52 protein-coding genes and 4 tRNA genes (2 of these 56 cut by a window edge) are annotated in these 57,671 nt (G+C 36.5%); 21 read left to right on the plus strand and 35 right to left on the minus strand.

What is annotated here, in order from left to right; all coding sequences use genetic code 11:
- The 11 genes from rplJ to dnaE form a co-directional block, all read right to left on the minus strand.
- On the minus strand, window positions 1–386 hold the 5' portion of the coding sequence (gene rplJ, locus JHT90_RS13365) for a 50S ribosomal protein L10 (RefSeq protein WP_201091864.1). 106 nt of this gene lie to the left of the window's left edge; only the first 386 of its 492 coding nucleotides appear in the window; it begins with the start codon at window positions 384–386; its stop codon lies beyond the left edge, outside the window.
- A 193-nt stretch (window positions 387–579) separates the two neighbouring features.
- Window positions 580–1,275, minus strand: a complete 696-nt coding sequence (gene rplA, locus JHT90_RS13370; RefSeq protein ID WP_201091867.1) for a 50S ribosomal protein L1 — start codon at window positions 1,273–1,275, stop codon at window positions 580–582.
- The gene (gene rplK, locus JHT90_RS13375; protein ID WP_201091870.1) at window positions 1,275–1,706 is read right to left on the minus strand and encodes a 50S ribosomal protein L11; all 432 of its coding nucleotides are present in this window, start codon (window positions 1,704–1,706) and stop codon (window positions 1,275–1,277) included. The genes rplA and rplK overlap by 1 nt, the downstream gene beginning before the upstream one ends.
- An 89-nt stretch (window positions 1,707–1,795) precedes the next feature.
- Complete coding sequence (nusG, locus tag JHT90_RS13380; protein ID WP_201091871.1) at window positions 1,796–2,329, minus strand: transcription termination/antitermination protein NusG; 534 nt, start codon at window positions 2,327–2,329, stop codon at window positions 1,796–1,798.
- Between the two features lie 6 nt (window positions 2,330–2,335).
- A complete protein-coding gene (gene secE / locus JHT90_RS13385) occupies window positions 2,336–2,710 on the minus strand; it encodes a preprotein translocase subunit SecE (RefSeq protein WP_201091873.1) in 375 nt (124 codons plus the stop codon).
- A gap of 55 nt (window positions 2,711–2,765) precedes the next feature.
- Window positions 2,766–2,841: transfer RNA gene (locus JHT90_RS13390), tRNA-Trp, on the minus strand.
- A gap of 111 nt (window positions 2,842–2,952) precedes the next feature.
- Window positions 2,953–3,028 (minus strand) — tRNA-Thr (locus JHT90_RS13395).
- Window positions 3,029–3,041: 13 nt separating this feature from the next.
- Window positions 3,042–3,115 (minus strand) — tRNA-Gly (locus JHT90_RS13400).
- A gap of 19 nt (window positions 3,116–3,134) precedes the next feature.
- Window positions 3,135–3,219 (minus strand) — tRNA-Tyr (locus tag JHT90_RS13405).
- Window positions 3,220–3,325: 106 nt separating this feature from the next.
- The gene (locus JHT90_RS13410; protein ID WP_201091874.1) at window positions 3,326–4,276 is read right to left on the minus strand and encodes an acetyl-CoA carboxylase carboxyltransferase subunit alpha; all 951 of its coding nucleotides are present in this window, start codon (window positions 4,274–4,276) and stop codon (window positions 3,326–3,328) included.
- Window positions 4,277–4,880: 604 nt separating this feature from the next.
- On the minus strand, window positions 4,881–8,402 hold the full coding sequence (dnaE, locus tag JHT90_RS13415; protein ID WP_201091875.1) for a DNA polymerase III subunit alpha: 3,522 nt from the start codon (window positions 8,400–8,402) through the stop codon (window positions 4,881–4,883).
- 290 nt (window positions 8,403–8,692) lie between these two features.
- Between dnaE and gstA the strand changes: the two genes are divergently transcribed.
- Window positions 8,693–9,298 (plus strand): glutathione transferase GstA, encoded by a 606-nt coding sequence (gene gstA / locus JHT90_RS13420; protein ID WP_201091876.1) that lies wholly within the window; start codon window positions 8,693–8,695, stop codon window positions 9,296–9,298.
- A 46-nt stretch (window positions 9,299–9,344) separates the two neighbouring features.
- On the opposite strand, the gene JHT90_RS13425 is transcribed toward gstA, so the two are convergent.
- Both JHT90_RS13425 and pmbA read right to left on the minus strand, forming a co-directional pair.
- Window positions 9,345–12,590 (minus strand): autotransporter outer membrane beta-barrel domain-containing protein, encoded by a 3,246-nt coding sequence (locus JHT90_RS13425; RefSeq protein WP_201091877.1) that lies wholly within the window; start codon window positions 12,588–12,590, stop codon window positions 9,345–9,347.
- Window positions 12,591–12,982: 392 nt separating this feature from the next.
- A complete protein-coding gene (pmbA, locus tag JHT90_RS13430; RefSeq protein WP_201091878.1) occupies window positions 12,983–14,329 on the minus strand; it encodes a metalloprotease PmbA in 1,347 nt (448 codons plus the stop codon).
- A gap of 81 nt (window positions 14,330–14,410) precedes the next feature.
- On the opposite strand from pmbA, the gene yjgA reads away from it, so the two are divergent.
- A complete protein-coding gene (gene yjgA, locus JHT90_RS13435) occupies window positions 14,411–14,932 on the plus strand; it encodes a ribosome biogenesis factor YjgA (RefSeq protein WP_201091880.1) in 522 nt (173 codons plus the stop codon).
- 67 nt (window positions 14,933–14,999) lie between these two features.
- Here yjgA and tldD read toward each other — a convergent pair whose 3' ends face one another.
- Entirely contained in the window at window positions 15,000–16,442 is a 1,443-nt protein-coding gene (gene tldD, locus JHT90_RS13440; RefSeq protein WP_201091888.1) for a metalloprotease TldD, read from the minus strand.
- 509 nt (window positions 16,443–16,951) lie between these two features.
- Between tldD and JHT90_RS13445 the strand changes: the two genes are divergently transcribed.
- The 3 genes from JHT90_RS13445 to creC all read left to right on the plus strand — a co-directional run bounded on the left by JHT90_RS13445 (window position 16,952) and on the right by creC (window position 20,083).
- On the plus strand, window positions 16,952–17,815 hold the full coding sequence (locus JHT90_RS13445) for a DMT family transporter (protein ID WP_201091890.1): 864 nt from the start codon (window positions 16,952–16,954) through the stop codon (window positions 17,813–17,815).
- Between the two features lie 132 nt (window positions 17,816–17,947).
- Entirely contained in the window at window positions 17,948–18,634 is a 687-nt protein-coding gene (creB, locus tag JHT90_RS13450; RefSeq protein ID WP_201091892.1) for a two-component system response regulator CreB, read from the plus strand.
- A 15-nt stretch (window positions 18,635–18,649) separates the two neighbouring features.
- On the plus strand, window positions 18,650–20,083 hold the full coding sequence (gene creC, locus JHT90_RS13455) for a two-component system sensor histidine kinase CreC (RefSeq protein WP_201091894.1): 1,434 nt from the start codon (window positions 18,650–18,652) through the stop codon (window positions 20,081–20,083).
- Window positions 20,084–20,183: 100 nt separating this feature from the next.
- Here creC and blaOXA read toward each other — a convergent pair whose 3' ends face one another.
- The gene (gene blaOXA / locus JHT90_RS13460) at window positions 20,184–20,969 is read right to left on the minus strand and encodes a class D beta-lactamase (RefSeq protein ID WP_201091896.1); all 786 of its coding nucleotides are present in this window, start codon (window positions 20,967–20,969) and stop codon (window positions 20,184–20,186) included.
- Window positions 20,970–21,120: 151 nt separating this feature from the next.
- Here blaOXA and JHT90_RS13465 point away from each other — a divergent pair, with 151 nt between their 5' ends.
- The 4 genes from JHT90_RS13465 to fghA all read left to right on the plus strand — a co-directional run bounded on the left by JHT90_RS13465 (window position 21,121) and on the right by fghA (window position 23,597).
- Window positions 21,121–21,258: a hypothetical protein gene (locus JHT90_RS13465; protein WP_201091897.1), complete on the plus strand. Its 138-nt coding sequence runs from the start codon at window positions 21,121–21,123 to the stop codon at window positions 21,256–21,258.
- Window positions 21,259–21,290: 32 nt separating this feature from the next.
- Window positions 21,291–21,449, plus strand: coding sequence for a hypothetical protein (locus tag JHT90_RS13470; RefSeq protein WP_201091898.1), 159 nt, complete (start codon window positions 21,291–21,293; stop codon window positions 21,447–21,449).
- A gap of 181 nt (window positions 21,450–21,630) precedes the next feature.
- Window positions 21,631–22,743 carry an S-(hydroxymethyl)glutathione dehydrogenase/class III alcohol dehydrogenase gene (locus tag JHT90_RS13475; protein WP_201095908.1) on the plus strand — a complete coding sequence of 371 codons (1,113 nt, stop codon included), beginning with the start codon at window positions 21,631–21,633 and terminating at the stop codon, window positions 22,741–22,743.
- A gap of 11 nt (window positions 22,744–22,754) precedes the next feature.
- On the plus strand, window positions 22,755–23,597 hold the full coding sequence (fghA, locus tag JHT90_RS13480) for an S-formylglutathione hydrolase (RefSeq protein WP_452124559.1): 843 nt from the start codon (window positions 22,755–22,757) through the stop codon (window positions 23,595–23,597).
- Window positions 23,598–24,072: 475 nt separating this feature from the next.
- Here the strand turns inward: fghA and JHT90_RS13485 are convergent, their stop codons facing one another.
- On the minus strand, window positions 24,073–24,408 hold the full coding sequence (locus JHT90_RS13485; RefSeq protein ID WP_201091900.1) for a helix-turn-helix transcriptional regulator: 336 nt from the start codon (window positions 24,406–24,408) through the stop codon (window positions 24,073–24,075).
- A gap of 801 nt (window positions 24,409–25,209) precedes the next feature.
- Between JHT90_RS13485 and JHT90_RS13490 the strand changes: the two genes are divergently transcribed.
- Window positions 25,210–28,758, plus strand: coding sequence for a hypothetical protein (locus tag JHT90_RS13490; RefSeq protein ID WP_201091901.1), 3,549 nt, complete (start codon window positions 25,210–25,212; stop codon window positions 28,756–28,758).
- Between the two features lie 83 nt (window positions 28,759–28,841).
- Here the strand turns inward: JHT90_RS13490 and JHT90_RS13495 are convergent, their stop codons facing one another.
- On the minus strand, window positions 28,842–29,327 hold the full coding sequence (locus JHT90_RS13495) for a GNAT family N-acetyltransferase (protein ID WP_201091902.1): 486 nt from the start codon (window positions 29,325–29,327) through the stop codon (window positions 28,842–28,844).
- Window positions 29,328–29,477: 150 nt separating this feature from the next.
- On the opposite strand from JHT90_RS13495, the gene JHT90_RS13500 reads away from it, so the two are divergent.
- From JHT90_RS13500 to uvrC, 4 genes are read left to right on the plus strand one after another with little or no spacing between them, the layout of a single operon-like run.
- Window positions 29,478–30,821 (plus strand): MFS transporter, encoded by a 1,344-nt coding sequence (locus tag JHT90_RS13500; RefSeq protein ID WP_201091903.1) that lies wholly within the window; start codon window positions 29,478–29,480, stop codon window positions 30,819–30,821.
- 12 nt (window positions 30,822–30,833) lie between these two features.
- Window positions 30,834–31,232 (plus strand): YkgJ family cysteine cluster protein, encoded by a 399-nt coding sequence (locus JHT90_RS13505; protein WP_201091905.1) that lies wholly within the window; start codon window positions 30,834–30,836, stop codon window positions 31,230–31,232.
- Window positions 31,233–31,250: 18 nt separating this feature from the next.
- Window positions 31,251–32,390 (plus strand): glycerate kinase family protein, encoded by a 1,140-nt coding sequence (locus JHT90_RS13510; protein WP_201091908.1) that lies wholly within the window; start codon window positions 31,251–31,253, stop codon window positions 32,388–32,390.
- Window positions 32,391–32,393: 3 nt separating this feature from the next.
- Complete coding sequence (uvrC, locus tag JHT90_RS13515) at window positions 32,394–34,217, plus strand: excinuclease ABC subunit UvrC (protein ID WP_201091909.1); 1,824 nt, start codon at window positions 32,394–32,396, stop codon at window positions 34,215–34,217.
- Between the two features lie 123 nt (window positions 34,218–34,340).
- Here the strand turns inward: uvrC and prfH are convergent, their stop codons facing one another.
- The 8 genes from prfH to mdtD form a co-directional block, all read right to left on the minus strand.
- Window positions 34,341–34,949 (minus strand): peptide chain release factor H, encoded by a 609-nt coding sequence (prfH, locus tag JHT90_RS13520; RefSeq protein ID WP_201091910.1) that lies wholly within the window; start codon window positions 34,947–34,949, stop codon window positions 34,341–34,343.
- Window positions 34,949–36,079 carry an RNA ligase RtcB family protein gene (locus JHT90_RS13525; RefSeq protein WP_201091911.1) on the minus strand — a complete coding sequence of 377 codons (1,131 nt, stop codon included), beginning with the start codon at window positions 36,077–36,079 and terminating at the stop codon, window positions 34,949–34,951. The genes prfH and JHT90_RS13525 overlap by 1 nt, the downstream gene beginning before the upstream one ends.
- A 268-nt stretch (window positions 36,080–36,347) precedes the next feature.
- Window positions 36,348–36,977, minus strand: a complete 630-nt coding sequence (locus JHT90_RS13530) for a GDSL-type esterase/lipase family protein (RefSeq protein WP_201091912.1) — start codon at window positions 36,975–36,977, stop codon at window positions 36,348–36,350.
- Window positions 36,978–36,993: 16 nt separating this feature from the next.
- Window positions 36,994–37,389, minus strand: a complete 396-nt coding sequence (locus tag JHT90_RS13535; RefSeq protein ID WP_201091913.1) for a glutaredoxin domain-containing protein — start codon at window positions 37,387–37,389, stop codon at window positions 36,994–36,996.
- A 296-nt stretch (window positions 37,390–37,685) separates the two neighbouring features.
- Entirely contained in the window at window positions 37,686–38,834 is a 1,149-nt protein-coding gene (yiaY, locus tag JHT90_RS13540) for an L-threonine dehydrogenase (protein ID WP_201091914.1), read from the minus strand.
- A gap of 184 nt (window positions 38,835–39,018) precedes the next feature.
- Window positions 39,019–39,927 carry a cation diffusion facilitator family transporter gene (locus JHT90_RS13545; protein ID WP_201091916.1) on the minus strand — a complete coding sequence of 303 codons (909 nt, stop codon included), beginning with the start codon at window positions 39,925–39,927 and terminating at the stop codon, window positions 39,019–39,021.
- A 122-nt stretch (window positions 39,928–40,049) separates the two neighbouring features.
- Window positions 40,050–40,772 carry a ribonuclease PH gene (gene rph, locus JHT90_RS13550; RefSeq protein WP_201091917.1) on the minus strand — a complete coding sequence of 241 codons (723 nt, stop codon included), beginning with the start codon at window positions 40,770–40,772 and terminating at the stop codon, window positions 40,050–40,052.
- A gap of 61 nt (window positions 40,773–40,833) precedes the next feature.
- On the minus strand, window positions 40,834–42,243 hold the full coding sequence (gene mdtD, locus JHT90_RS13555) for a multidrug transporter subunit MdtD (RefSeq protein WP_201091919.1): 1,410 nt from the start codon (window positions 42,241–42,243) through the stop codon (window positions 40,834–40,836).
- A 116-nt stretch (window positions 42,244–42,359) separates the two neighbouring features.
- Here mdtD and JHT90_RS13560 point away from each other — a divergent pair, with 116 nt between their 5' ends.
- Window positions 42,360–42,593 (plus strand): YheU family protein, encoded by a 234-nt coding sequence (locus JHT90_RS13560; protein ID WP_201091921.1) that lies wholly within the window; start codon window positions 42,360–42,362, stop codon window positions 42,591–42,593.
- On the opposite strand, the gene JHT90_RS13565 is transcribed toward JHT90_RS13560, so the two are convergent.
- Window positions 42,568–43,872 carry a YihY family inner membrane protein gene (locus tag JHT90_RS13565; RefSeq protein WP_201091924.1) on the minus strand — a complete coding sequence of 435 codons (1,305 nt, stop codon included), beginning with the start codon at window positions 43,870–43,872 and terminating at the stop codon, window positions 42,568–42,570. The two genes, JHT90_RS13560 and JHT90_RS13565, sit on opposite strands and share 26 nt — an antisense overlap.
- Window positions 43,873–43,985: 113 nt before the next feature.
- On the opposite strand from JHT90_RS13565, the gene arsC reads away from it, so the two are divergent.
- Entirely contained in the window at window positions 43,986–44,339 is a 354-nt protein-coding gene (gene arsC / locus JHT90_RS13570) for an arsenate reductase (glutaredoxin) (RefSeq protein ID WP_201091925.1), read from the plus strand.
- Window positions 44,340–44,341: 2 nt separating this feature from the next.
- On the opposite strand, the gene hda is transcribed toward arsC, so the two are convergent.
- From hda to JHT90_RS13600, 6 genes are all read right to left on the minus strand, one after another.
- Window positions 44,342–45,049: a DnaA regulatory inactivator Hda gene (gene hda / locus JHT90_RS13575; protein WP_201091927.1), complete on the minus strand. Its 708-nt coding sequence runs from the start codon at window positions 45,047–45,049 to the stop codon at window positions 44,342–44,344.
- On the minus strand, window positions 45,050–45,595 hold the full coding sequence (locus tag JHT90_RS13580; protein WP_236253967.1) for a DUF3299 domain-containing protein: 546 nt from the start codon (window positions 45,593–45,595) through the stop codon (window positions 45,050–45,052).
- 17 nt (window positions 45,596–45,612) lie between these two features.
- Entirely contained in the window at window positions 45,613–46,047 is a 435-nt protein-coding gene (locus JHT90_RS13585) for a hypothetical protein (RefSeq protein ID WP_201091929.1), read from the minus strand.
- A gap of 6 nt (window positions 46,048–46,053) precedes the next feature.
- The gene (locus JHT90_RS13590) at window positions 46,054–47,136 is read right to left on the minus strand and encodes a 5-(carboxyamino)imidazole ribonucleotide synthase (RefSeq protein WP_201091931.1); all 1,083 of its coding nucleotides are present in this window, start codon (window positions 47,134–47,136) and stop codon (window positions 46,054–46,056) included.
- Window positions 47,137–47,145: 9 nt separating this feature from the next.
- Window positions 47,146–47,637, minus strand: a complete 492-nt coding sequence (gene purE, locus JHT90_RS13595) for a 5-(carboxyamino)imidazole ribonucleotide mutase (protein WP_201091934.1) — start codon at window positions 47,635–47,637, stop codon at window positions 47,146–47,148.
- A gap of 78 nt (window positions 47,638–47,715) precedes the next feature.
- Window positions 47,716–48,696 carry a CYTH domain-containing protein gene (locus JHT90_RS13600; protein ID WP_201091936.1) on the minus strand — a complete coding sequence of 327 codons (981 nt, stop codon included), beginning with the start codon at window positions 48,694–48,696 and terminating at the stop codon, window positions 47,716–47,718.
- 228 nt (window positions 48,697–48,924) lie between these two features.
- Here JHT90_RS13600 and ihfB point away from each other — a divergent pair, with 228 nt between their 5' ends.
- The 4 genes from ihfB to sodB all read left to right on the plus strand — a co-directional run bounded on the left by ihfB (window position 48,925) and on the right by sodB (window position 51,208).
- Complete coding sequence (gene ihfB / locus JHT90_RS13605; protein ID WP_201091938.1) at window positions 48,925–49,203, plus strand: integration host factor subunit beta; 279 nt, start codon at window positions 48,925–48,927, stop codon at window positions 49,201–49,203.
- 22 nt (window positions 49,204–49,225) lie between these two features.
- Window positions 49,226–49,528, plus strand: a complete 303-nt coding sequence (locus JHT90_RS13610) for a LapA family protein (protein WP_201091940.1) — start codon at window positions 49,226–49,228, stop codon at window positions 49,526–49,528.
- 30 nt (window positions 49,529–49,558) lie between these two features.
- Window positions 49,559–50,455: an acetylglutamate kinase gene (gene argB, locus JHT90_RS13615; RefSeq protein ID WP_201091942.1), complete on the plus strand. Its 897-nt coding sequence runs from the start codon at window positions 49,559–49,561 to the stop codon at window positions 50,453–50,455.
- A 174-nt stretch (window positions 50,456–50,629) separates the two neighbouring features.
- The gene (gene sodB, locus JHT90_RS13620; RefSeq protein ID WP_201091944.1) at window positions 50,630–51,208 is read left to right on the plus strand and encodes a superoxide dismutase [Fe]; all 579 of its coding nucleotides are present in this window, start codon (window positions 50,630–50,632) and stop codon (window positions 51,206–51,208) included.
- 61 nt (window positions 51,209–51,269) lie between these two features.
- Here sodB and msbA read toward each other — a convergent pair whose 3' ends face one another.
- The 3 genes from msbA to rho form a co-directional block, all read right to left on the minus strand.
- The gene (gene msbA / locus JHT90_RS13625) at window positions 51,270–53,075 is read right to left on the minus strand and encodes a lipid A export permease/ATP-binding protein MsbA (RefSeq protein ID WP_201091946.1); all 1,806 of its coding nucleotides are present in this window, start codon (window positions 53,073–53,075) and stop codon (window positions 51,270–51,272) included.
- A gap of 82 nt (window positions 53,076–53,157) precedes the next feature.
- The gene (gene ubiD / locus JHT90_RS13630) at window positions 53,158–54,624 is read right to left on the minus strand and encodes a 4-hydroxy-3-polyprenylbenzoate decarboxylase (protein ID WP_201091947.1); all 1,467 of its coding nucleotides are present in this window, start codon (window positions 54,622–54,624) and stop codon (window positions 53,158–53,160) included.
- 70 nt (window positions 54,625–54,694) lie between these two features.
- A complete protein-coding gene (gene rho / locus JHT90_RS13635; protein WP_201091948.1) occupies window positions 54,695–55,954 on the minus strand; it encodes a transcription termination factor Rho in 1,260 nt (419 codons plus the stop codon).
- A gap of 608 nt (window positions 55,955–56,562) precedes the next feature.
- On the opposite strand from rho, the gene JHT90_RS13640 reads away from it, so the two are divergent.
- Window positions 56,563–57,671: the 5' portion of a DEAD/DEAH box helicase gene (locus JHT90_RS13640; RefSeq protein WP_201091950.1), read on the plus strand. It continues 196 nt past the right edge of the window; the window shows 1,109 of its 1,305 coding nt (coding positions 1–1,109); its start codon is at window positions 56,563–56,565; its stop codon lies beyond the right edge, outside the window.

The following is a 57,671-nucleotide window of genomic DNA, read 5'->3' on the forward strand; positions in this document are numbered from 1 at the left end:
TAAGTTGGTAAGCTTGCTAAAGCATCAGCTGCAATCAAATTGCCATCAAAAGCGGCAGCTTTGATTTCGAACTTCTCTTGACCTTTCGCAAAATCTTTGAAAATACGGGCAGCAGCGCCTGGATGTTCATTTGAAAATGCAATTAAGGTTGGGCCTTTAAATGTATCAGTAAGTACTTCAAATGGAGTACCTTCTACTACACGGCGAAGTAATGTATTACGCACAACGCGCATATATACACCACTCTCACGAGCCTGTTTACGAAGTCCAGTCATAGCACTTACAGTCACGCCACGTGCGTCAACAACAACAGCGGATAAAGCGCTTTTAGCAGCCTCGCTGACTTCAGCAACAATCGCTTTTTTGTCTTCGAGTTTAATTGCCACGGGTTTACTCCTGGATGTTCCATTAAACTTAATAGTTATCTATTAAGCGGTTTTGGTGTCTGATTCATTGGAATCGGGAGCACCATCTGCGTAGGCCTATAAGATTAAGGTTAACCACCTACGGTCTTGGATAGCCCCCGCCAGGCAGGGACCCCAATCTTGTTAGCACCATTTATTAATGGTGCGGTAATTCTTAAATATTTAATGATGCTTGATCGATTTGTAACCCTGGGCCCATAGTTGAGCTAAGAGTAACACGCTTTAAGTAAACACCTTTAGAAGTAGAAGGTTTTAAACGTTTAATTTCAGTTAATAACGCTTCTAAGTTCTCTTTTAATTTAACTGGTTCAAAGTCGACTTTACCAATAGAGGCATGAATAATACCTTCTTTATTAGTACGGAAACGAACTTGACCTGCTTTAGCACTTTTAACAGCTGCTGCTACGTCTGGCGTTACAGTACCGACTTTAGGGTTAGGCATTAAACCACGAGGACCTAATACTTGACCTAATTGGCCTACTACACGCATAGCATCAGGAGAAGCGATCACTACGTCATAGTTTAAATCACCTGCTTTCATTTCAGCAGCTAATTCATCCATACCTACTTTATCCGCACCTGCAGCTAAAGCTGCTTCAGCAGCAGCACCTTGAGTAAACACAGCAACACGTACAGTTTTACCTGTACCGTTAGGCATATCAGCAGCACCACGTACTACTTGATCTGATTTACGAGGATCAACACCTAAGTTAACCGCAATATCAACTGATTCTTTAAATTTAACAGTTGATAATTCAGCTAATAATTTAGCAGCGTCTTCGATTGCATAAACTTTATTTGCTTCAACTTTTTCAGCGATAGCCTTTTGACGTTTAGTTAACTTAGCCATTACACACCCTCCACATTTAAGCCCATGCTACGAGCAGAACCAGCGATGGTGCGCAAAGCAGCTTCTAAATCAGCAGCTGTTAAATCAGCTTGTTTAGCTTTAACAATTTCTTCTAATTGAGCACGTGTTACTGTACCCACTTTTTGTGTATTAGGCTTAGCAGAACCACTCTTAATACCGGCTGCTTTTCTTAATAATACAGCAGCAGGCGTACTCTTAGTTTCAAAAGTGAAACTACGGTCTGCGTATACAGTAATAATAACTGGTGTAGGAAGACCTGGTTCCATGCCTTGTGTTTTAGCATTGAACGCTTTACAGAATTCCATGATATTTACACCATGTTGACCTAATGCAGGACCAACTGGTGGGCTTGGGTTAGCCTGACCGGCTTTTACTTGCAATTTAATGTAGGCAGTTATTTTCTTAGCCATTATATGCTCCAATGATGGGTATTAACGCTCAAAGAGCTCCCCGTTACAAACAACTCTATCCCCATAAAGGGGATAGAGATTTTTAAATATTAAACTTTTTCGACCTGACCAAACTCAAGTTCGACTGGCGTCAAACGCCCAAAAATAGAAACAGCCACTTGCACACGGCTTTTCTCATAGTTTACTTCTTCTACAGTACCATTGAAATCAGCAAATGGTCCATCAGTCACACGAACTGTTTCACCTGGTTCAAACAATGTTCTTGGTTTTGGCTTATCACCTGTATTAGCTACACGTTGTAAAATAGCTTCTGCTTCCCTTTCAGTGATAGGTGCTGGTTTATCAGCTGTGCCACCGATAAAGCCCATTACACGAGGCGTATCTTTTACTAAGTGCCATGTACTATCATTCATTTCCATCTGCACTAGAACATAACCTGGGAAGAATTTGCGCTCACTCTTGCGTTTTTGACCACTACGCATTTCCACTACTTCTTCAGTAGGTACTAAGATTTCGCCAAACTCTTCTTCTTTACCCGCTAGCTTAACGCGCTCTTGTAATGAACGCATTACATGCTTTTCATAGCCAGAATAGGCGTGTACCACATACCAACGTTTAGCCATGAACCATTACCCTACAATTAAAGAAACTAACCAACCAAATAAGGTATCTAAACCCCATAATATTAAAGCAGTAATAATCACTACCACGACTACAATAAATGTAGTTTGTTTAGTTTCTTGACGGGTAGGCCAAACTACTTTACGAATTTCTGCACGAGCTGATTTTAGCAAGCCAAAAAATATCTGACCTTTCTGAGTTTTCAACCCAACAAAGATTGCTAATGCCGCTAAAACTAATAGACCAACAACGCGATAAAATATAGATATATTAATAGATGCAAGATACCAGTTCCCCGCAACACCAGCCACTACGAGAATAGTAACAATGATCCATTTCAGGGGATCAAGACGATAGCTTTGGGTTTCAACCTTGGTACTCATCTAAAAAGATCCTTAAGTAAGAATAAATTACCAGTTCCTCTATCATTTAGGAAACTGGCAGGCCAGGAGGGAATCGAACCCCCAACCTACGGTTTTGGAGACCGTCGCTCTGCCAATTGAGCTACTGGCCTAATAAAAGGCCGGACATTATACTTACTTTGACCAACAAAAAGCAACCCTTTCTAAAATATTTTTCTTTGTTAAATATTTACTGAAAAGAAAAGGTATCTAACCTTATACAATGGAGCTCATGAGCGGATTTGAACCGCTGACCTCACCCTTACCAAGGGTGTGCTCTACCAACTGAGCTACATGAGCAAGATTATAAAGATGGAGCGGGCAGCGGGAATCGAACCCGCATCATCAGCTTGGAAGGCTGAGGTTCTACCACTGAACTATGCCCGCTTACTTGTCAAAAGTAATCTGGTGGAGGGGGAAGGATTCGAACCTTCGAAGTTGAAAACGTCAGATTTACAGTCTGATCCCTTTGGCCGCTCGGGAACCCCTCCAAAGTGAGGCGGCATTTTGCTTGTAAATGCCGCCGCTGTCAAGTATTTTTTAAAAATTTTATTGTTTTTTTATTCATTCCCTTAATTACTAATAAGATTCCATTGATTAAGCTAAACCATAACCCATTAAGCGTTTATAACGTTGCTCTAAGAGCTCATCAATAGTTAATTTCTGCAAATCTGCTAATTGCTCAGCTAATACTGCTTGAACATTAGTAGCAGTTACAACATAATCTCGATGTGCACCACCTAATGGTTCAGTAATCACTTGATCAACAATATCTAAGCCTTTTAAACGCTCAGCAGTCACGCCCATAGCCTCAGCTGCGTCAGGAGCCTTTTCAGCTGTTTTCCAAAGAATAGACGCACAACCTTCTGGTGAAATCACAGAATAAATAGAATATTGCAGCATATTTAAACGATCACCCACACCAATGGCTAAAGCACCACCAGAACCGCCCTCACCAATCACTGTAGCAATAATAGGCGTTTTTAAGCGCGCCATTACACTCAAGTTCCAAGCAATCGCTTCGCTCTGACCACGCTCTTCAGCACCAATACCAGGATAAGCACCTGGTGTATCAATAAAGGTTAGGATAGGCATTTTAAAACGTTCTGCCAGCTCCATTAAACGACAGGCTTTGCGATAACCCTCTGGGCGAGGCATACCAAAATTGCGACGCACCTTTTCCTTAACATCACGACCTTTTTGATGCCCTATCACAACAATAGGTTTATCATCGAAACGAGCCACACCCCCTACAATAGCTTCATCGTCTGCATAATGACGATCACCATGTAACTCTTCAAACTCGGTAAATAGATGACTTACGTAGTCTAATGTGTAAGGACGTTTAGGATGACGAGACAGCTGAGTAATCTGCCAACTGGTCAAATTATTAAATAAGCTCACCGTTTTTTCTTGCTTTTCTTTTTCTAAATTAGCGATAGCTTCTGATATATTTTGAGAATTGCCATCTTGCGCCAAACGTAACTCATCAATTTTAGCTATCAAGTCAGCAATAGGCTGTTCAAAGTCAAGAAAATTTGGGTTCATAACCATCCCACTTAGTTAAAATAATACCTTAATCAATTAGCTATTATAACTTTTCATCTCTAAAAGAGCTAATTAACCATTAAATTTATATTATGCTAGATTATATACATAAAACATAAGTTCGTCATGGAATAACCATCTAATAAAGAAATTCATAAACTATTTATTCCGTCACTATTTATTATTTTTAGCTGCTAGCTTTATATTGATACTCAATACTCTGTTGTTGGCAATAATAGATTATTATTAATAAGCGGCTAGCTAAATAGTTCTTAGCTAGCCCAAATAATAACACAATAAAATCTTTTTAATCTGATCACCTAATTATTGTTTTTTATCTTTTACTTTAAAATGAATCCAATACACTTCTTTTTCAATAAAGTACTACTTCAGTGCCTCCCATTTTAGGATAGCTTATTATTATTCTTATAAATAAAGCATCTATACAAAAGAATATTATAATGTTACTACTCACAAGATTGTAAAATACCTATTTGCACGACAAATAAAATAACTGGTCTAAAATAACCTATATTAATTTTTAATATTGCTATCATTGAAGACATAATAAAAACTATTCCACTACCCACAACCGAACCACTGATTAACGATAATTTAAATAGACATTCTCTTTACCAAACTGATCCCTTAACAATTGAATTAATTGATCAGCAGGCTTAATTTGCCATTCATTACCAAACTTTAACAAAGCAGCGGCATGATTATTTTGATAATCCAAACTAATGGGACAACTACCTTTATGTTGTTGTAGTAGACTGGTTAACCAATTTAGCTTATCTACGGCCAATTGCTCTGGTCGTACACGAATACGTAAACTCTCTGCTAAACTCACTCGTGCATCTAACAAGCTGTGAACCTTTTTAACACGCAATCTCAGCCCACCAGAAAAATCATCATGGCTTACTTCACCCTCTACTACAATCATAGCATCTGTTTGTAGTAGAGCTTGAAACTCACTAAACACATCAGCAAATAAAGATGCTTCTATACGCCCTGAGCGATCATCGAGTACGATAAAACCCATCTTATCGCCTTTCTTATTTTTCATTACTCGCATACTAACAATCAGCCCAGCAATAGTTTGATTATCTCTTGAGGGCTTGAGGTCAACAATACGTTGTTTTGCAAAACGCCGTACCTCCACCTCATACTCGTCGATAGGATGGCCTGTTAAATACAAGCCAAGGGTTTCTTTCTCCCCTTTTAAACGATCCTTAATTGATAGTTCACGTATTTTTTTATAGGCTTGATAAACATCACCAGTTGATTCATCAACAAATAACTCAGCAAACAGGTCTATATGACCACTGTCTTTACTTCTTGCTTGTTGCTCTGCCGCTTGAATGGCATCATCCATCGCCGCAGCCAATACTGCACGATTTCTATCAACTGTCGCTTTATAAGCCTTTAACTCATCGTGGTAATGAGGCCCTAAACGATCAAAGGCACCAGAACGAATTAATGCTTCTAAAGTACGCTTATTAATACGTTTTAAATCTATGCGCTTACAAAAATCAAATAAATCTTTGAATGATCCATTTTGGCGAGCCTCTACGATAGCTTCAACTGGCCCTTCTCCAACACCTTTGATTGCGCCTAAACCATAAATAATTCGTTGATCATCACCTACTGTGAATTTAAACTCAGAAGCATTAACATCTGGCGCATCTATACGCAATTTCATATTACGACATTCTTCAATCAGCGTTACCACTTTATCTGTATTATGCATATCAGAAGAAAGTACAGCCGCCATAAAGGGGGCTGGATAGTGCGTTTTTAGCCAAGCTGTTTGATAGGAAACTAGACCATAGGCTGCCGAATGCGACTTATTAAAACCATAACCAGCAAACTTTTCTACCAGATCAAAAATATTACCTGCTAAATCTTTATCAATACCGTTTTGCTCAGCACCTTCTAAAAATACTGAGCGTTGCTTTGCCATTTCTTCAGGTTTCTTTTTACCCATAGCTCGACGCAACATATCTGCACCACCAAGGGTATAGCCTGCCATTACCTGTGCAATCTGCATAACTTGTTCTTGATACAAGATAATGCCATAAGTAGGTGATAGTACTGGCCTTAAACTCTCTAATTGATAATCGGGATGAGGGAAAGCTAATTCTGCGCGACCATGTTTACGATTAATAAAGTCATCTACCATCCCAGATTGTAATGGGCCAGGCCTAAATAAAGCCACCAAAGCGATAATATCTTCTAAACAGTCTGGCTTAAGCTTTTTAATCAGCTCTTTCATTCCCCTTGACTCTAACTGAAACACAGCTGTTGTTTCTGCTCTTTGTAAGAGTTTATAAGTTCTGTCATCATCAAGTGGAATAAAGTTAATATCTAAAGCGGCTTCTCCTTGCTTAGCACGCTCACGATTAATAGTTGCCATTGCCCAGTCGATAATCGTTAATGTTCTTAGTCCCAAGAAGTCGAATTTGACTAAACCTGCTGCTTCCACATCATCTTTATCATATTGCGTGACCAAATTATGACCATCTTCATCACATTGCACAGGCGAGAAATCAGTCAACTTAGTAGGCGCAATAACCACTCCACCTGCATGTTTACCTGTATTACGAGTAATCCCCTCTAACTTTACAGCCATTTCCCAAATTTCGGCTGCTTCCTCATCATTTTTCAGAAAATCCCTTAAATTTTCTTCTTGTTCATAAGCTTTCTGTAAAGTCATGCCAATTTCAAAAGGAATCATTTTAGATAAACGATCAGCAAGACCATAGGACTTTCCTTGTACTCGCGCCACATCTCGCACTACCGCCTTTGCAGCCATAGTACCAAAGGTAATAATCTGGCTCACTGCATTACGACCATAGGTTTCTGCCACATAATCAATTACACGGTCGCGACCATCCATGCAGAAATCCACATCAAAGTCAGGCATAGAGATCCGTTCAGGATTTAAGAAACGTTCAAACAGCAAATCGTAAGCCAGTGGGTCAAGGTCAGTGATTTTCAAAGAATAAGCCACTAAAGAACCTGCACCTGAACCACGCCCTGGCCCAACAGGAACACCATTATTTTTGGCCCATTTAATAAAGTCCATCACAATCAGGAAGTAACCAGGAAAGCCCATTTGAATAATAATATCCAACTCAAATTTCAAACGGTCTAGATACACTTGTTTTTTTGCATCGTAGTCAGGTGTATCTTTAGGCAAAGTATGCGCTAACCTTTCCTCTAAACCATCTAGAGATTCTTTGCGGAAAAAATCATCCATGGTCATGCCTTTTGGCACAGGATAATTTGGCAGAAAATACTGGCCTAACTGTACTTTGATATTACAACGCTTAGCAATTTCAACTGTATTTTCCAAAGCCTCTGGCAAATCACTAAATAATTTAGCCATCTCCTCTGGTGTTTTTAAATATTGCTGATTACTGTAAAAACGTGGGCGTTTTGAATCATCCAATACTCTTCCTTCACCGATACAAACCCTAGTTTCATGAGCTTCAAATTCTTCTTCTGTTAAAAATCGAACATCATTAGTAGCCACTAAAGGTACATTATGTCGGCTAGCTAAGGCCACCGCAGCATGCAGATACTCCTCTTCTTGTGGTCTATTAGTACGCTGTACTTCTAAATAAAAACAATCCTCAAAATACTCCAGCCATTCTTTTAATAACTCATCGGCATCACTAGGGTTATTTGATAATAAAGCTTGTCCTATCTCTCCTTCTCTTGCACCAGATAGAGCAATTAAGCCTTGTGCAGCGGCTTTTACCCAATCTCGCTCAACAATAATCATCCCTTCACTTTGGCCTTGCCCATAACCTTTGGAAATAAGCTCCGTTAAATTACGATAACCCTGTTCATTCATTACTAACAAAGTTAAGCGACTAACAGGTCCATCAGGAAAACGACTGGCTACCCATAAATCAGCACCACAGATTGGCTTAATCCCTGAGCTATTGGCAGTTTTATAAAACTTAATTAAGGCACATAAATTATTTTGATCAGTCACTGCCACTGCTGGCATATTGGCAGCAGTTACTGCTTTAATCAGTGGTTTTACTCTTACTAAACCATCAACCAGTGAGTACTCAGTATGAACACGTAAATGAACAAAAGAAACAGCCATTATCTATACACCTAAGTGATACGAAAAAAAGCTATTTTACCTCTGTCTTATCTATTAAGGTAAATTAATTCTCAATAAGTTTGTTCTAAAGTACTCCACTAATAAAAAACTTATTTAAACAGTAAAGTGTCTTTATTATATCTATTTACAATTTGTTGGAACTAAACGCTGCAATAATTGATCTATTATTGTATTAAGACGAATTTGCTATTTTTATCAAAACCGCAGTTATGCTAAGTTGATTTTAAAGCTCGTAAAACTACTCCTCACAATCTAAAAACAAGGAATACATGATGAAACTTTTTTATACTCCAGGCGCATGCTCGTTATCACCTCATATGGTACTTTGTGAAGCAGGAATTCATTTTGATTTAGAAAAAGTAGATCTGGCTGCTAAAAAAACTGAGCATGGCGATGACTATTTAAAAGTTAATCCCAAAGGGCAAGTACCTGCACTTTTATTAGACAACGGCAACTTATTAACGGAAGGGGCTGTTATTGTTCAATATATAGCGAACCATGCTTCCAGTAAGCATTTAATGCCACCACAAGATGATTTTAAATATTATGAAGCACTTGAATGGCTTAATTACATAGCCACAGAATTACACAAAGGCTTCAGCCCATTATTTAATCCTAAATTTCCTGAAGACTTAAAACAGGCTACCCGTAAACAATTAGAAAAGAAATTGGCGTATCTTGATAGTCAATTGAACCACAAAGACTTTTTACTTGGTGAACAAATTAATGTAGCTGATTTTTATTTATACACTATTTTGACATGGGCAAAAAAAATGAATCTAGAATTGGCATCATTAGCTAATTTAACGCATTTTATTCAAACTATGGAAGAGCGTCCTACTGTAAAAGCTGCACTGGCTGCTGAGAAAAAATAGGCTGTTCAAAAAAAGGGAAGATGTTAAATCTTCCCTTTTAATCACTTTAGAATTGGAAACGATACCCTAAATTAACTTGGCGCTTATCAAAACGGCTTCCATTAGCATAACTAACTTCACCATAAATATTATGTTGCTTATTTAGCTGTGCTGATACACCTACACTGGTTTCAATCCAACCACCTCTAAATTTATAATCTTCTTTATAAGTATTTAAATGGTAGGATGTATTACCATTAAACTCTCTAACATAACCACTTTTTACATGTAGATCAATTGGGCTATCTCCTTTTACAAGATTATAACCAAGTGCTAACTTTGTACTTCCAATTAATGAATCATAACTGCCCAATTTAACTTGCAAACCATTACTCGCATTAACTTTATCGCCCTGTTGATGGCTATACACAACTTGTGCTTGAGGCTCTAAGTAAAAAGCTGACTGGTCAATATTAAAGCGCTTACCTGCTTCTAAAGAAAGGCTGTAACCATCACTCTTACTTTTACCTTTAACACTATCTCCTAGACTATCTTTTACAGAGAAATTATTTTTCATACGTTGATATTTAGCAACAGCATCTATATAGAAGCCGTTATCAGCAATATGTGTACCGTAGATACCAAAATTTATTCCCCTAACACCGCCCGAACCATTATTTCTATAGCGTGGATCCGCATCAGTATAACCAGCCATTAAACCAAAGTATGTATCACCATTATTACCCGTAATCAGTTTATCAATACCTAATTGTAGCCCTGAATAGTTCATATGAAAACCACGTAGTCCATGGTTTGTAGAAAACGAATTTAGCTTACCTGCATAACTCCTTATCCAAAAGTTACCCTCTTGACCTTGATTACTTCTTAGCTCTCCCATACGCTGAAATAATGTTTGTAAGTCAATATAAGATAATAAATAGTTAGTATTTAAGAAGCTAATAGCCGCTTCTGCTGAACTAGATTTTCTATTTAAACCGTACAATTGATGGACTTTAGCACCTAGGTTATTTACTGTAGTACGTAAACCATACTGAAAACCGCCCTGCTCAACAGTATTAGAAGTAAAAATTGCATTAGCACTGGCTGATGGGCTGTAATCTTCGACTATATCATAAAGCTCATTACCACTAGTTGCCGCTGAACCATCATTTGTTATTACTAATGAATATGCACCATCTGAAAAACCTTGTGTAAGAGGCGCGCTTGAATTACCTATAATGATCTTATCACCAGTTTCTGCTCCCATATCAACATGCATATCAAAACTGCCGCTGCCATTGGTTGATTTAAGTGAGTTAGTGATCAGTGTGCTATATAAAGGTGCCAAAAATTTAATTGTACTATCCGATAAATCTAAATCTGTCACTTGAGAACTTGCTAGCATATCCCAAATCATATTATTAGATAAGGTTAATCCAATATTGCCTGTACCAGAGCTATTTGAAGCACTACCTGTTAGTTGACCATTTTGTAAGTCTAAGTTAATTTCACCACCATTAGATGCTGTAATATTACTTGTAATATAAGTATTACCGCTTGAAGTAAAATCAACCACAGTGCCATTATTAGCAACTTTCATATCACCTATCACTGTACTAGACAATGACGTACTAATGGCCAACGTGCCGCCCCTAGCATCAATAGCCAACACATCATTATTACTTGAAGAAGAAAGCTCCAAACTATCTACTTTAATGTCCGATACCCCATCTGTGGTTCTAATCAAAGCACCTGTTGCATCTGTACCTGATGACTTAATCGTTAAATAAAATAAATCTAAATAAAGATTCTTAATATTCGATGAAGAAGAAGTAGCTGATACATTAATACCCACCACTTCATCCGTATTTACTGTACCATTCAACTCAATAAGCATCATAGCGTAGTTGCCATCTTTACTAATAAATGTACTATCAGTCCCTGCAATATCAACACCTACCATAGAATTATTATTAGTTTGTTGTGTTAAAGTAATAAATGTAGATCCATCTGATGATACTTTCCCCCCATTAGCTATAGCAATTCCTGTTACCCCTTTACCAAAAGCATTACTATTGCTGCTATCACTTTCTATTTGAATATTAATATCTGTACCCGTTAATGATCCTTTATCTACATTAATGGCTTTAGCAACAATATCATCCTCCGCATTCATTATTATATCTATAAGTGTAGTATTGTTTAACTCAGATCCTGAGTCTACATTAATACCAATAGCAGAAGAAATTGACTGTTGTGCATAAAAATTGATCTTTAAATCATCACTAGTTAATTTTGAATTCTTATTAACATTGATGCCATTAACTATACTATCTGCACCATCGCCTATATTGCCATTGTTGGCCCTAAAACTTACATCTATATAGCTTCCAGTAAAACTCCCTGTTTCATTCACTTTGATACCATGTACTCCTGGATCATCACTTAATAAAGTGTTAACAGTTGTTGCAATATCTCCTTCAGAGTTAAAAGCAATTTGGGTACTGGATAAACTTTCTACTTCTGCATTTCTAACAAAGACACCTAATCCATTAACAATCTGCTCAGCATTAATTTCAATCTGCGCCATATCATATTCAGCATGTAGACTTGATGTTATAGCAGAAGTATCATTTTTAAACTTCATGCCAACATAATTACCAGCTTTATGATTATCATTAATAATAATTGTTAAATAATCTGCTAAAAAGTCTATTGTACCAGTGGTACTATTAGTTAAACCGATTCCATTTAATTGACCAGAATCCTTAGAAGGATCAGAAAAATTATTAACATTATCAATAGTTATGTATGTAGTACCTAGTAGATTATATTCTATGGTGCTACCATTATAATTTCTATCACTATAAATTCCGTAAACTGTAGCTGTTTGACTGCTATTATTATTTGAAGCATCCATTTGGATAGTTAATTCTTCTGCAGTTACTTTGCTATTTGTTTGTGTACCACTGTCTGAACGAACATAGATACCCACTGTTCTACCCAAAAAGTTAGTACCACTACTATTTGGCGTAGTCGCAGTAATATTAGCACCAATCAAAGAAAATGCACCTAAATCAATACTGCCATTATCAATTAAAATAGTATCTGCCGCGCCTGACCCACTAACATCTGTATTAATAATATTAACACTTCCACCGCCTGCAACTTTAACTTCAGCGCCATTAGAAATATTTATTGTTGTATCGCTGTGGTTATTTGGTAGTATTGTGTTTGATGTATAATTCGTTCCATAACTTCCTGTGGAAAAAATCAAGCCATTAATAACGATACATAGAGTTCTTAACTTCATTTTATTGCCTCTTTATCCTTTATACAGCCAATAAGCTATATTTCCTCAATATTTCAAGAAATTATTAGTACGTAGGCTAGAGAGTTTATGGAGGTGTATGGCAGAAAAACTTTATATAAGAAAACTTTTATTGCTGATATAAAGAACATAGTTTTTGATTAAAGGTACCTTATGCAGAACTTCCTTAGCATTATCCTTTTAAAAACAGCCTAACTTCCAATACCCTCTAGGCAAACATTTGCATAAAATATTAATACTGTACAACTTTGGTTTTTAAAATACCAAACCAGATATCCGTATACTTTATGAGATTATTATCTATTGTAAATATCGCATTTACAATAGATAAGTTACAATTTCTATACGTTGACTTGACTAAAGTTTTAGATTATTTAACTGCCTGCTACAGCCATTTTTTCTATTAATACAGAACCTGTTTTAATGTTACGTCGTGGATCTATATCATTGCCTATCGTTACTATATTGGCAAAAATATCTTTTAGGTTTCCTGCCACTGTCACTTCTTGTACAGGGAAATGAATCTCACCATTTTCCACCCAAAAGCCAGCTGCACCTCGAGAATAATCGCCTGTTACCATATTAATACCACTGCCCATTAGCTCTGTTATTAACAGTCCTTTACCCATTTTTTTCAGTAATGCTGCTAAATTATTTTCACTATGAGAAACAAATAAATTATGGCAACCACCTGCATTTGCTGTACTCGGTAGTCCTAATTTACGACCTGAATAAACGCTCAATAAATAAGTCATTAATTGACCTTTATCAATTATCACCTTGTCATAAGTAGCCAAACCATCTCCATCAAAACTAGTGCTATTTAAAGCTGCTTTTAAACGCGGCTTTTCTGTAATAGATAGCCAATCAGGAAATAATTGTTTGCCTATTGCACCTTCTAAGAAAGAAGTTTTACGATAAATATTACCACCAGAAATAGCGCCTAATAAATGACCAAATAGCCCAGATGCCACTTCGGCTGCAAAAATAACAGGTACTTCACAGGTGGCTATGGTACGCGCTCCTAATCGTTCCACTGTACGTTGGGCCGCTTTGTTACCTATAGCAACAGCAGACTCTAGTTGCTCACCTGCTAATTTAACATCATACCAATAGTCCCTTTGCATTTGGCCATTTTCTTCAGCAATCATGACACAGCTGATACTATGATTAGTAGAGGCATACCCACCTATAAAACCATTGCTATTACCATATACTCTACAGCCATTCCATGTATTTAACGAAGTACCATCAGCATTGCTAATACGTTTATCAGTAGAAAATGCCACTGCCTCACATTCAAGTAATGTATCAATGGCTTGCTCAGGTGTAATATCCCAAGGATAAAAAAGCTCTAAATCAGGTAAGTCTTTTGCCATTAATTCAGGCTCTGCAAGTCCTGCACAGTCATCTTCTGAAGTATGCTTGGCAATTTCTAAAGCTGCAGCAACGGTATCTTGAATCGCTTTCGTATCGGTAGCAGTAGTACTTGCTGAGGCTTTTCTTTGCCCTACATATAAGGTAATACCAAAACCTTGATCTCTATTAAACTCAAGCGTTTCCACTTCTTTTTGACGAACAGTAACAGCTAAACTTTGACTGGTAGAAACCGATACTTCACAGGCTGTGGCGCCTTGTTTTTTAGCTTCCGCTAAAATTTGCTCTACCTGTTTTTCTAAAACAGGTACAGTGGCTGGCCCTACACCATTTTCACTATTCATACTATTCCTCATTTAAAAACTCTCATAATAAATAAGCTATCTGTTATCATACTCACCATTATTTATTATGAGTTTATAACTATGTCTGATACTTTTGATGATGCCCTTTACGAAGAAAAGAGCAAATCCCAAGTAAAACGTGAAATGCATGCCTTAGTCGATTTAGGCAGAAAGCTAACCACCCTTAAACAAGATCAATTAGCTTTATTACCCTTAACCGATATGCTTCGCAAAGCTTTGGCGGATGCACCTAAACACAAATCCAATATTGCTAATAAACGTCATATGCAATATGTTGGTAAATTGTTACGTGACCAAGATATCGACTATATTCAATCTTTTCTTGAACAGATCGATAGCTCAAGCCGTGAATACAATGAACGCTTCCACGCTCTTGAGCAATGGCGAGATCGTTTAGCCACTGAAGGTGATGCTGCTTTAGCTGAATTTGTTGATCAATACCCAGAAGCAGATCGCCAACACTTACGACAACTTATCCGCCAAGCCCAACAAGAAGCAGCAAAAGAAAAACCTCCTGCGGCTGCTCGTAAAATCTTTAAATATATCCGTGAACTGGACGAAATCCAGCGCGGTTTGCGATAGTAAACTACTCTCGCTATTTTCTTAGTTTTTTAATCAAATATAAAAACTAGGTGAATAGCGATCACCATCACATACCTGTTCCACCCACAGTAATAGCTTCAATTTTTAAGGTGGGCTGCCCAACACCAACAGGAACTGACTGTCCATCTTTACCGCAAGTCCCAACACCACTATCTAAAGCTAAGTCATTACCTACCATAGATACCTGATTCATTACCTCTGGACCATTGCCAATTAACATAGCACCTTTAATAGGTGAAGTTAATTTACCATTCTCAATTAAATAGGCCTCACTGGTGGAAAATACAAATTTACCACTGGTAATATCAACTTGACCTCCACCCAAACTTGCACAATAAATACCCTGTTTAACCGATTGAATGATCTCTTCAGGATCACTTTCACCCGCTAACATATAAGTATTTGTCATACGTGGCATTGGCAAATAAGCATAAGATTCTCTACGACCATTACCCGTAGGCTTTTGCTTCATCAACCGCGCATTTAATTTATCGTGGATGTAACCTTTTAAAATGCCATTCTCAATTAAAGTTGTACATTCTGTAGGCGTACCTTCATCATCTACGGTTAAAGAACCACGTCGATGAGTCAACGTACCATCATCCACAATGGTACACAGAGAAGAAGCGACTTTCTCACCGATACGACCACTATAAGCAGAGCTACCTTTACGGTTAAAGTCACCCTCTAAACCATGCCCCACCGCCTCATGAAGCAATACACCAGACCAGCCCGAACCTAACACCACAGGTAATGTTCCCGCAGGTGCTGGCACTGCTTCTAAATTAACTAACGCTTGCCGTAATGCCTCTTTAGCAATGTTCATAGCACGATCTTTGGTTAAAAAGTAACTGTAATCTCTGCGCCCACCACCACCATGGCTAGCACTCTCTCTACGACCATTTTGCTCAACCACCACGCCGACATTAAAGCGCACTAAGGGGCGTATATCAGCCGCCAAATCTCCATCAGAAGAAGCTACTAAAATATGCTCCCAAACGCCTGTTAAACTGATTGTCACTTGCTGTATACGTGAGTCCAAGGCTCTTATAGATTGATCAATGCGCTTTAACAGCTCTACTTTTTCCTCTCTTGCCACTGCTAGCAATGGGTTCTCAGCAATATAAAGCGAATCAGGGGCAACTTTTGCAAAAGTTTGTACACGGCCACTTTGGCCTTTGTTAGCAATAGATTTAGCGGCTGTGGCGGCCTGTATTAAAGCCTCTTTGGTTAATGTATTACTAAAAGCAAACCCTGTCTTTTCCATTGCTAGCGAACGAATGCCAACACCTTGATCGACATTAAAAGTACCCTGCTTAACAATGCCATCTTCCAATGCCCAACTCTCGATAATGGCATGTTGAAAATAAAGATCGGCTGTATCAATACCTTTACCGACTGCTACTGATAAAATACTTGGCAAGGTCTCAATATCTAATCCATTAGGTATTAATAACTGTTGACTCACTGCCGATAAAAGATTACTCATACACTCTCCACATTTTGCAATAGCTTTCAACTATCGCTAATAACAAGGCTTGATCCTTATTATTTAAAAACTACTTTATAGACTATTTGACTATAGATTATAACACAGGGTTGTATTACTAAACTTAATGGCCTATTAATAGAAAAACTATTACTGCTATATAAGGCCATTTCATAAGAAATCAATCAGTTATTACTTTTTATTATTTTCTTTGCTACTGAGTACATTTAATTAATATTGCTTTAATGACTAAAACTGCTAAACTGATTTCAAATTAACATATTTCACTCTATACAATGAATAAACTTACAACACTTCCATGCCTCTACCAACAAGCCTTGCCGTTTGTTATGGAAGTTTATGTGCCTTATCATTTTATAGCCCCTCCTGTTGCTCCGCCCCCACCACCTTATCTAACAACCTTATAAGGTTTGGTTAACTTTCTTTATTAATATCCATTGGCTTATTGCCAAGGTTCGTTATTACTTAAGCAACAGGAATCCATTGTCATGAGTTCTGATAAAGCTCTATATCAATATTATGCTTCAACCAGTTTATTTGTCTTAATCTGGGGTAGTGGTGCTATTTTCTCTCGCTGGGGATTAGATCACGCCAGCGCTTTTGCGTTTTTAAGCCTACGTTTTGTGTTAGCATTAATTGCATTATTATTATTTGCTATTGTCTATAAGCGGCATTTTTTACCGCAAGCAGGTACAGCCTTAAAAGTCACTTTTACTGGCGTATTTATTATTGGTGGTTACTCCATTTGCTATTTTTTAGCACTTGAAAATAATATTACCCCTGGCGTGCTAGCCACCCTATTAGGTGTACAGCCTATTATCACCTTGTTAATTATTGAGCGCCGCTTTAGTTTTGTTCGCTTAGCTGGTTTAATACTCTCTCTAACTGGGCTGGTACTGGTAGTTTTACAAAGTATTTTAATCACCCAACTTTCCTTTATAGGTATTGTTTTTACCTTAACTGCCTTATTTTGTGCCTGTATAGGAGCAATTTTACAAAAGGGGATTAAACAAGCACCCAGTGAAATACTCCCTCTACAATATGCTGTTAGTTTAATGTTATGTTTAATTTTCGTACCTTTTAAACCTTTTCATATTGAATGGTCAGTCAGCTTTATAATTCCTTTACTATGGTTAGGAATTATTATTTCAGTTATTGCTCAACTAATATTTTACCAACTTATTCAACAGGGTAATTTGGTAAATGTAACCAGTCTCTTTTATTTAGTACCTGTAGTAACCGTTATTCTAGACTATCTATTTTTAGGTAATTTATTACCATTACTAAGTTTATTAGGAATGATAACTATCTTACTTGGGTTAGTATTAGTTTTTCATAGCACCAAAAAATAGCCTATAAGGGAATAGTATGATGCTATTCCCTTTTATTTGTTTAGCTTAACACAGCAAAACAATAAAACTATTATGCTAAACTGATGATATAAATCTATGTAGTTTGAATAATAAACATAACAGGTGTAACTAATGCCTCATATCTTAATCATAGAAGATGAAGCAGCAATCGCTGATACATTACTATACGCTTTACAAAGTGAGGGCTTTGAATGCACATGGCTAACACTCGGCAATAAAGCACTAGAGCAACAACAGCAAGCCCCTGCTGATTTATGGATATTAGATGTTGGATTACCAGATATTAATGGCTTTGAAGTTTGTCGCCAATTACGTCGTTTCTCAGAAGTACCTGTTATTTTTTTAACAGCTAGAGACACCGAGATTGATCGCGTGGTTGGTTTGGAAATTGGGGCTGATGATTATGTGGTTAAACCATTTAGTCCACGGGAAATAGCTGCAAGGGTGCGTGCTATTTTAAAAAGAACAGCTAACACCTCTCAAAAAACAAGCATCTCTACAACAGAGGATAAATTATTTTCTGTGGATGAAAGCAGTTATACCATTTATTTACAGCAACAACCCATCAATTTAACTCGTCATGAATTTCATTTATTACGCTATCTACTTGCTCAACCTAAGCGTGTTTTTAGTAGAGAGCAACTGTTAGACGCATTAGGTATTGCTGTTGATGCGGGCTATGAACGCAATATTGATAGCCATATTAAAACACTGAGAGCCAAAATAAGGGAAATAGACAGTAATTTAGATGTTATTCGTACTCATCGTGGCTTTGGCTACAGCTATGACCCTAGCTAATACAGATAATATAAAATGGCCTTAGCAAAACGCATTTTTCTATTCTATTTCTTATTTGTCGCGCTCTGCGGCTACTTTATGGTGAATTTATTTTCTAACCAGATTTACCCCAGTATTCGCCAAACCACTGAAGAAACCCTAGTGGATACAGCTAACTTATTAGCAGAAATTGTTAGTGATGATTTGCAACAGGGTAAGATTAATCAATACTATCTTCAGCACCGCTTAGCCGCTTATCAAAAACGTGATCCTAACGCCTCTATTTGGGGTATAGCCAAAAACTCAGTGGCGATGCGTATTTATATTACTAATGATAAAGGTATTGTGTTATTTGACTCGACAGGTAAAGATGTTGGTAAAAACTATTCACGCTGGCGTGATGTTTATTTAACCCTAAATGGCTCTTATGGCGCACGAACCACCCAAGAAAATCCTGAAGATGAAAAATCAACAATTATGTATGTTGCTGCGCCTATTAAGTATGAGAATAAAATCATTGGTGTACTCACGGTAGGCAAACCAAATATCACGGTTACACCTTATATCAATAAAGCTGAGTCAAGATTGATATTTTTTGGTGTTATCTTACTTATCGCCAGTTTAGCAGTAGGCGCTCTATTATCATGGTGGCTTGGTGCTTCGCTACATCGTTTTACACGCTATGCAAACGCTATTAGTAAAGGAGAACGAGTTAAAGCACCCCAATTTTATGGTGGCGAATTAACCCAATTAGCTAAAGCATTAGATAAAATGCGTGGCGAACTGGATGGTAAAAACTATGTAGAACGCTATGTACACACCCTTACCCATGAATTAAAAAGTCCGTTAGCGGCTATTCGTGGAGCTACAGAGTTATTACAACAAGATATGCCAATTGAAAAAAGAAATCTCTTTCTAAAAAATATTGATAATGAAAGCGAACGTTTACAAAGGTTAGCCGACCGTTTACTGAATCTAAGTATGGTTGAACAACGTCAAACATTAGAAGAAATTAGCACTATCCCAATCCTACCCCTGATTCAAAAATTACTCACCAGCAAGTCTTCACGCATTGCTCAACAACAGCTTAATGTAGAAGTAAATATTGATGATCAATTAACTATTCAAGGGGAAATATTTTTATTAGAGCAAGCTTTTTCTAATCTATTAGATAATGCATTAGACTTTATTACTGATCAAGGGCTGTTAAAGATTGATAGTAAGATAATAGACCAACAACTTATCATTAATTTTTATAATAAAGGTACAAGTATTCCAGACTATGCCCTAAATCGTCTCTGCGAACGTTTCTATTCGTTAGCTAGGCCAAAAACAGGGCGTAAAAGCACCGGCTTAGGATTAAACTTTGTTCAAGAAGTGGTACTTTTACATAAAGGGCAGCTTTCTATTACAAACTATAAAGAGGGTGTATTAGTTAGCTTATCTTTCCCTATAGCTATTGCTGTATAACTTTAAACAAGGCGCATAACTGAAAACAGTACAATGATTGTGGCAAAGTCATTCAACGACGCGTAAAAATATAGAGCAATAGCTATCTTTAAAAATAAACTTATAAAATACCTAATAGCTTAAGTGATTGTTTAGCTATATCTACACGTTTAGCAATATCTTTTTTAGGGTCTAACATATCAATATTTATCGCAAAGCTATAAACTTTCCCTTCTTTTTCTACCCAACCTACAAACCAACCTACATCAGGCTGATGGTTATCTGCCCAACCTGTTTTGCCATGCAATTGCCAATTTTCCCCTTGCTCTAACAAAGTAATTTCATGAATGGTTTGCTGTACTTCTTTATCATAAGGTAATGTTTGTTGTGCTAAATCTGCTAAAAAAATGGCTTGCTCTACAGCACTAATTTTAAAAGGTCCAACTAACCAAAAATCATCTACCACTTGCCCTATATTAGTATTACCATAATTTAATAGCTTAATATTAGCCTGCATTTGGGCAATGCCTATCCTTCTTGCTAATTCCTGATAAATAGGAAGATTTGAAACTTTTATAGCATCTCTTAAGCCCATATCACGTTGCCACTCAGCCCTTGAGTATGACTTACCACCATAAGGTAACTTTTCATCAACATTTTTTATCGTTTTAGTGGCTAAACCAATTAAGCTATTCACTATTTTAAAAGTAGAGGCGGGAATAAAACGTGTATTAGCGCGAATTTGATTATAGCCAATCAGTTGGTGTTGCTGAACATCATAAACTACAAAAGTACCTACAGTATTACTATCAATAAAAAGCTGGTCTATCTCTTTATTATCATACCAACTTATGGCATAACTCATTTGTGTAAATAAAAATAAAATACAAAAAAATAACTTATTCATCTTATAACTTCTTTAATCATTAAAATTAATTGCCTTTATCTTAAATAACCCTTTATACAATTTCCACAAAAACTCCATATTCTTTTCATAAAAACTCCATAACAACACGAGATACTGTTATCCATCTTTTACAAAGGAATTTTATTATGCAGTGGCAGCTGGCTTGCAAGATTATTACCATCTTACTTTTAATAGCTTTGCTACTGATCCCTATCACTATGATTTATGGACTTATTTATTAGCGTATGTGGTTACGCAACAAAGTAGTCAGCCTATCAAAAACAGATAAAGCTCACTTATTCTTAAAAGAGGAATCTATAAATGACTAAAGTACGTGGACTTCGAGAAGATATTCAACTAGGACTCGCTCTAAAACAACAGATGGAGCAATGGTTACTAACAAGCTATCAAACGACCAATAAACACATTACAAAAATTGATTCTTTAACAGCACAACCAAAACACAATAAAACCTATTAAACAAACTAATGGGTAAAGTCAGCCATTGGCTTTATCCATTGTATCTTCTCTTATATTTCAAGTTATAAAAAAAATGCTAACAGTAATATAACAATAACTTGTTAAACATAGCCTTACCTTAATTAAATAGATTAGAATAAATATTTTTTAAATAAGCAATCTGAGGAGAGGCAATATGAATATGATAAAAACGCGTGCGGCTGTCGCATGGGCTGCCAATCAGCCATTATCTATAGAAGAAGTAGATTTAATGCCTCCTCAAAAGGGTGAAGTACTGATTCGTATTATAGCAACAGGTGTTTGTCATACCGATGCATATACTTTATCGGGTGCAGATCCCGAAGGGATATTTCCTGCCATTTTAGGACATGAAGGAGCAGGTATTGTTGAAGCAGTAGGTGAAGGGGTTACCAGTTTAGCTGTGGGTGATCATGTTATTCCCCTGTACACACCAGAGTGTGGTAAATGTAAATTTTGTCTTTCTGGTAAAACTAACCTTTGTCAGGCTATTCGTACTACACAAGGCAAAGGATTAATGCCTGATGGAACTACCCGTTTCTTTAAAGATGGTCAGCCTATTTTTCATTATATGGGTACATCTACTTTCTCAGAATACACTGTAGTGCCAGAAATAGCTGTGGCAAAAATTAGCAAAGATGCTCCTTTAGAAAAAGTTTGCTTATTGGGTTGTGGCATTACCACAGGTATGGGTGCAGTAACCAACACAGCAAAAGTAAAAGCTGGTGACACAGTCGCTGTATTTGGTTTAGGGGGTATTGGCTTAGCAGTTATTATGGCAGCTAAAACCGTAGGTGCTAGCCGTATTATTGCTATTGATTTAAATCCTAATAAATTTGAATTAGCAAAAAAACTAGGTGCTACAGACTGTATCAATCCTAAAGATTATGACAAACCTATTCAAGATGTAATTGTAGAAATGACCGATGGGGGTGTTGATTTCTCTTTTGAATGCATTGGTAATGTGAAAGTAATGCGTTCTGCACTAGAGTGCTGTCATAAAGGTTGGGGCGAATCCGTTATCATTGGCGTTGCAGGTGCAGGTGAAGAAATTGCTACTCGACCTTTCCAACTTGTGACTGGCCGAGTATGGCGTGGTTCTGCTTTTGGTGGCGTAAAAGGTCGCTCACAACTACCAGTTATTGTTGATAATTATTTGCAAGGTCAATTTGATTTAGACGACTTTATCACCTATGAACTGCCTCTGGATGAAATCAATAAAGCATTTGATTTAATGCATGAAGGCAAATCAATTCGTACAGTTATTCGTTTTTAAGCAATAGGAGTATCCCCATGAGCCTTACAGAACTGGAAAGCCATATATCTTTTGGTGGTGAACAAAAAAGATTTAAACATGCTTCATTGACATTAAATTGTGAAATGAATTTTTCTATATACTTACCACCGCAATATAAAACTCAGGCTTTACCCGTTCTTTATTGGCTCTCTGGGCTTACTTGTACGGATGAAAACTTTACCACTAAAGCGGGCGCTCAGGCTTATGCAGCAGAATTAGGGCTTATCTTAGTTATGCCAGACACAAGTCCGCGCGGTGAGCAGATTGCTAATGATGATGCCTATGATTTAGGACAAGGGGCTGGTTTTTACATAAATGCGACAGAGCAGCCTTGGCAGAAAAACTATCAAATGTTTGACTACATCAGTGTTGAACTTATTGATTTAATTGATAACAATTTTAACACTAATGGTAAACAATCCATTGCAGGTCATTCAATGGGAGGACACGGTGCCTTAATGTTGGCACTACGTCATCCTGATCTTTATTACTCTGCATCTGCTTTTGCACCTATTGTAAACCCTAGCCAAGTACCTTGGGGGCAAAAAGCATTTAGGCATTATCTAGGTAATGATCCGCAAGCATGGCAAACTTATGATAGCTGTTTTTTACTTGAACATTATCAAGCCGAACCTTTCCCTATTTTAATCGACCAAGGAACTGCTGATAACTTTATGCCTGAGCAGCTACAACCTGAAGCTTTAGAAAAAATTGCTAAAAATCGAAATTGGCCCTTAACGCTAAGACTACAGCAAGGATATGACCATAGCTATTACTTTATTGCTAGTTTTATTGAAAACCACTTAGCATTCCATAAGCAATATCTTAGCTAAGATACTTACCTTTCACTTAACAGTAGTTTTACATTACTACTAGCTAAAATGTTATTACTCATTGATAGAGTAATAACATTTTGTATACCTTTGATATATAGAAAACTAACTAAAAGCCGTTAATTTAACTGGCAGTAAGCAATCTATTTACATTGGAATTTTGTATATTTTTCCACGCAATAAGAACCCCTCACTAATTCAAGGAGTTAACTCCTTGAATTAGTATCTATCATACCAATTTCCTCTACTTAAAATATTAAGTAATACCCTACTCAACTCAAGATAGTTAGAAAAATTCTATTAAATTGAAGTCTTCATGGTTAATAATACTAAACACTTTTAAGTAAACATCCATAATACAAAATTGGTTTTTAATCATCAGTATACGATGATAATTTAATTTGACTAATCTTTACTATCAAAAAACATTTTACACTTCAAAACTAACAACCTCCCTTTTTATCTAACTTTAATACTAATTATCTTTTAGTTTTAAAGCCGCTTTATAAAGCTTAACTAATTGCTGCTCGCTAGCAGCATATACAAAATCAACAAGGAAATGTCTGATATCATCTGTTACAGAGACCTCTTTATTTCCTCCACCCATATCAGGGAAAAGATCCTGAATAGGTACTTTTAATGCAACAGATAACCTATATAGGGTATCCATTGCAGGATAATAGTCGCCTTTTTCTATACGCCCAAGAGACTTGGGGTCGATACCTATTTTTTCAGATAACGACTCTTGAGAAAGTAACTTTAACTTTCTTATACGACGTATTTGCTGGCCGACATCTAATACGTTAACCATTTAAATAAGCCCAGTTTTTTTTAAATTAGGAAATCATTGGTATCCTCTTGCCAAACCTTTCCTCTATCCTCCTTTAACTAAATCAAAATAATTTTGATTGATTTTATAAATCTGAATGGATGATTTGAATAAAATACCCATTACTAAAAATAACTACTGTTTTATGTACGTCCAAGTGATTTAAAATTATTACTTGTATTTTTAATAACAGTTCATAAACAATATTTTTAATTTATCGACATAATTATTGACTGATAAATCCGATTTTCTTAAGCATTCAATTAATAGAATTAGTCTTTTTAATTATGGAACTTTATCGCCGCCATAAAAAACCATTTGTAAAGTATCTTTTTTTAAAATAAAGTTACCTTATAAGTGTATATTTTTTAACGAGCCTAACTAAACTACAAAGTACAGCAATTGATGCCTGCATTTTACCTGTTCAAATCTTAATTTGATAACCATCTCTTTGTATAATAAAGCTAAATATACTTGTTTTTATTCTAAGCAACTAACTTTTTTTAAAATCATCCAATTCTCTGTGCTGTAAAAGAATCGTTATCTTCATCACAAAATACATTTAATAAATGTTTTTTTCATAAAAAAAGTTACTTTGTACATGTGATTTTTAAAAAACTATGCTAAAGTCTTACAAAAGCTAAACTAATCATATTTGTCATAGTAGTTTATTTAGAGCTGTAGCTACTAATATAGAAGGGTAATACGGTCGGGCATCAACGGCCATAAGTGTTGTTATGAAATTAAAAACGCCTAACAATACATATTAAGAAGGATTTCAACATGGATAGATATCATATAAAAGCACTACTTGCATGTTCATTAATCACTTGTTCTACAATTAGCTATGCAGACGATTCTGAGATATTTTTTAGTAAGGATCTATCTGCCACTAAACCTAATATTATTTTCCTTTTAGATATTTCAGGCTCTATGGCTGGCAATAGATTAGAGATGCTGAAAGAGTCGATGGAAAGTATATTGACCAGTAAAGATGTCAAAGATGTCCGTGTAGGTATAATGAGTTTTGCTACATCTTTTTATCAAAATCATAAAGTTGTTGATATTGACGAGGTTGTCCCATCAAAAGATGTTGCAATCAGAACCCCATCTTCGGCTAACCCAGGTTATACCCTTTTAACTCAACCTATTATGAATGGCTATGATAACCTCTATCAACCAACAAATACTACGACATCGCCAACACAATGGGGGCTTAAAAACTCCTTCACGGGGGGAACAGTCTTAAGTGCATCAGCTATTATAAATAATAGTATACTTGGTTATCGTTTTAATAATATTTTAATTAAAAACGCAACTACTGCTGGTATTGCTCCAACTGTTGCAATTAAAAAAGCTGAAATTAAATTCTATAAATCGATTTCTTCTCTAGCACTCAATGTATCTATCTCAATGGATCCGGAAATCGATGCGCCACCATTTAGGACATTTGCAAACTATTTGGGAAAACGTAAAGCCGCAGCTGACACACCAATAACTTGTACCACTAGTACTGGTCTTTATGTTTCATGTGATGTAACCGATTTGGTTAGGAAAAAAATTAGCGACCCAGCATGGCAAGATGGCAATGCCATTGCCTTTTATTTCTCCTCTTATAGTACAAGTGTTACTAAGTATCTTAATGCAACAACTTCGCCAGATTTTCGAGCAAATCAGGCTACATTGTTAGAAATTGAAGTAGACAACTCATTGGTTGCAGACAATCGTAAAACTTATCGAGATGAGTTGTTATATACATCCTTTTCACTTTTTACGACAGGTTCTACAGCAATTGTTGGCTCTATGCTTAATGTTGCGAAATATGTAAGCAATGTCAATAAGTCTTATAGCACAAGCACTAAAGGCCCTTATCACGATAAAACTTGGGGAGAGAGCCCTTTACAAGAAGGATGTCAACTAACCCACCTAGTACTAATGACAGATGGTGCTGCAAACATATCTGCCAGTACTAACGTAGGCTGGTATATGACTGGAGCGAGTAATTCTTGCCCAGTATTTAATGATAGTGAAGGAAGTACATCAAATGAACCTAGTGGTACAAGTAGCTACGAAAAATGTGGTAGAGCGCTAGCCTCTTGGATGGCTAGACAAAGCCAATCTGATTTTGAAGGTGGCAATTTTATTAGAACCCATGCTATTGGTTTTACATTATCTCCAACTAGTGTTGCTCAAAAGTTTGTTGATGACCTGGCAGCATATGGTATGGGTAAGTCATACAATGCTAGTAATGCAGTAGAATTAGCAGACGCCTTCAAAGATATTGTGGCTGGCGCATTACTTGTAGATAGCCCTAGTGCTAGTGGGCAAGTAACTCTTAGTCCTGAAACTAAGTATATACAGCGTAATGAAGTATATTACGCACTTTATAAATCTGAAAACTATGATTACTGGCCTGGTAATATGAAAAGTTTTCAAATGAAGTATATCGAAACCACATTAACTAATGGAGAACTAGGACAACGTGCTGTTCTCTATGATAGCAAAGATGTCTCAGCCCTGAATGCTGATGGCACTATCAAAAATACTGCTTCAAGCCGCTGGTCTACAGCAGATGGAGGAAATGTAACTCAAGGTGGTGTTGTAGCTCAGCTAAAATCCCCTGCATTGAGGAATGTATTTACCATATCAGGAAATGCTGTTGAAGATCTAAAAGCCTCTGCCAGTTTAACTAATGCAGATTTGAACCTATCAGGCGATAATCAAGATAATGTCCGTATGGGATTATTAGATTTCATTCGTGGTTATGAGTATAAGGCAGGGGGTGGTACTGTTGAAAATATTAAAAAAATAGGTGATTCAGCTAAGAGCGGTGTAACTCTAGCTAGTTATAGCTGCGCCTCTGGAGAAGATATAATAGAATGTGATTTTGCTGACTTAAACCAAGTTGCATTATTAGCAGGTAATGATGGTTTTATTAGAGGATTTGATGTGACCTCAGGGCAAGCTTTATTTGAATATATGCCTAAAGAAATGCTACCCATCATCCAACATCTAGAAGCAAGAAAAACGCTATCAATTAATGAAGTTAGAAATTATGGTATGGATGGTAATATTGTTGTTTACCATGATGATAAAAATCTTGATGGCTTTATTAATAATGGTGAGGATGCCTTTGCTTATGTAGTATCAGGACGTGGTGGCCCTTACTTATATGCGCTTGATATTACAAATAAGAATGCACCTAAACTAGCTTGGATGATTACCAATAAAACCAATGGTTTCTCCAAATTAGGCGACACATGGTCTGCACCTGTAGTTGGTAAAATAGACATAGATGGAACAGTGACCCCAGTACTTATCTTTGGTGGCGGTTATGACAGATCACAAGATGAAAATCCACTTCGTCATACTGATACTGTTGGTAATGCCTTGTATATTGTTCATGCGAAAACGGGTGCTCTTATTTGGTCTACATCGACAAACATGAATTATAGTATTCCAAGCCCTGTAGCAGTAGTTACAGAAACAGTTGATACAATAGACTTAATTAGTGATATCTTCTTTGGTGATATGGGTGGACAATTATGGCGCTTCAAAGTCAATAATGGTAGACCTGTTAGTACTTTAATAACTTCTGGTGGCGGAGACAATGGTATTGTTGCTAAATTTGCAGCTGACACATTAAAAGACTCTCGTAGATTGTATTACCCTCCTGTAATTAGTGGGTTTTCATCAGAAACGCTGAAAAATACCATATCGGTTAGTATTGGTTCTGGCTATAGAGCCCATCCATTATCAACAGATACAGAAGATAGAATCTATTCTCTACGTCTTCCAAAACTAGTTGATACACCAACAAGTGCAGTGATTACAGAAGATGATTTGGCTGTTACTTCATTAGATGGCCAAACATTAACAGGAGATCAAAATAAACTAAACAATGGTTTTGTTATTCGACTAGGCACAGCTACTAACTCAGCTGGAGAAAAAGTTGTTTCTGCCGCATATGCTGACTTTGGACGTATAGTATTTAATACCTATACTCCTACTAAAACAGTGACTAAAAACTGTGTTCCAGGTTCTGGTACACAGAGAACTTACAACTTTGACACATCAACAGGCATATCTTTACTAACAACTGCCTATTTAGAAACCAGTATTTCTACGTTGCCTCCTGATGTCGCTGCTTATTGTAATGGTAGTTTCTGTACCATCGCTCCTGGACTAGGAATGTTAGCTGAAGATAATCCTTTACCAAAAGGAAAAGATTCTAAGGATCCCTTTGTTACTGAGACTGGCCTTGATGGTAAGGGTAGACTATGGCAGAGAGTAAGTTGGACAGATAACTTTAGCCTCGACATTACACCTTAACTAGTTGATTTATAAAAGAAGCCCATTGCCTGAGTACTTCATCCTCACTACCAAAAAGTACTCAGGACTTTTTAATTAAACGCTTAGCTCACCAATTTTCTTAAAGCACTTTCAGTTAATCTATAAACTGTCCACTCATCTTGTGGTTTTGCGCCCAACGACTCATAGAACTCAATTGCAGGTGTATTCCAATCAAGCACACTCCATTCAAAACGACCACATCCCTCCTCTACAGCCATTTTAGCTAAATGTAGTAACAACAGTTTACCAACTCCTTTGCCTCTTTCACTTGCTGCTACATATAAATCTTCTAAATAGAGCCCTTTCTTGGCCAACCATGTTGAATAATTATAAAAATAAATAGCATAAGCAATAATTTTACCCTGCTCATTTTCACAAACAAATGCTTTAGCGGTTGAATCTTCAGAAAATAAAGATGACTTAATCGTTTCCTCTGTCGCTAACACTTCATGCTCTGCCTTTTCATAAATAGCTAACTCTGTTATTAGCGATAAAATAGTTGCTGCATCACTAGGCTTGGCATTCCTTATAATCAGTTCACTAGCCACATCAAATCACTCCTAATTTCTATGAAAAAATATTATTATAACAATAAAAATACATACTAAGCTGTTTTGACCTATTGTAGAATAGAGCAGTTAAAGTAACCTTCCTATAATCAAAATCTTTTTAATAACAACTGTATAGTTACCTATGATATGACTAATAACCCCCTTTATACATTTCCTGCTATTTATTTAGCTACTATCTTAATGCTAGCAGGCTCTGGTCTTTTTACTACCTATTTAGGGTTAAGGCTTACTTCAGAGGGTGTTAGTGAAATGCTCATTGGCAGCTTAACCACTGCTTTTTATGCAGGCTTGGTGGTAGGTGCTAAAATAGGGCACCGACTTATCGCTAGTTTTGGGCATATCCGTTCCTATGTTGCCTGTGCAGGTTTGGCAACGATAGCTACCTTAGCGTATGTATTAATTGAAAATATTGCCGTGTGGGTAGCATTACGTTTTGTTATTGGTATCGTAATGATGAACCAATATATGGTGTTAGAAAGTTGGCTTAATGAACAAGCTGAAGAAAACCAACGGGGTATTGCTTTTGCTGGCTATATGATTGCCACCGATCTAGGTCTAATGTTAGGGCAGGCTTATCTACATCAATTTCCTGCGTTAGATTTTAGACCGCTTATTATGATTGCCATGTTATTTGCAGCCTGTTTAATCCCCATCGCAATGACGCGCCGTGTTCACCCTGCAAAACTAACTGCTGCTCCATTAGAAATTAGTTTTTTCTGGCAGAAAGTGCCGCAAGCACTTATTATGATTTTTTTAGTAGGCATTATGGTAGGTTCTTTCTATGGTTTAGCTGCTGTTTATGCTAAAAAAAGCGGACTAGATACATCTAATGCCAGTTTGTTTGTAATGGTTTGCATTGGTGCAGGATTCTTAGCACAATGGCCTATTGGTTGGTTATCAGACCATTTTAATCGTGCCAAATTGATTCGTATTAATGCTGTACTTTTTGCAATTTCTACCATTCCGCTATGGGGTTTTATAGAACTTCCTACCCTATTAATGATGGCCTGTGGCTTTATTGGTGGTATCTTTTTATTCACCTTTTATCCATTAGCGATTGCTTTTGCTAATGATAATGTTGAGCAATCAAAACGTGTCGCGTTAAGCGCTCTGCTATTATCAGCTTATGGTATAGGGGCTAGCATAGGTCCCATTCTTATCGGCACTCTGATGGAATACTTTAAACCTAGCGCCTACTATATTGCTAGCTCTATTGCAGCATTACTTATAGCAATATGGGTGAAACCGAATAAAGTTAAATATGTGGAAGATGGCCCATTACAGCATGTTGTTGTAACAACCACCGTTTCTACAGTAGGTGCTACACTTGATCCACGTATTGATGAAATTCCAGAGGAGTTAATTGTTGAAGCACCTCCTACCATTGGTAGATCAGATGATATAATCAGTGAAGATGAGGAAACTACCGAAACAGATCAACATCCAACTCCACCCTCTGAGGTAAAATGATAAATAACACTTATGAGTTATAATTTAATAAGTGCCGCTGATCCTGATAGATTAGAAACATGGATAAAATATCGCAAAGGACTTTGTCAAAGTTGTATAGCAAGTTGTTGTCAACTTCCTGTTGAGGTTAAATTAGATGATTTGATTCGACTAGAAATAGTTGATGAATTTGAGCGAGAAGAACCGCTAAAAAATATTGCTAAGCATTTAAAAAAACAAGGAATTGTGGAACACTTCAATCATAAAAAGGAACTTTTTACGTTAAGCAGAATGGCGAATAATGACTGCTATTTTTTAGATAAAAAAACAAGGCTCTGTACGGTTTATGAAAAACGACCTAATACTTGCAGAAATCATCCACAAATAGGACCTAAAGCCAATTATTGCGCCTACCGCCCTAAACAATCTTAATAAATTATATGGTGTATTATGAAAGTTGTTATTGCTCCAGATTCATTTAAAGAATGCTTAGCAGCCAGTGATGTAGCCACAGCTATTGCTAAAGGTTGGAAAGATATTTTTCCTAATGATGAGGTAATTTGCCATCCAATGGCTGATGGTGGGGAAGGTTCTATCAATGCTATTTTACATGTTTTAAAAGGTAATTTCTGTATTGATGAGGTGAATGATCCATTAGGTCGCCCTATAAAAGCAAACTGGGCGTGGTTTCCGCAAAATAAAGTAGCCATTATAGAAATGGCAGAAGCCAGTGGCTTACAATGTCTAGCTCCAAACGAACGCAACCCAATGATAGCCTCTAGTTATGGTACTGGGCAACTAATTCTAAAAGCCCTTGATAAAGGTGCAAGAGTTATTATCCTTACCATAGGCGGTAGTGGTACGAACGATGCTGGTGCAGGTATGATGACAGCACTAGGCTTAAAATTATTAAATGCAAATGGCCAGCCTATCTCAATGGGTGGCGCGGCATTAAGCCAAGTAGCAACTATTGATGATACATTATTACACCCTAAAGTTACTCAAACAAAATTTATGGTCGCTTCTGATGTAAACAATCCGCTTTGTGGCAAAAAAGGTGCTTCTGTTATATTTGGACCACAAAAAGGAGCGTCAGAACAACAAGTCGCCCTCTTAGATGCTGCATTAGGCCATTTTGCTACAATATGTCAAAATAAATATTTCCGTGATGAGCGAAGTTTTGCAGGTGCAGGTGCTGCTGGTGGGCTTGGTTTTGCAGCAAAACTATTCTTAAATGCTGATTTTAAACCAGGTGTTGAATTGATAGCGCAAATCACCCAATTAGAGAAAAATATGCGAAATGCTGATTTGGTTATCACAGGCGAAGGTCAAATTGACAAACAATCAGTCATGGGTAAAACGCCTATAGGTGTTGCTAAACTGGCTAAAAAACAAAATATTCCTGTTATCGCTATCGCAGGAACACTGGGGAAAGAATATGAAGTTGTCTATCAAGAGGGAATTGATGCTGCCTTTAGCCTGATAGGTGCTCCCATGTCTTTAGCAGAGGCTAAATTTGAAGCTAATAATCTACTTATGAAACGCGCTAGTGATATTGCTCGACTCTGGCATACAGCAAGACAACTGTAATCTATGTCTGAAATATTTGATGCAAAAGCTTTTTTAAGCACCTGTAGTGTTCATCCTGGTGTCTATCGTATGTTCGATAGTCAGGATGATTTGCTTTATGTAGGAAAAGCAAAAAACTTAAAAAAACGCCTTATTAGTTATTTTCGAAAAACTGGCTTAGCACCAAAAACAGCAGCTTTAGTCAGTAAAATTGCTCGTATCGAAATCACTATTACAGCTAATGAAACTGAAGCATTATTGCTTGAACAAACGCTGATTAAAGAATATCGACCACCTTACAATATATTACTTAGAGACGATAAATCTTACCCTTATGTATTTCTATCTACCGAGGATGAATTTCCCAGATTTAGTATTCACCGTGGTAATAAAAGACAAAAAGGTCGTTATTTTGGCCCCTACCCTAGTGTTGGCGCCATACGGGAAAGTTTAAACTTATTACAAAAAACATTTAAAGTAAGACAATGTGAAAACAGCTATTTTAAAAATCGTACACGCCCTTGTTTGCAATATCAAATTAAACGTTGCAAAGCTCCCTGTGTCAACTTAGTAAGCCAGCAAGAATATAGTGAAGATGTAAGGCTTTCTACCTTATTTTTGGAAGGCCGCAATCAAGAGTTAACACAAGAACTCACTGAACGAATGGAACACGCTGCCAATAGTTTAAACTTTGAAATGGCGGCAGAGCTACGTGACCAAATATCACTTATACGACGCGTACAAGATCAGCAAAGTATGGAAGGTGGCACAGGTAACGTAGACATTATTGCAGCAACGGTTAATCCTGGTGGTGCTTGTGTTAGTTTAATGACTGTACGCAATGGACGTGTGTTAGGTAGCAAAAATTTCTTTCCTCAAGTTTCGATAGAAGAAGATACTCAAACAGTACTTTATGCTTTTATTAGTCAATATTATTTAGGTAATCCTGATCGTGATTTTCCAAATGAACTTATTGTTAATGCATTACATGATGATTTCCCGCTATTAATAGGGGCTATTGCCCAGAAAACAAACCATGAGTTAATCATTAGCCAACGTGTCAGAGGCACTAGAGCAAAATGGCAGCAATTAGCTATTACCAATGCTACACAAGCACTCACTGCACGTTTAACTAATCGTTTACATATGGCTGCTCGTTTTGAAGCACTAGCTGAATCATTACAACTAAGTGAAATACCTGAACGCTTGGAATGTTTTGATATTAGCCATTCTAGTGGTGAAGCTACGGTTGCTTCTTGTGTGGTATTTGGCCAAGAAGGCGCTATTAAATCTGATTATCGTCGTTTTAATATTGAAGGTATCACAGCAGGTGATGACTATGCTGCTATGCACCAAGCACTTACTAGACGCTTTAAACGTGCCAAAGAAGGCGAAGGCAAACTACCTGATATTTTATTAATCGATGGTGGTAAAGGCCAACTAAGTATGGCTCAACAAGTGATGCAGGAGTTACAACTCAATCTAACGCTACTGGGTGTTGCGAAAGGTGTTACCCGAAAACCGGGATTAGAAACGCTCTATTTAAACGATGCTGAGCATGAGTTTACTTTACCCACTCACTCCCCTGCACTTCATCTTATACAACAAATTAGAGATGAATCTCATCGCTTTGCTATTACAGGCCACCGTAATCGTCGTGATAAAGCACGTCGTACTTCTAAATTAGAAGGAATTGCAGGCATAGGCGCTAAGCGACGTAGAGACTTATTAAAGCACTTTGGCGGATTACAAGAGATTAGTCGAGCTAGTCTTGATGAAATCGCCAAAGTACCTGGTATTAGTCGTAAATTAGCAGAACAGATTTATGATGCCTTACATAGCCAATAACCTTAGCAGCTACGTCTTACTCTATAGCTGTTGATGTATAATTTTAGACGAGGCAAATGACTGAAGACAGTACAACTAGTACCACAAAGTCATTTAACGCAGTATAAAAATACAGAACAATAGCTATATAAAATCTATTCCTTTAAAAATACGCTTAGCATTTCCTCGTTCAATATGATGATGAAATAAACGCCGTTCTGCTTTATGCTCTCCTTCTATCAACTGCTTTTTCTTAGCTAATTTTTGGCTTATCAACAATAACGCCAAACGTTTATTAGCATGTTGGCTACGTTCACTTTGTACCTTAACCGTAATCCCTGTAGCTAGATGCGTGGCTCTTACCGCTGAATCGGTTTTATTAACATGCTGACCGCCTGCTCCTGATGCACGCATTGTTTCAAACTTGATTTCACCATCACTCGCCACATGTGGAGTATTAAAACAGGCGACACCAATAAACCAATTTTTACGACCATGATTAGGGCGATATGGGCTTTGACAAATCCACTGAATTGAGCCTACCCATTGCTCTGCAATAAACTGCTCTTGCTCACCGTCCAAAGTAACCAATACAGAACGTAATGTATTAGCATTGCGTCCTTTTTCCTGTTCGATAATAGTTAACTTAACCTTAGCTTGCTCTGCTTCTTTATGCAGCTTTTGTAATGCTTTAGCGACTGCTAAACAACATTCTTCAGGTCCTTGTGCAGAAGATAATTGAAGTAATAACATTAATTATCCTCCTTCTGCGTTTTGTATGTCAGTACTGGTTTAAAACGTGCAACTAATTTAATAAGCCCTGCACCTAGCATCGCTTCAATCACTGTATCAATTGATTTATAAGCTTGTGGTGCTTCCTCATAAAGTAATTCACGATTACAGCAAACCACTCGACTACCCAACTTCGTACGCGTTAATTGAGCAGCAGTATAACGCTTAGCTAACCGTCCTTTACATTCAGAACGCATCCATTTACGACCAGCGCCATGGGCTAATGACAGTAAACCCTTTTCTGTGTTAATTGGTTGTACTAGATAACTATAATCACCTCGAGAACCAGGGATAACAACTAACCCTTTATCCGCAGGTGCTGCTCCTTTACGATGTAACCAACCTTGTTTGCCTGCAATGGTTTCTGGTGTAACTAAGTTATGGCTAATATCTACTAGTTTACGACCATTACTTCGTAAACGCTTTAATATACGTCTAGCAATCAGCTCTCTATTTTCAGTAGCGAAACGTAATGCATAGTTATGTTGTGCTAAATAATCAGTTGCTTCAACAGTATTCTCTAACAAACCGTTATGATTAAAACGTTCTACATGAATACGTAAAATATTTCCACCCAACCCTCTAGAACCGCTATGTACCAGTAACTGCAAATTCCTTTTATCTAGCTGCAATACGGTAGTTTTAGTTTCATCATAAATAGTGTCTAATTGCTGTAGCTCTGCAAAATGATTACCTGCACCAATAGTGCCAGGGGCATTAGTGGATAAAGATTCAGCCACATTTAAAAGCTGTTGCTTTTCCTCACTCACCACTGGTGCATCAATACATCCTAACCGTTTCTCTAATTTATCTAAATTTAAACCTACTGTATTAATATTTGTTTGCCAAAGTGACATCCCACAACCAATATCGCCACCCACTAATGCGGGATAAAAACACCCCACTGAAAAGAAAGCAGCACCAATCGGATAACCACGACCTGCGTGTAAATCTGGCATACCAATAACCTTCAGCATACCTGTTAATTTTGCTGTTGTTTGTAATTGTTGGATTGCATTTCCTTCAATCCATGTATCGTCTGAGGCGACTAAACTAACACCTTCAGACAAAGTACGAATAAAATTGCCCATAGACCAATTCCATTAATTATATATTTAAAAATTTTAGGCAATAGCAAACTCTATTCTTTATCGAATAGCACTATTACTCGTTTGTAGAATTGGCAGGCCTAAACCAAGGCAAAAAAGGTATTATTAACCTTGGAATGACCTGCAAAGGATAGTAGTAACAAGCATAATTAATCTCCTTTGCAGTAGTTGAATTGAAATTTTGTAGGCAATTTAAATTATCTTAAATCAACAGTCAATTATTAAACTGTTTTTTTCATCATCAGTTCATTTAATATAATAAACCATTATCTCTTAACTGTTCTACCATGCCCTCTACCATTCGCTGATAGCCCTGCGCATTAGGATGGATATTATCTAGTCTTAATTTTTCATCCCTTAAAACATTAGAAAAAACGGAATTGATTAATATAACATTTTCTTCTTTAGCTAACTCTTTATAAATTGCTGAGTCTGAAGGTAGCCCCATCATTGCTATGGGGGATAATGCGGGCACTGCTATTAACACAGGAATCGCATTTTCTGCTTTTACTGCCTTAATAATAGCTCTAACATCTTCTTTTACTGCTTGCTCTTTGCGTCGTCTTAAAAAGTCATTTCCACCGATTTCAATCAATACTAATTTAGGTTGATATTGTTTTAATACGGATGAAATTCTATTTTTTGCCTGATCTGCACGCTCACCAGAAACACCAGCATTAATAATATTCCAACCTGTAATCACTGCTAACCGAGAGGGGTAGTTTTGCTCTTTAGAGACACCAAAGCCATAAGTAACACTATCACCAAATGCCACTACAGTGCTATCTGAGCTAATTGCGTCATACTGAACTTCTGATTTACCACATGCACCTAATATAATTACTAAAAGAATTATTATGCTATGTTTTATTAAGTTCATTACTATTTATATTCTCTTAAGGTTGATAACGTTTATCTGCAACTAATTCTTTTAAAATCTGTTCATTATAGCCTTTAATAACTTTGCCATTTGCTTCTATTAAAGGGACTCCACGGCCACCTAACTTTTTATGTCGCTCACTAGCCATAGCATCTTTTTCAATATCATATTCTTTATAACGAACACCACTTTGTATAAGTATATTTCTTGCCTTTTTGCAATAGCCACACCATGCTGTGGAGTAAAAGTGAATAGTATCTTGTGCATTATTTTGCCCAGCACTTTTAACGCCTGTAAAGAAATTATTTATATCTTCATTTGTCAGGCGCATAGGCTCTTCTTGAGGTTTGCTATTTTCCAAAATAAAATAACCTGCCGCTAATACTATTATCACAATAATAATATATTTCAAAATAACTCCTTTACCTCTTTAACTTAATATTTCATATTTATCATCATAACTGATAATAAATGAAAATTATCGTTTTTTGTAAACACTTTATTTGTAAGCCACGTATTATCTTCATAATTGTTAGAGAAACAAGCATGTTTTTCAGCATATTATTGTAATGTTGTATTTAGAATATTTTATTTAGCGCATAAACTATTTGCTATTATTTTATGCTTAAACAATTATGTTATTTAATTTTTATAGTTTTTATATTCTTGAGTAAGTAACAGGCCAAACGACCTGTTACTTAACAGAGATTACATAGCAGCTTTGAAGATTCCTTCAACTTCTGCTTGATCGCCTTGACGAGGGTTAGTAATTGCACAAGCATCTTTTAATGCATTAGCAGCTAATGTAGGAATATCTTCTGCTTTGGCATTAAGTGCTGTTAAATTAGCAGGGATACCTACATCTTTTGCTAACTTTTTAATTTCAGCAACACAAGCTTTAGCACCTTGCTCATCAGACATGTCTTTAACATCAACGCCCATTGCAGCTGCTACATCTTTTAAACGTGGCGCGCATGAAGGTAAGTTATATTCTTGTACATGAGGTAGTAATACCGCATTACAAACTCCATGAGGTAAATCATAGAAGCCACCTAATTGGTGAGCCATTGCATGTACATAGCCTAGAGAAGCATTATTGAATGCCATCCCCGCTAAGAACTGTGCATAAGCCATATTTTCACGTGCTACTGCATTAGTACCCTCTTTAACTGCTGTACGTAAATTGTTGGCGATTAAAGTAACAGCTTTTAAAGCACAAGCATCTGTAATAGGGTTAGCTGCAATAGAAACATACGCTTCAACAGCATGGGTTAATGCATCCATACCTGTTGCTGCTGTTAAACCTGCAGGCATACCATGCATTAATTGAGGATCATTCACAGATAAAACTGGCGTTGTATTGCGATCAACAATAGCCATTTTAATATGACGCGCTTCATCTGTAATAATGCAGAAACGTGTCATTTCACTGGCTGTACCAGCCGTAGTATTAATTGCTACAAGTGGTAACTGTGGTTTAGCAGAACGATCCACGCCTTCATAATCACTAATATGACCACCATTGGTAGCGCATAGTGCAATACCTTTTGCACAATCATGAGGTGAGCCACCACCCAATGAAATGACAAAATCACAATTATTTGCTTTTAATAAATCCAAACCTTCTTGTACATTGGTAGTGGTAGGATTTGGCTTAGTACCAGGATATACAACAGCCTTAATGCCTTCTTTATCTAATAAATCAGTTACTGTTTTTACAACGCCAGATTTATTTAAAAAATCATCTGTTACTATTAATGCTTGCTTGAAACCATAACCTTTCAGTAATCCAACTGCATCCGCTAACGCGCCATCACCCATAACATTTACAGCAGGAATAAAAAATGTAGTACTCATAATAGCCTCTCACGCTAAACCACTAAAAAGTGGTCTATGATTAAAAGTTAATTGTGGTTTTTACCACTAAATATACGTCAACATACTACTTATTATTTATTGATATATATTTATAATTATAGCACAGAGGGTGCTGAATTTCGCCATCCAAAATTGGCATATGTCAAATAATCACCTCATGAAGTCAACAACTCCATTTCTCTTTACTCGTAAAACAAATGGTTAGCCATCTTTGTTGAGGGGGGATAGATAACTGTGAGGCAATTTGTTCTCTAATATTATCTAAAGCGATAACCCCTTGTTCTTTCGCAAAAGTTTCAGGTGTGATGAGATGAATTTCTATGGAATATAAACGTCCTGTTTTTACCACATAACTCTCATAATTTACTAATCCATGTTGTTGTACAATCTTGCTAGCAAGTTGATTGACTTCATTATCTAACTCTTTGGAAGCAACTAAGAAAATTTCTTGCAATGACTGCTTTAATATTTTTAAAGGCACAGGAATAAAGAAAACGGTTAAAACAAGCAAAGCTACTGAGTCAATATAAGGTGACCAATATTGGTATTGTGTTCCTTGAATTAATAGGCCAATAATAAATGCGATTAATAAGGCTGAGGTAATTAAACTAGACATTAACCAGCTATTAACATCTATTTGCAGTAAATCAGATTTCAATTGTGCGTTAATTCTTTTCTCATAAAAATACATGCCAAAGCAAACACTACAAACTAATACAGCATATATCGTAGCGAAACTAAAGGTTAGGCTATGGCCGCCATCAATAATATTTAATATGGCATTAAGCTGTGCATATAAACACAATAACAAAATAATCGAACCGTTGACCGTTGCTGCAATGGGTTCAAAGTGCCAGAAACCAAATTGAAACCGATTGGTTGATTGTTTTGCCATTAACTTAATAACCAGTACTGATAAGACTGACATGGCGGTATCAATGGTTGAGAAGATACCATCAAACAAAATGGACTGTGAGCCTGACAATAAACCAAACACAATACCAACAGCAGCAATAACCAAGGTTACACTGATCGATAATTTAAAAATTTTAACTTCTTTTGTGGTACTCACTACCTATCCCCATCAATAACAAATAATTGGGCTGTCCTAGCTATATTAGATTATTAGAGTAAAAATAGATATTTAGACTTGAAGTGAGCCACTCTAATCTTAGGTGGCTCATGTTGTTAGAACTAGTTACAAGCTAATGCTTGTTTTTGAATTGCAAAGATTTCTTCAATACCTTGTTTAGCTAAAACTAGCATGCTATTTAATTCATCTGGCTGGAATGGTTCTCCCTCAGCTGTTCCCTGCACCTCAATAAAACCACCGGCATCTGTCATTACTACATTCAAGTCAGTTTCTGCGCCAGAGTCTTCCAAATAATCTAAATCTAAAACCGCTTGGCCTTGATAAATACCTACTGAAACAGCAGCAATAAAATGCTTAAATGGATCAGCTTTTAATTGTCCTCGTTGTTTCATCACTTGCAATGCATCGACTAACGCCACTGATGCACCTGTAATAGAGGCAGTACGTGTGCCACCATCAGCTTGAATAACATCACAGTCTATATGCAAGGTATATTCACCTAGCTTAGTTAAATCAAGCGCGGCTCTTAAAGAGCGTCCAATTAATCGCTGTATTTCTTGGGTACGACCACTTTGCTTACCTTTTGCAGACTCTCGTTGCATACGTTCACCCGTTGAGCGAGGTAACATGCCATATTCGGCGGTTAACCAACCTTGCCCTGCTCCTTTTAAAAATCTAGGAACATTCGACTCAACAGAAACTGTGCAAATAACTTTAGTATCGCCAAACTCGACTAATACAGAACCTTCTGCATGTTTAGTATAGTTTCTAGTAATCTTGATAGAACGTAATTGGGCTGCCTCGCGTCCGCTGGGTCGTTTCATAGTCTTTCCTAATTTTCTGAACCTTAATTAAACTATTATTATACACCATACCTTGAAATGATTACTTCTTGTGTGTCATTCCAATTTGTGTTGGTAACAAATAAAAAATAACCGCAGAAAACACTGTAAATAATCCCACTCCCAAGAATGTACCCTGAAACGCAGGCAACACTTCTATACTATCAACAGCAGGCTGACCACCATTAAAATAAGCCAATAATATGGCAGAAATAGCTACCCCAAAACTAATTGATAGTTGCACAACCACTGATAACAATGCATTACCACTACTCGCCAAGTCATCATCTAGTTGAAACAAAGCGACTGTATTCATGGCTGTAAATTGTAAAGAATTTATTGCTCCTGTAGCTCCTAGCATAGCTAACAGTAATAGAAATGGCATTTCTTTATCAACCCATGAGAAACTACAAATTAATAAACCTAGCAATAGTGTATTGACGGTTAATACCCAACGGTATCCAAAGAAATTAATGATATGACGCACTAATGATTTACTTAAAATAGCACACAGCGCAGTTGGTATCATCATCATACCTGCCTCCGCAGGAGAATAACCTAAAGCAAGCTGTAATAATAAAGGGATTAAAAAAGGTAAAGAACCATTGCCTAAACGAGCAAATAAATTTCCCAGAATACCAATTGAAAAACTACGAATTTTAAACAGACTAGGAGGAAAAAGTGGAAACTCAATTCTAAAGGCATGCCACCAGTACCCAATAAAACAACTAAATCCCAATATAAATAAAAGCGTGACAAAACTAGCAGGTAAATGAATTTCAGATAATCCTTCAAGGGCAAAGCTAATCATTATCATAGCAGTGCCAAATAGTATAAACCCTATAAAATCAAACTTAGTACGTATAGCACCACGTAAATCTGGCATAAATTTACAAGCGACAAAACAACCTAGTATCCCCATAGGGACATTAATTAAGAAAATCCAATGCCATGAAAAATACTCAACTAACCATCCTCCAACCGTTGGGCCTAACAATGGTCCTAGTAGACCAGGAATAGTTACAAAGCTCATCACTTTCACAAATTCACTGCGTGGATAAACTTTTAAGATAACCAAACGCCCTACTGGCATCATTAAAGCACCACCCAAACCTTGAATAATACGACCTATAACAAGTATGGGTAGAGACCAAGCAGCCGCACAAAATATAGACCCTAAGGTAAATAATGCTACCGCAAAGAAAAATACTTTTTTAGTGCCAAATCGATCGGAAATCCAACCACAAACAGGAATTACCAAGGCTACAGTGAGCATATAGGCAATAATGGCGCTTTGCATTTGTAACGGATTAACATTTAAATCAGTGGCCATCGAGGGCAAAGCAATATTTAAGATGGTTGCATCTAAACTTTGCATGAAAAATGCAATAGCTACAATCCATGGCAAAAGTTTTTTTACTTGTGCGGAAATATCTAATGGCATTACAGGCATAATAATTAACTATTCAATTGCGTTAAATGATTGATAGATAGTTTAGGCATATCTACCCATTTACGAAAGAAAATACTTTATAATCTAAAACTAATTTATTAGTTAAAAAAGTATTTATGATAATTCCTCACCATTTACTTGACCCAGAAATACTGAACAACCTTATTGAAGACTTTGTTAGTCGCGATGGAACGGATAATGGTGATGAAACACCACTAGCCACCCGTGTTCAACGAGTCAAGCACGCGCTTGAAAAACAACAGGCTTATATTGTTTTTGATCAATCAACAGAAGCCTGCTCATTAATGTTAAAACAAGACATTCCTAAGGAGTGGCTTGCTGATCTGTAACATCTTCCTGCTCAATAAGTTTTTCTTCTAAAACTGCCTCACTGCTCTCTGTTGGCTCTTCTTCACAAGGCGTTAACCATGAGGCTAAACTACCTTCTAAGATACTAGCTTCTGCTTGCTCTATTTCAATTAATGCAGCTCGTATTCTCTCAAACCAACATTTCTCTAATGATTCCGGTAACTGGTCAACTCTTGGTAAGGGCCAAGGACTATGAGTAATCAAACGCTGAATAGGGTACTGATTAATATCTCGTGAAAGCACCCATCCAGCACCATTATTCACTTCATACACTAATTCTTCTTTCTTAAAAAAATCTAATAATTTTGCCCACTCATCTTCGGGTAAAGACCAACCTGCAGCTTGTACATCACGGTGATTAATAGCTCTTCCTTTTAACTGACCATCATAAAGCACTTTAAGCACCACTAAAGCTACTACTAACGCAGGTACATCGCGTTGTTGCATATAACGGCGTAAGCCTAAACAGCAACAAAGCTCGCAACCAATTAAGACAATGATCCAAGAAACATAAATCCACAATAAAAATAACGGGAACGCCGCAAAAGCACCATAGATTAATTGATAACTAGGAAAGGTCTTTACATAAAGTCCAAAAAGTCCTCGTGCTGCTTCAAATAACAGTGCAGCAACTATTGCACTAATTAATGCATGTGTAATTGGTACACGGGTATTTGGAATCGCTGTGTAAAATAAAGTAAAACCACCTGCCGTAGCAATAAAAGGGGTAAACCTTAATATATCAGCAATCCAAGGATTAGCCTCGGTATTAGAAAAGAATGACAGAGACATAATATAGGTACTGGCGGCAAAACTAGCACCAATTAACAAAGGGCCTAGGCTTAATAACGCCCAATACAATAAAAAACGGGCTAAACCGTGCCGTGCTTTTTGTACTCGCCAAATCGTATTAAATGCTGATTCAATGGTTACTAACATCATAAAGGTAGTTACTATCAAAAAGATAATACCAATCCATGTTAAATTACGAGCTTGCGAAATAAAACCATTGATATACTCAAAAATCTTGTCCCCAGCAGATGGCAAGAAATTATCAACAATATATTCTTGTATTTTTCCTTCAATTCCCTGAAAAGCAGGGATACCAGAAATCATTACGAATACAACCGTCATAATCGGTACAACAGCAAATAGTGTTGTATAGGTTAATGATCCTGCATTTTGAGTTCCCCTATCTTCAAAAAAACGCACTACTAGAAAGCGGATAAACTCATAAAAACTAACTACATGTTTCCACATAAACAACCTTTATCTTGGCAAGTTATTAAGATAAGTTGTAACATTTTCTCAAACAACTTAACAATTACACACATTAAAATCCATTAAATCACTACACAATTAAGGTATTTATAATGACTGAATATATTTTCTACCATAATCCGCGTTGCTCAAAATCACGGCAAGCACTTGCATTAATCGAAGAACAATCAATTACTCCTACTATTATTCATTACTTAGAAACACCACCCGACCACAAAACACTTAAAGAAATATTGTCCAAGTTAGGTATTTCTGCTCGCCAATTATTACGTACAAGCGAAGATGAATATAAAGAATTAGGTTTAGTTGACGATTCATTAACAGAAACTAAATTAATTGATGCTATGGTAAAGCATCCAAAGTTAATAGAACGTCCTATTTTAGTAGTAGATAACAAAGCAGTAATTGGTCGCCCACCCGAAAATGTTCTAGCGCTAATTAAGTAATCTTACCAATTTAATACTTGTTTAACAAAAGGAATTGTTAACTTGTGACGGGCTTCTAAGGAAGCTTTATCTAATTTATCTAATAACAAAAACAAATTAGCTAAATTGCGTTCTTCTCGGGCTAAAATAAAATGCCCAACTTCATCTGATAATGTTATACCTCTTGCAGAGGCTCTTAACTGTAATGCCTTTAATTTATCTTCATCAGACAGTATATGTAATTGAAAAACCAATGCTAGCATCAATCTTGATTGTAAATCAGCCAATTCTAGATTGAGCGCTCTTGGTGATCTATCAGCAGCTATTAGCAAATGTTTACCATTGTCCCGTAAACGATTAAACAGATGAAATAAAGCCTCTTGCCATACTTTGTTGTTAACGATTAGTTGCAGATCATCCAAGCACACTAAATCATATTGTTCTAAATTTTCTAGAATATCAGGGGTATAACAAACTAGCTCATTCAATGGCAGATAGATAGCATTGCGCCCTGCTAGTTGCAATTGTAAACAAGCCGCTTGCAATAAATGACTACAGCCAACTCCCTTACTACCCCATAAATAAATTAAGCTCTCGACCCAGCCTGCTTCAGGGTCACATAAGCGCTCCACATATTTTAAAGCAGCCGCATTACTCCCTGCATAATAATTACTAAAGCTAACATCATCAGCCAAATGAATGCTTAGTGCTAATTGCGTTGGCTTTTTCATTTACAAATCACTTTCCTGTACTAAGCGTACATTATCAGCTTGCATTGTATACACTGCATCTGCCAGTTCATTCGTTACTTGTTCAATATGTAATTTCCCTATTACCCAAATAGGTTCATAAATATCATTAATTTGAATACCTTTAGGGTAATTAATTAATACAATTTGATTAGGAGGTGGTGGAGGCACATGAATACAAGCACCTGGATAAGGCACAATAAACAGTTGTGTCACTTTACCTTGTGCATCGTTTTCAATAGGGACAGGATAACCGCCTAATTTAATGAGCTTTCCCTCTAAACTAGCCACTGTATTTTTAGAGTACATTACAGCAGGCAAATTATCCCTTTGTTTTAAGCCCCCTTTCGTTTCAAACGCTCCTGGCGCTTCTTCGGTATCATGGGTAACTAAATCAGGCATATTTTCAAGGGCTTGCTGGTCTTGTTTTGGCATTAACGCTAACCAATCTGTTTCTAATGGTTCAGCATAAACATAAGTCACAATAACAGTTAAGCTTATTATCAGTAATTTTAAAAATTTAATCACTTAATGCCTCATGTTTGTTATAAAGATAAATCCTTCTCTAACTCCATTGCTTCCTTGTATAAAGACATAATTTTATCCAATTTATCTCTATTATTTTTATTTAACAAGATAATATTTCTTGAGCAAGCGCCCCAAAAAAGATCTTCATCTTTCTGATAAAAAGCTAAATAGTGCTGTTGTTTTTTAAAAAACACCTTATCAAACCAATATGGCATTGGTTTGATAATCATTTTATTTAGCTCAGGCACGACGCCTTTATAAATCTGTTCGACCATAAACTCTGCTTGCAGACCTTCATTAGTAACACTATCAACTTTTACCACAAAAACAGCATCTGCTTTATTAAAATATTCTGCTAAAGTTGGAGGAGCAACACAAGACAATGCAAAGCTAACGGATGAAACCAGCATCATTAACAGGGCTAGAAGTAAACGATGATAACTACTAACCATCTTGCATTATCCTTTAATTAAAGTTTCAACGTGACTAACAATTTGTTTTAAGTCATTTATATTATTACAATTAATAGTTGCATGGCCTACTTTACGGCCTGCCTTAAATGCTTTGCTATAGTCATGTAAATGACAATTCTCAATACTTAATATCTGATCCTTAGCAGGGATACTACCAATAAAATTTAACATGGCACTTTCACCACGCTTGTGGGTAGAGCCTAAAGGCAATCCTGCAATAGCTCTTAAATGATTCTCAAATTGACTCGCAACAGAACCTTCTATTGTCCAATGCCCTGAATTATGTACACGTGGTGCTATTTCATTAGCTTTTAAACCATTTTCCACTTCAAAAAACTCAAACGCCAAAACACCCACATAATCCAATTTTTCTAGCACTTTTGCTACATAACTTTCTGCCAGACCCTGCATAGGATGTTGTTCGCTGGCAATAGAAAGATGCAAAATACCTTGGTTATGTTGATTATGCACAAGTGGATAAAAACGAATTACTTTATCTTGGCCACGCACTGCAATTAAAGAAACCTCTCCTGAGAAATTAACAAACCCTTCAAGAATACAAGGCACATTACCTAATTCAGCAAAGGCATTGCTAACATCCGATGGTTGCTTTAATACTTTTTGCCCTTTGCCATCATAACCAAGGGTACGGGTTTTCAACACGGCAGGTAAACCTATCTCTGCCACAGCCTGTTCTAAATCCTGTTGCGATTCAATATTAGCAAACTCTGGGGTAGGAATAGCTAAAGATTTAAATAAGCTTTTTTCAAACCAACGATCACGGGCAATACGCAATGACTCTGCATTCGGGTAAACAGGCACAAAATCACTTAAAAAGGCTACTGTTTCAGCGGGCACACTTTCAAACTCAAAAGTAACCACGTCGACTTCTTCTGCCAGTTGTCGTAGTGCCTGCTTATCGTCATAATTCGCACAAATATGTTGTCCTAGTGAGGCTGCACAAGCATCCTTAGCTGGGTCTAAAAAGCTAAACTTCATCCCTAATGAAGTCCCAGCTTGTGCTAACATTTGCCCTAACTGACCACCACCAATTACCCCAACTTTCATTGATCGCCTCTACTCTACTCTTGGATCAGAATTAGCTAATACTGTTTCTGTTTGTTTTTGTCGATAGGTTTTTAATGCTGTGTGATAGTCAGGATATTTATTACCCAATATACTTGCAGCCAATAAGCCTGCATTAACAGCCCCCGCTTTACCAATCGCTAAGGTAGCGACAGGAATACCTGCTGGCATTTGTACAATCGATAATAATGAATCAACCCCTGATAACATCGCTGATTGTACAGGTACACCCAATACTGGCAGGTGTGTTTTAGCAGCACACATACCAGGTAGATGAGCTGCACCGCCTGCTCCTGCGATAATAACCTCTAAACCTCGTTGTTCGGCTTGCTCAGCGTATTCAAACAATAGGTCAGGTGTACGATGCGCAGATATCACCTTCACTTCATGAGGAATTTTTAATTCTTCTAAAATGGTTACTGTATGGCACAGGGTCGCCCAATCTGATTTAGACCCCATAATAACGCCAACCAATGCACTCATCTACCTTACCTCTTGGTCAATAAAAACAATAAACCACGCTGATAATGCGTGGTTTTATTAAAACAGAATAATAACTTTTTAAGAGTGGTTTAACAACCAATGAGAAGCAGATAATGAAAATACCCCCCATCTTGTTTTATTCAACTCTTGTTTAACTTTTTCCATCAATTGCTCATCACTACTTGTAATCATTGATTTCCAGTCGTCTACAATGACACTTAATTGAGTCACTAATGAGTCGATTTTCAGCTGCATTAATAGGCTATTTAATTGCTGCAAATGCTCTAACCATGAAACCAGTCTAGTTCTAGAAGGCTGCCATATATAACCTTCTAACAACCTTTGCGACATTGCTAAGTAATAGTGTATAGCTTGGTATGGATTAGTAGAAACTGGCTGTTTAGCTACCGAAAACTGGTAATTATCTGGGTTGATTAAACGATAACCTCGTTCAGCTTTACTTGTATCACTTGGCACTAATGGAAATAACTTCGCTAGCTCAATGGCAAAATCTAACATAACCGCAGTACTGCCATTTCTTAACTCTAACTCCAACTCATTAATTGGCTCTTGCTTTTGATTGGCTTTAACTAATCCTTGATCTATAGCCACTTCTATTTCAGCCTGTTCTTTTTCCTTTTGCCAAGTAAATAAAGCATAATTTCTTGTAAAATCTGTTGCAAATATGGGATGTAATTGTGACTTATCTAATTGCGCCAAACTCTTAGGCCAATGCTTATTATCCAATAACGATAGATCTAATTCTGGCTTATCAATCAGCCAATCAAATTCATCACGTTCAGAAAAACCGCCTATACTATGTCCTTTTGCTTTTAGCGTTTGAATATACTGCTCGCCATCCTTACGCACTCTTAATGCTACTTTAGCGGCTGTTAATGCATAATCTGCTGTATCAATATATTGATTAAATAGTTCTTTTTGTTGCCAGCTAACTTTACTAAACTGACTAAATATGGGGTGCTGATAAATTTGCGCTAAAGTTTGCTCAGTTGCATAAAGTTTTATTTCTATTTCTTTTAAACTATTTTGATTGGACATAAATACTCATTATTAGCAAAATAAAAAGGTATTGACATAGTTAATAACAATAGTGATATTGTGTTACTAGAAATATACAATACTAGATCAATAGCAAAAATTACTATATCATTAAAAACTGCCTCTAAAAAATATAACTTTTTATTAATTTAACTATCTAATACCTATATACTTTATTCTTTTTTACGACAATAATAGACATATATTATAAGACGGTTAGGAATGTTTATGAACAAGTCAGAGTTAATTGAAAAAATCGCAACAAAAAACAATTCGTTACCATTAAAAACGGTTGAGTCTGCAGTTAAAATATTATTAGAACAACTTTCTGATTCCTTAGAACAAGGACAAAGAATTGAAGTGCGTGGTTTTGGCAGTTTTTCACTGCATTATCGCAAACCTCGCCAAGGCCGCAACCCTAAAACGGGTGAAATAGTATCCCTAACGGGTAAATTTGTACCTCACTTTAAGCCAGGTAAAGAATTAAGAGACAGAGTAAACCAATAATTTTTTTATAAAAGGAAGGGTCATGCGTCGATTTCAGCAAGTACTTTTATTTCTTATGCTGTTAGTAATAGCATTATTTGTATTAGTTTTTATTTTAGAAAATGAAACACAAGTTGCTATTAGCTTTCTAAGCTACATGACTCCTACTATGCCTCTTGCTGTATTATTAGTTGCTGCGTTTTTATTAGGTTTAATTTTGGCATTATTTATCAGTTATTTAGTGTTGCTTAAATTCAAAATAAAATTAGCATCAACTAATAAGCAGCTTACAGCCTGTAAAAAAGAATTAGCCTCTCAAAATACCACTGTTCTACAAGTTAAATAGTATTTAATATAAAACTCAACGGAGATTTTTATGTCACTTGATCACGATAAAGCTGTTCAAGTTGCTAAAGTATTGACCGAAGCACTTCCCTATATTCAACGTTATGTAGGCAAAACACTGGTTATCAAATATGGCGGCAATGCCATGGAGAGTGAAGCATTAAAAAATAGCTTTGCTCGTGATATTGTTCTTATGAAAGCAGTTGGTATCAATCCTATCGTTGTTCATGGTGGAGGGCCACAAATCGGTGACTTACTCAAACGTCTTTCGATTGAAAGCCATTTTGTTGATGGAATGCGTGTCACTGATGGTCAAACCATGGATGTGGTAGAGATGGTGTTGGGTGGTTTAGTTAATAAAGAAATCGTTAACCTAATTAACCATAATGGTGGTAATGCTATTGGTTTAACAGGTAAAGATGCTCGTCTTATCCGTGCTAAAAAGCTCAATGTAACCCGTAAAACACCTGAAATGACTACACCTGAAATTATAGATGTTGGCCAAGTGGGTGAAGTAATTGGTATCAACACTGAACTACTTAACATGTTAGTTAGCAGTCACTTTATCCCTGTTATTGCCCCTATTGGTGTAGGAGAAGATGGTAAATCATATAATATCAATGCTGATTTAGTGGCAGGTAAAGTAGCAGAAGCAGTACAAGCAGAAAAATTGATGCTACTGACTAATATTGCAGGTCTGTTAGATAAAGAAGGAAAAATCTTAACAGGGTTAACAACAAAGCAAGTTGATGGCCTAATTGCAGATGGCACAATTTATGGTGGCATGTTACCTAAGATTCATTGTGCATTAGAAGCAGTAAAAGCAGGCGTTGCTAGCGCCCTTATTTTAGATGGTAGGGTTCCCAATGCGGTACTCTTAGAAATATTTACTGACAAAGGCGTGGGAACACTGATAACTAATAAATAGAGCTTGCAAATTGACTAAAGTCATATGTTTTATCAATACGACTTTTTGTATATTCCCCACAACTAATAAGTTTTTATTTATATTTATTAAGTGTATTATATTTGACCGGTGTCAATAAAAATTAACTAGATATCTTCACTGGATATTTTAACCTGATGAAAATGGAGAACTAACATGGCTTTTGAATTACCAGCCCTTCCTTATGAAAAGAATGCTCTAGAACCACATATTTCACAAGAAACTATTGAATACCATTATGGTAAACATCATCAAACCTATGTAAACACGTTAAACAACTTAGTGCCAGGTACGGAGTTTGAAGGTAAAACCTTAGAAGAGATCATTAAAACTTCATCTGGTGGTATTTTTAATAATGCAGCGCAAGTATGGAACCATACTTTTTACTGGAACTGCTTAAGCCCTAATGGTGGTGGCGAACCAACTGGCGCCGTTGCAGATGCTATCAATAAAACATTTGGTTCTTTTGAAAAGTTTAAAGAAGAATTCACTAAAACTGCAATCGGTACTTTTGGTTCTGGTTGGGCATGGTTAGTAAAAAAGGCAGACGGTAGTTTAGCTTTAGCAAGTACTACAGGCGCTGGCAATCCAATGACATCTGGCGATAAACCACTATTAACCTGTGATGTTTGGGAACATGCTTATTACATTGATTATCGTAACTTACGTCCAAAATATTTAGAAAATTTCTGGACGTTATTAAACTGGGATTTTGTTGCTAAAAACTTTGCATAATCAATCCTACAAATAAAAAGGGAAGCTATAAGCTTCCCTTTTTTATATCTTAACAAGTTAGTTACCCTGTAAAGACTTCTTTATTTTCATCTTCTTTAAAGCCCATAGCATGTAATTTTGCATAGACTCCGTCTAAAGCAAGGAGCTCACTATGAGTTCCTCTTTCTACGATCTCACCATTCTCCATTACTAAAATAATATCTGCTTTCTCAATAGTAGATAAACGATGAGCAATCACTAACGTAGTACGTCCTTCCATTACTTTATCAAGTGCTTCTTGAATATGTCTTTCTGATTCAGTATCTAATGCAGATGTAGCTTCATCTAATATTAATAGAGGTGCATTTTTTAGCAGTGCTCTTGAAATGGATAATCGTTGTCGTTGTCCACCAGAAAGTTTTACCCCATTTTCACCAATTAATGTTTCATATCCCTCAGGTAATTTTTCAATAAACTCATCCGCATAAGCTGCCTTTGTAGCTTCTTTAATTCTTTCTAACGGATTATTAGCCAATGTGCCATAAGCTATATTTCTAAATACAGTGGTATTAAACAATGAAACCTGTTGTGTCACTAATGAAATATGTCTTCTAAGATTCGCTAACTTATAATCATTAATATCCACATTATCTAATAGAATACTACCCTGCGTATGCTGATAAAAACGCGGTATCAAACTCGCTAATGTAGATTTACCACTTCCTGAACGACCGACTAATGCAATCATTTGGCCTGGTTCAATGGTAAAATTAATATTTTTTAGCACTTCCTTATCTGTACCAGGATAAGTAAAAGCTAAATTCTTAACCTCTAATCTTCCTAATACGTCTGTTTTCTCAACTGTTCCATTATCAACTTCAGGGTCTTCATCCAATACTTCAAAAATACTTTCAGCCCCTGCTAAACCTTTCTGGATATTAGAGCTTACTTCCGATAATTGTCTAATTGGCTTAGGTAACAAACCAGCAGCAGTAATATAAGCCACTAGCTCCCCCGCACTCGCATCACCACGTAATAATAAAACCAAGAACAATAACACCGCCATTGCGGAATAAATAACTAATTGCAATAAAGGGGTATAAATCGCACCTGTTTTAGTCATTTTTAGTTGTTTTGCCATGCTGTCTTCTGTTACTTCTTTGAAGCGGTTTGACTCATAGGCTTCACCACCAAAACTACGAACTACACGGTAGTTTTGCACGGTTTCAGAAGTTACATGGGTTAAATCCCCCATGGCCATTTGAATTTTTTTACTTTGCTTACGGAATTTTTTACCTGCAATAGTAACCATTACTGCAATCACTGGTAATATAGCAACCATTACTAAGGTCAATTTCCAATTCATATACAGCAAATAACAAAATAAAAAGACAACCGTTAAACCTTCTCTAAAGATTACTTTAATAGCGTCTGTAGCGGCACCAGTTACCATATTTACGTTAAATAAAATAAGCGAAACCATATGACCTGAATTACGATCATCAAAGTAACGGCTAGGTAACTGAAAAAACTTATTAAACATCTCTAGTCGTAAATCTTGTACTAATCCTAATGTCACTCTTGCAAGAAAATAACTACCAAGAAATGATCCTATGCCTTGCCAAATAGCAATTAAAACTAAAAAGACAGGAACAGCATAGATTAAATCTAAGGTTTCTAAATAAGGCACACCTGGAAATAAGGTAGTAGATTTGCCACCTAAAGCATCCACAAAGTATTGCAAGATGTGGGCTAATAAAGGCTGTGAAGAGGCAAAGATAATATAACCTAGAATACTAATTGCAAAAAAACCAATATAAGGCCTTACATAGGTTAATAATCTAAAATAGAGTTTTAAACTGGAAACTTGTTTTTTAGTGTTACTCATTATCTATCATATTCTTCTAAAAAGTTAATTATAGCATGTAGTGAGATACTACATTTGTTGATTAACTAAAAATTCATTCTATTTAATCAATCCCTAATGTAGACCAAATATCATCAATACGCTTAACAATAGATGGATCTTTATGAATCGCCCTGCCCCATTCCCGATCAGTTTCACCTGGCCATTTATGGGTAGCATCTAAGCCCATTTTACTACCTAAACCTGAAATAGGCGATGCAAAGTCTAAGTAATCAATCGGTGTATTATCAATTAATACTGTATCTCGCTTGGGATCCATGCGGGTAGTAATTGCCCAAATCACGTCATTCCAATCGCGTGCATTAATATCATCGTCCGTTACTATGACAAATTTAGTGTACATAAATTGACGTAGAAAACTCCAAACTCCCATCATCACTCGCTTAGCATGACCAGGGTATTGTTTTTTGATGGTTACCACAGCCATTCGATAGGAACAGCCTTCTGGTGGCAAATAAAAATCCACAATTTCTGGAAACTGCTTTTGCAGTATGGGTACAAATACATCATTTAACGCTAATCCCAAAATCGCAGGCTCATCAGGTGGGCGACCCGTATAAGTGCTGTGATAAATCGGATTTTGCCGATGGGTTATACGCTCAATCGTAAATACAGGAAATTTATCTACTTCATTATAATAACCTGTATGATCGCCAAATGGACCTTCATCGGCTATTTCATTGGGATAAATAGCACCTTCAAGCACAAACTCTGCACTGGCAGGTACTTGTAAATCATTACCTATACATTTCACTAGTTCTGTTTTTCGACCACGTAACAAACCAGCAAATGCATATTCTGACAATGCATCAGGCACAGGAGTTACTGCACCAATGATAGTAGCAGGGTCACAACCTAATACGACAGACACAGGAAATGGTTCGGTAGGATGTTTTTGTCGCCACTCTTGATAATCCAGTGCACCACCCCGATGACTGAGCCATCGCATAATGACTTTATTACGACCAATCACTTGTTGGCGATAGATACCTAAATTTTGTCGTTCTTTTGATATACCTTTGGTAACAACAATACCCCAAGTGATTAATGGTCCTGCATCTTCAGGCCAACATTTTTGAATGGGTAATTGGTTAAGATCAACCTCATCACCTTCTTTAATAACAGCTTGGCAAGGTGCATCCTTACAGATTTTTGGTGACATATTAAGTACTTTTTTAAAGATAGGTAGTTTTTGCCAAGCATCTTTTAAACCTTTCGGGGGTTCAGGTTCTTTTAAAAAAGCTAATAATTTACCAATTTCTTTAAGCTGATTAAGATCATCTGTTCCCATCCCTAAGGCAACCCGTTTAGGTGTCCCAAATAAATTCCCTAAGACGGGTATATTGTATCCTGTTGGATTTTCAAACAGTAACGCGGGCCCTTGTTTACGTAGCGTTCTATCGCACACCTCAGTCATTTCTAAGTTTGGAGAAACAGGTGCTGTTACTCGTTTTAACTCACCTTGTTTCTCTAATAATTGAATAAAGTCTCTTAAGTCAGCATACTGCATAAGTAAAACACCTTTGCCTATCTATATACTTAAAAGCCGCATTACTGCGGCTTTTTAATAGAGCTATTAGTTATTTTCTTTTCATCGCTTGGAAGAATTCATCATTGGTTTTAGTATCTTTTAACTTATCCAATAAGAATTCAATCGCTGCAATTTCTTCCATTGGATGAAGAATTTTACGTAAGATCCACATTCTTTGCAGTTCATCTTCAGTGGTTAATAACTCTTCACGACGAGTACCAGAACGATTAAAGTTAATGGCAGGGAATACACGCTTCTCAGCAATTTTACGATCCAATTGTAATTCAAGGTTACCTGTACCTTTAAACTCCTCATAGATCACTTCATCCATTTTAGAGCCAGTTTCTACAAGTGCTGTTGCTAAGATAGTTAAACTACCACCTTCTTCAATATTGCGTGCCGCACCAAAGAAACGTTTTGGCTTTTCTAGAGCATGAGCATCAACACCACCTGTTAATACTTTGCCAGAACTAGGAATAACCGTATTATAAGCACGGGCTAAACGAGTGATCGAATCTAATAAAATAACCACATCACGTTTATGCTCAACTAAGCGCTTAGCTTTTTCAATAACCATTTCAGCAACTTGGACATGGCGAATTGGTGGTTCATCGAAGGTTGAAGCTACTACCTCACCACGCACAGTACGTTGCATTTCTGTTACTTCTTCTGGTCGCTCATCAATCAATAATACAATTAAATGGCATTCAGGATTATTACGGGTAATATTGCTAGCAATATTCTGTAGCATCAATGTCTTACCCGCTTTTGGCGGAGCTACAATCAAACCACGTTGACCTTTACCGATAGGAGCACAAAGATCAATCACACGACCTGTTAAATCTTCAGTAGCACCATTACCAATTTCCATTACCATACGTTGATCAGGAAAAAGGGGTGTTAAGTTTTCAAATAAAATTTTATTCTTAGCGTTCTCTGGTTGATCAAAGTTAATGGTATCAACCTTTAATAAAGCAAAATAACGCTCACCTTCTTTAGGTGGACGAATCTTACCAAAGATAGTATCGCCTGTACGTAGGTTAAAACGTCGAATTTGGCTTGGAGAAACATAAATATCATCTGGCCCTGCTAAATAAGAAGAGTCTGATGATCGTAAGAAACCAAATCCATCTGGTAATATTTCTAAAATACCATCACCTGATATTTCTTCACCACTTTTAGCATGACGCTTAAGTAATGAAAAGATAATATCTTGTTTACGTGAACGAGCCATATTTTCTAGGCCCATTTGTTCCGCAATTTCTAATAGTTCACCAATAGGTTTTTGTTTAAGTTCTGTAAGATTCATAAGGATGAAAAAGGAAGTTGTTTTGAGAATAGACACTTCCCTAAAAAGGAAAGCTGTTATTTTGGTATAAGAATTGTATACATTTATATAACTTAAGGAACTAAGCTATCTTTTTAGTATAGGATGATATTATTACTCTGTCTACATAAATTTAATCCTACTTTAATATAAAATAATGGTGGTTTGATTTATAACTAGAACTTACTAGGCGTAGATTATTGTTTTTATTTTATTCTACGCCCACAATCATTATCACTCTGTTATTAATTGGATATTTGTTTCGTTTGTTATACATACAAATATCTCCTTTATTGTTGACACTTCTTTTATTTTTATTGTTTGTCTCTGTTTATTATTTTTATTTTTCAACATTATTTTTATATTATTTTTGTTTGATTTTATATAAGCATAACTCATGCCAGAAATACTATTATTAGTAATTACAGTATCTTATAGTTTTCATTCTTTAAATAAACAGTTGTTGATCTATAAAATGTTACCTTTCTACCCGATAAAGTGTTACCTTCCATAAACACACTTTTTTATATCAGATAATCCTATTCGTCTATATAATAAGTATTCATTCCTGACCTCAATGCAAGCCTAAAATGTTTGATAAATTTAATTTAAATAGTCGCTTAGTGAAAGCCTTAACAACATCAGCTTTAACTACTCCTACCACTGTGCAAGAAAAAACTATTCCATTAGCCATGGCAGGAAAAGATCTTTTTATCACCTCAGCAACAGGCACAGGTAAAACACTTGCTTATGTATTACCACTTCTACACCGTTTACTAGAAACAACTAAACCTGCCTCTGGCTTACAAGCACTTATTATTCTGCCCACAAGGGAACTGGCAACACAAACCTATAAAACTATCCAACAAATAGCTCGTTTTACTTTCTTCCAATCTCTATTAGTTACAGGTGGTGAAGGGCTGAAAGAACAAGCTGCAAAATTACGTAAAAATCCTGATATTGTTATTGGTACACCAGGCAGATTAGTTGAGCATTGGAAAAAACAACAATTTGATTTAAATAATCTCAAAATATTAGTCTTAGACGAGGCAGATAGAATTCTGGATATGGGATTTGGAGAGGATGTAAATACCATCATTGAAAACTGTCCTGCTAATAAGCAAACGCTTTTACTCTCCGCCACTAAGGGCAATAATGCTTTACAGGCGTTGATTGAAAATCTATTGCTGTCTCCTATAAATATTCATTTAGAAACATCAACTAAAGCCAATAGCAATATATCACAACAGATAATCTTTGCTGACAATACCGCTCATAAACAACGCTTAATTGAATGGTTATTAGCGCATGAGAGCTATCAAAAAACGATTATCTTTACTAACACACGTAATCAAGCTGATTTATTAAGTAAAACTTTTACTGCTACGCAAATTAAGCATGCTGTGTTGCATAGTGAAAAAACAGCTGAAGAACGCAAGCAGACTATTAGTAGACTCCATCAAAAACATATTACTATTTTAATAGCAACTGATGTAGCTGCACGTGGTTTAGATATCGAAGGTATCGATTTAGTCATTAACTTTGATCTACCTAGAACCACGGATGAATATATTCATCGCATCGGCAGAACAGGTCGTATGGATAATAAAGGTACTGCCATATCACTGATTGACGCTGATAATTGGAAGGCATTAACGAAAATTGAACACCATTTACATCAAACATTAGAAAAACGCAC

This window comes from Entomomonas asaccharolytica (assembly GCF_016653615.1).
GTDB lineage: Bacteria > Pseudomonadota > Gammaproteobacteria > Pseudomonadales > Pseudomonadaceae > Entomomonas > Entomomonas asaccharolytica.

Coding starts and splice junctions, on each gene's coding strand:
- rplA (WP_201091867.1), bottom strand. CDS start 1,275: ATGGCTAAGTTAACTAAACGTCAAAAGGCTATCGCTGAAAAAGTTGAA.
- rplK (WP_201091870.1), bottom strand. CDS start 1,706: ATGGCTAAGAAAATAACTGCCTACATTAAATTGCAAGTAAAAGCCGGT.
- nusG (WP_201091871.1), bottom strand. CDS start 2,329: ATGGCTAAACGTTGGTATGTGGTACACGCCTATTCTGGCTATGAAAAG.
- secE (WP_201091873.1), bottom strand. CDS start 2,710: ATGAGTACCAAGGTTGAAACCCAAAGCTATCGTCTTGATCCCCTGAAA.
- JHT90_RS13410 (WP_201091874.1), bottom strand. CDS start 4,276: ATGAACCCAAATTTTCTTGACTTTGAACAGCCTATTGCTGACTTGATA.
- dnaE (WP_201091875.1), bottom strand. CDS start 8,402: ATGGCTGTTTCTTTTGTTCATTTACGTGTTCATACTGAGTACTCACTG.
- gstA (WP_201091876.1), top strand. CDS start 8,693: ATGATGAAACTTTTTTATACTCCAGGCGCATGCTCGTTATCACCTCAT.
- JHT90_RS13425 (WP_201091877.1), bottom strand. CDS start 12,590: ATGAAGTTAAGAACTCTATGTATCGTTATTAATGGCTTGATTTTTTCC.
- pmbA (WP_201091878.1), bottom strand. CDS start 14,329: ATGAATAGTGAAAATGGTGTAGGGCCAGCCACTGTACCTGTTTTAGAA.
- yjgA (WP_201091880.1), top strand. CDS start 14,411: ATGTCTGATACTTTTGATGATGCCCTTTACGAAGAAAAGAGCAAATCC.
- tldD (WP_201091888.1), bottom strand. CDS start 16,442: ATGAGTAATCTTTTATCGGCAGTGAGTCAACAGTTATTAATACCTAAT.
- JHT90_RS13445 (WP_201091890.1), top strand. CDS start 16,952: ATGAGTTCTGATAAAGCTCTATATCAATATTATGCTTCAACCAGTTTA.
- creB (WP_201091892.1), top strand. CDS start 17,948: ATGCCTCATATCTTAATCATAGAAGATGAAGCAGCAATCGCTGATACA.
- creC (WP_201091894.1), top strand. CDS start 18,650: ATGGCCTTAGCAAAACGCATTTTTCTATTCTATTTCTTATTTGTCGCG.
- blaOXA (WP_201091896.1), bottom strand. CDS start 20,969: ATGAATAAGTTATTTTTTTGTATTTTATTTTTATTTACACAAATGAGT.
- JHT90_RS13470 (WP_201091898.1), top strand. CDS start 21,291: ATGACTAAAGTACGTGGACTTCGAGAAGATATTCAACTAGGACTCGCT.
- JHT90_RS13475 (WP_201095908.1), top strand. CDS start 21,631: ATGATAAAAACGCGTGCGGCTGTCGCATGGGCTGCCAATCAGCCATTA.
- JHT90_RS13485 (WP_201091900.1), bottom strand. CDS start 24,408: ATGGTTAACGTATTAGATGTCGGCCAGCAAATACGTCGTATAAGAAAG.
- JHT90_RS13490 (WP_201091901.1), top strand. CDS start 25,210: ATGGATAGATATCATATAAAAGCACTACTTGCATGTTCATTAATCACT.
- JHT90_RS13500 (WP_201091903.1), top strand. CDS start 29,478: ATGACTAATAACCCCCTTTATACATTTCCTGCTATTTATTTAGCTACT.
- JHT90_RS13505 (WP_201091905.1), top strand. CDS start 30,834: ATGAGTTATAATTTAATAAGTGCCGCTGATCCTGATAGATTAGAAACA.
- JHT90_RS13510 (WP_201091908.1), top strand. CDS start 31,251: ATGAAAGTTGTTATTGCTCCAGATTCATTTAAAGAATGCTTAGCAGCC.
- uvrC (WP_201091909.1), top strand. CDS start 32,394: ATGTCTGAAATATTTGATGCAAAAGCTTTTTTAAGCACCTGTAGTGTT.
- prfH (WP_201091910.1), bottom strand. CDS start 34,949: ATGTTATTACTTCAATTATCTTCTGCACAAGGACCTGAAGAATGTTGT.
- JHT90_RS13525 (WP_201091911.1), bottom strand. CDS start 36,079: ATGGGCAATTTTATTCGTACTTTGTCTGAAGGTGTTAGTTTAGTCGCC.
- JHT90_RS13530 (WP_201091912.1), bottom strand. CDS start 36,977: ATGAACTTAATAAAACATAGCATAATAATTCTTTTAGTAATTATATTA.
- yiaY (WP_201091914.1), bottom strand. CDS start 38,834: ATGAGTACTACATTTTTTATTCCTGCTGTAAATGTTATGGGTGATGGC.
- rph (WP_201091917.1), bottom strand. CDS start 40,772: ATGAAACGACCCAGCGGACGCGAGGCAGCCCAATTACGTTCTATCAAG.
- mdtD (WP_201091919.1), bottom strand. CDS start 42,243: ATGCCTGTAATGCCATTAGATATTTCCGCACAAGTAAAAAAACTTTTG.
- JHT90_RS13560 (WP_201091921.1), top strand. CDS start 42,360: ATGATAATTCCTCACCATTTACTTGACCCAGAAATACTGAACAACCTT.
- JHT90_RS13565 (WP_201091924.1), bottom strand. CDS start 43,872: ATGTGGAAACATGTAGTTAGTTTTTATGAGTTTATCCGCTTTCTAGTA.
- arsC (WP_201091925.1), top strand. CDS start 43,986: ATGACTGAATATATTTTCTACCATAATCCGCGTTGCTCAAAATCACGG.
- hda (WP_201091927.1), bottom strand. CDS start 45,049: ATGAAAAAGCCAACGCAATTAGCACTAAGCATTCATTTGGCTGATGAT.
- JHT90_RS13585 (WP_201091929.1), bottom strand. CDS start 46,047: ATGGTTAGTAGTTATCATCGTTTACTTCTAGCCCTGTTAATGATGCTG.
- JHT90_RS13590 (WP_201091931.1), bottom strand. CDS start 47,136: ATGAAAGTTGGGGTAATTGGTGGTGGTCAGTTAGGGCAAATGTTAGCA.
- purE (WP_201091934.1), bottom strand. CDS start 47,637: ATGAGTGCATTGGTTGGCGTTATTATGGGGTCTAAATCAGATTGGGCG.
- JHT90_RS13600 (WP_201091936.1), bottom strand. CDS start 48,696: ATGTCCAATCAAAATAGTTTAAAAGAAATAGAAATAAAACTTTATGCA.
- ihfB (WP_201091938.1), top strand. CDS start 48,925: ATGAACAAGTCAGAGTTAATTGAAAAAATCGCAACAAAAAACAATTCG.
- JHT90_RS13610 (WP_201091940.1), top strand. CDS start 49,226: ATGCGTCGATTTCAGCAAGTACTTTTATTTCTTATGCTGTTAGTAATA.
- argB (WP_201091942.1), top strand. CDS start 49,559: ATGTCACTTGATCACGATAAAGCTGTTCAAGTTGCTAAAGTATTGACC.
- sodB (WP_201091944.1), top strand. CDS start 50,630: ATGGCTTTTGAATTACCAGCCCTTCCTTATGAAAAGAATGCTCTAGAA.
- msbA (WP_201091946.1), bottom strand. CDS start 53,075: ATGAGTAACACTAAAAAACAAGTTTCCAGTTTAAAACTCTATTTTAGA.
- ubiD (WP_201091947.1), bottom strand. CDS start 54,624: ATGCAGTATGCTGACTTAAGAGACTTTATTCAATTATTAGAGAAACAA.
- rho (WP_201091948.1), bottom strand. CDS start 55,954: ATGAATCTTACAGAACTTAAACAAAAACCTATTGGTGAACTATTAGAA.